The organism is Candidatus Nitrosotenuis uzonensis (assembly GCF_000723185.1).
Taxonomy (GTDB): domain Archaea; phylum Thermoproteota; class Nitrososphaeria; order Nitrososphaerales; family Nitrosopumilaceae; genus Nitrosotenuis; species Nitrosotenuis uzonensis.
Window position 1 is genome coordinate 1 of record NZ_CBTY010000011.1, and the last position, 56,476, is coordinate 56,476.

Sequence of the window (56,476 nt, forward strand, 5' to 3'; positions counted from 1 at the left end):
ATTAACTAATTTTTTTATTTTACTCGTAATCGGCTGCCTAGAAATCATCAGAATTTGACCGTTTTGTAGTCTACACAATACCAACAGATCGTATTTGTCGCACAAATCCCAATAATTCCATACTTGCCAGTAATTCCCCTACTATTCTATACCATCACAAACCAGTTGTATAATGATATTTTCAGCATCAATTCCTGTATCATGTTGCGCCTTTTCTTGGATCAAACCTCCTCTCCGAACATTCTCTTGATGCTGGAGAACAGCAATTCTACAATCCATCTGGAACCATAGCTTACGCTAGATGCCCATTTGGAATAATCTGACTTTGCCAGTACGGCAATCTTTGGTGCATAGCACCCCTTTACGTTTGGTATGGCATTTTTTGAGCCGAATCGCAGGCGTGATATTTTTCTCATCAAGATACGAGAATATCTCTTTTGAATCAAATGCACCGTCTCCTAGCAATTTTGTAATGGTGCCAAATCTTGCATATTCTCTTACTATTCCTTTGAGATGCTTTGAGTCATGGGAATGCTCATCTGTTATTTTTACGGCAAGGACCTGCTTTGTGGATACATCAACGCCTACATGTATCTTGAGGAATCCCTTTCTTTTCTTTTGCCATTTTTGTGTCAGCCAGTCACCCCTGTTTGTCAGTTTGATTCCGGTGGAATCTACTACCAACTCGATTTTGCCTGCAGGGCGCCTGTTCAGATGGATTTTGAGTTTGTTGATTCTTTTGTGGATGACTGTGTGGTCAGGCACTGTCGGTATTGTATGGTATGTCCTGATCAGACCCTCTGTCTGGCGATATGATACTCCGAAATAAACCCGGACATACCCAAGCATTTTCATAAGGGAATCAGGGTAGAGTAATTTTCTGCCCCTTTTGTTGCTGTTCATTACCGCAATTCTTTATTCCATGATTTGATGATGTATTTTGAGATGAGAATCTCACCTCTCCTGACTAGTTTCTCATTGTATTCATTCCAGTGATACATGTGACCGGTCAGGAGATCACTGATCCAAAGCTATTTTGGTGGAATCAATTAGATCGGTGTGTCAGGATTTTGTTGAATTGTGCGACAAAGCACAACAGATCAAGATCAGTGAGGGTATAATGACATCCCATGAAAAACAAATATCAGCGCATCATTGCAGTGATGCGCCAGATCCTAAGAAAGATGAGGGTTCCTCTTTATTTGAATCCAAGATCGAACCACATCTTTACTGTACATCAGCATATCCTCATGCTTGTACTAAGGCAGTACGAGTCAAAAAGCCACGAGTCATTTGTTGAATGGTTGAAAATATCTACTGGAATAAACACTTGCTTGGTCTGAATACAATTCCACATTATACCACACTGCAAAAGGCAGCTTCCAAGTTGAGCGACATTTTACTGCATGTGGCAATAGGCAGGTTCATCAGAATCATATAGCCTGGAATGATATTTGCAGGAGCAGACGCAACAGGATTTGAGGACAGGCACTGTACGCTATACTACACATGGAGGGCTCAGATTAGACGTTCATACACAAAACTGTCTGCCAGTTCTGATATGAAGACACAGCTGGTCTGCGCTGTTGTAATTCAACACCATCCGATATCTCACGACGTCAGACATTTTCCCCAGATGCTGGAATGGATGGTAACTGTTACGACGCCGTGGATATTTGTTCTGAACATGGGATATGATGCAGAATGGGTTCACCAGATGATACGACAGCATCATATACTGTCAATTATTCCCGTTAGGAAACGGGAAGATTGTCCTATTTATCGCATCCGTGGACGATACAGAAAACAGATGAGACGTAGTTTTGATTGCATCACATACCCATCTATGTAAAAGTCTGTCTGTGTCAGCCATACTGTCTTCTCTTTACTGCCTATCTTACTGCGCTCTGCATCCTCTTAAGTTTTGCATCATAGAGATTCTGCTTTCTCTCGTTGTATAGCGTCCTGTTTGTAAGCATGTGCCATATGATGATAATCATCTTATTTGCAACATGTGTAATTGCAATACTGTGTCTATATCTTCTTACTACTCTTTGATAGAATTGTTTCATCCTCTCATCAGTCCTTGCCGATGTTTGTGCTGCTTGGGTTAGTATCCAGTTTACCTTTTTGTTTCCCTGCTTCATTCTTCCCATGTATAGCGAGCTTCCTGACTGGTGTACTGATGGGCACAAACCTGCCCATGAAACCAGTCTTGACGGTGTATCAAATCTGTGTATGTCACCAATCTCGGATGCAATCACCATTGCAGAAAAGTAATCAATGCCGGTCATGCTCATCAAAATCCTGACTGATTCGTTTTGTGCTGCCTGGCAAGCTATTCTTTGTCCGATCATACTGATTTCTGAATTGAGTAATTCCATCAGCCTTGTATGCTGCTACAATGTCAGATGGTCGCTTCCTGCAAGTTTCAGATTTGTTAAATGCTGCATTCCGCTCACACCAAATATGTTGTCATGCTCAAATTTGATATCGCATTTGTCAAGAAGAGAATGTATCCTGTTCTTGATTCTGGTCCTATCACGTACAAGATCCGTCCTCGCTCTCAACAGCGTCCTACTCTCTCGGACATCGTGGGGAGCAATGTAGCATTCTGCCACAAGATCTGCTCTTAGCAGATGTGCAAGTGTTCTTGCATCAAGTGTGTCTGTCTTTATTCTTGCTTCTGCAATTGCCTTTGTCTTCATTGGATTGGCAAGTTTGATCCTTACAGCCAACCACATTGAAATGGAGGTGACAAAATGAAGCATATAGCAATTGACATCGGAAAAAGGAAATGCGTAGTATGCATTATGGATTATGATGGTACAATACTTGAAGAAACAACATACCCAAACACGCTTGCAGATGCAGAGTCGTTTGCATGTACCATGGTGAAAAAGTACGGCACGTGCATAGCTGTATGCGAATCAACTGGCAACCTTTGGCTCAAGACGTATGATGCATTTGAGAAGAACGGAATTAACATGCATCCATCTATTAGAGCTCGAAGCTCACTTTGATAGCAGCTCGGATTTGCCCCATTCAGAGAAAAGATCTCTTTGGATCATGGTGTTAAAGTGGTCAGCTAACCACAGACAATTAGTGTAGGACTTTTACATATCTTCAGAGAAGCAAGTGTGAGACTGGGTTTTCCTAATGAAGAGGAGATTTGGCTCCGAGGTCTTGTCATACAATGATGTCATGAAGGAAAAAGAATTACTGTACCGCGTATTGGCTTACAACTGTCATATAATGTGTATGATTTCGTGTTTATTGTGGATGTTTTCTAGGCAGCCTCGTAATCAAGAAACATTTTTTTATCATGCCAAATCAAGTTTCATAATTGAGAATTGCTATTCTAGGTTCCCAAGGATTTGTTGGTAAAAACATGGTTGATTATTTAGATGAAAAATTTGATGTAATATCTTCTGATACTTATATTTCGGGAACAGGAAAAAACTATGTAAAGGCAGATGCACGAAAATTCGATGAAGTAAAACGACTACTAAAAGATGTTGATATTGTCATCGATCTAATAGCTCATAATTTGGTATCTTCTTTTAACGATGTAATAGAAAATGCTAACATCAATATAATTGGATTATTAAATATTTTAGAATCCTGTAGAATTAATAATGTAAAAAAAATCCTTTTTCCTTCTGCGTCTTCAATGATTGGTACAGCTGTCAAGAATCCTGTACCTGAAACTCATGATGCCTTTCCTACAACTCCATATGGGGTTACAAAATTAGCTTCTGAACACTATCTACGAATTTACAAGGAGTTATACGGACTGAATTTTGTAATTTTTAGGTTTTTTAACATTTATGGACCACATCAGCTAAATGGTCTTATACCAAATATAATATCAAGGATTTTGAAGAATCAGCCAGTTACCATTTTCGGAGACGGAATGCAAACAAGAGATTTTGTTTATGTAAAAGACGTCGTTTCTTTTTTTGAAGATTCTATCAAATCAAGTAGGGCTGATAATAAGATATTAAACATGGGAACTGGTAAGCCAACAGCAATAATTGACGTAGTAAAAATAATTTATGAATTACTTAAACAAAATCCGTCGATTGAAAAAAAACCTCAAAGAGCAGGAGAAATATCGAACTTTGTTGCTGATACTACCTTGTTAGAACAAACCTTTGGGAAAAAACCTCCTACATCGGTAAAATTCGGTTTAGCAGAAACTGTGGATTGGTACAAAAAATATTCTGACTTTAAATGAATGTTGAAATTACAATGCCCTGTAGTCATTATACAAAATTTTTTCCCTAGTAAAGCCAAGTCCATGCCAATTATGACCTGAGAGTAGATGTTTTACCGCCCTGTACAAAGGCGACTTGTAAACTGGGAGTGAGCGAAAAACAAAATATCGCACAGACGATGTATGGGAGAATTCCTCTACATCAGACATTGATGTTGATGCAAGAAATGTGTGTGGGGTTCTCAAAATCCAAGGCATGAATGTTTGGATACAAGTTGACATGGCCTGCAGGACAGGAAAGATTGCAGTACCGCTGAGTGTATGCATCATAACAACCAACGTATACGATCCCCAGAGGTAGGTTATCTTGGTAGGACCACTTGGCTGATACTATACATAAACAGCCGATTCCATCTATGGCTACCCCTAAAAATTGTGTGTGTAACATGATTCTCTGTGACATTCCACATATTCTTTCATGCCTCAATCTCCTCGGGGTATCTCGTACCTCATGGTAAGAATCTGCCTTATTTCATAATTGCTTGCACGAACAGCTGCAACCGGCTTTCTCATCTAGGAATCGTTGCGGTTTGCAATCTGAACAAAATAGTTCACATCAAGGAACCTTCTTGATGGAAAGTATCCTCCAGATCATGACGAATGTTACTCCAGTCCTGCATTAATGCTCTCAATAGTACTAGTTGTGATGTGCTTCTTTGCATATTGGATTCCCTATACTACAACTGGTGAGGGAAAGACAAAACCGCAGGTGTATCAATCATATGCTAGGAAACTGGTTGTAGAGTGCCAGAGATAATGTCTGCTTAACGTGCCAGGGTTATTGTCCGCTTTATCACGCCTTGTAATTACCCCAAGGCATGATAAAATCAACATTTGAAACCAGGCTGGAGGGCTGTCATGCATTATGTTGGAGGAAACAAAACCGCCGAGGAGATAGCGACGATGTGTGGTGTATCTGACAGAACGCTGAGACGGTGGACTCGTGACTATGACATCAAAGGACCGCAAGCATTACATCCGCAAAAACCCGGTCCAAAACAAGGCATTGGCTCCATATCTGAGAATCTTGAACAAAAGATAGTAAGCCTCAAGCAAAGACATCCGTCCTGGGGCGCAAGACGAATCAAGTACCAGTATGATCTTCCCTGCCATTGGAGGACAGTACACCGCATCATCAAAGGCATCAGATGCTTGTAAGAACCAAGACAAAACCGCAACCATCAAAATGCTTCCAGAGAAGAAATGTGGATTCGATGTGGCAGGGCGACACGTTTCAGTTCCGCATCTCAGGCACGGGAAAGATGTATGTGACAGGGTTCACTGACGACCGCTCGCGATACCGCATAATATCCAAGGCATACCTGAGCAAAAGCAAGAAGGAATCAATCAACGCGTTATATCATGCGCTGAAAAAAGGAAGGGTTCCAAGTCAGATCTATTTGGACAATGGAAGGCAGTTCACCGCAAAAGAGTTCAGGGAGGAGATTGCCAAAAACAACATCAGGCTAGTCTACGGAAGGCCGTACCATCCGCGCGGCAGAGGCAAGATAGAAAGGTACCACAGCATTCTCTGGCAGGAACTGGTATCACAGGTAAGGTTCTCATCACTGTCACACTTTAGGGCTGAGCTCAGAAAGTTTGACAGGAGATACAATCACTGGAGCAAGAACCACACGCTTGGATGGAAGACACCAGCATCCATATACAATGACAGAAAATATTTCAACAAAAAGAGGCAGAAGATATTGATTTAGATAGGACAATATCCCTGTCAACAAAAGCGGACAATAATTGTGTCACTCTACATGTAATCATATCCATACTTGGAAAAAAAATTAGAATCATTGGTGGGAACTCAAAGATTCTAGATTCGTTCCTCATCCTTAAAACAACTCTTGTAATAAAAGCAAGAAAGAGAAACTAGATTTCAAGTATTTGCTTTAGTTTTTTTGCAAGGATCTTCCAATCAAACTCACGTTGCACGTATTCTTGAAAATTACGACCCATTTCTCTTGTTTTACTAGGATTGTTCAGTAATTTGATTATGTAGGATGCGTACTCTTCTACATTTCCTGATTCTGCCAAGAGTCCAAATTCTCCATGTTTTATTATATTGGCTGTCTCAGAAATTCTTGTCGCAACAACCGCCTTACCGCACCCCCCATATTCAAGAAGTTTTATGGGGTGAGCAGCTGCATAATAGGGTTCATTTGGAAAGGAGTCTATACACACATCTGCTGCCGTCAGATATGGCGGTATTTTGTCCCGTTGTATTCTACCAAGAAAGATAAAACAGTCAGATATGCCTTTTTCATGAATTTTTTTCTCCCATACTGACTTCGATTTTAATGGATCCCTGTGATCTCCTATTATTAGATATTTAACATTTGGAAATTTTGCTTTTACAAGCGGTGCAGAATCAATAACCATATTGAGATCCTGTAACGCACCGGAATAAACGATTAATTGTTCAGCTCCAAGATCGTAACGAATCTTATTAATGGTGTGCAGATGTTTATCAGGATCAAAAACTACAAGATCTACTCCATTAGGTATCTGAAATATTTTTTCTTTAGGTATTCCGCGTTTAAGAAGATCATCCATTAAGTATTTGGTAATCACAATGATTTTGTCAGCTTCCTTGAATGATTTATTAACAATCAATTGTGGTTTAATCATCGAATACATGTCTGCAAGATCCAAAATGAATTTGATTTTGTGTCTTGCTTTAATTTTCATTGCAGGGCCTGAGCTGCCGGTTCCTGGCATGTATGAATAGACATGGCTTATTCCATGTTCTTCAATTAATTCAGAAGCAATTTTGGATATTAGTGGATAACAGGATAAGTACCGAATATGTCTTGAAATTCTTTTATTCCCAAGAAAGCGTAATGGTGAGTGTATTTGTATAACATTCACCCCATCTTCTTGAGTTCTTTTAATTCTGGGAGATGCATATTCTGGTCTCACTATAAGAACAAAAACATCTACTCCTTCGTCGCGTAAATTGTTCATCAGTGAAAATACTCTAACATAATCTCCCCATTTTTGGGTGAGATCCACGTTGCAAATAACTAGGAGTTTAATCATAATGCTGTTTTTGAAACCATTCGTATGTCATCTTCAATCCATCTTGAATTGATGTTGTTGGTCTGTACCCAAGAATCTTGTTTGCTTTTCTGATATCCATTCTGCGTCTTTTAATATGATCAAAGCTTCTCATTGGTTTGAAAACAATTTTTGACTTGCTATCAGTGATCCGCATAATCAGTTTTGCTATTGACAATATAGAAGTCTCCTTACCTGTACCAAGATTGAATGTTTCATTTTTTGCCTTCGGCTCAGTAATAGCTAGAAGTATTCCTTGTACTGTGTCACCTACAAATGTAAAATCTCGTGTCTCCCTTCCAGTACCCGTGATTGTAAGATGTTTGTTATGCATCGCAGACATAAAGAAGTTTGGAATTACGTTACGAAATTTTCCTGGTGGATCAAACGGACCGTAAGAGTTTGACAGTCGCACTATTGTATAATCAATTCCACAGGTCTTCTTTATTGCACTACAATAGTACTCTGCCGCTAGCTTGCTTACAGCATATGGTGTCGAAGGATTTGGTCGTAGTGTTTCTGTAAAGACGTTCTCTTTTTGCGGTCCGTAAAGGGATGAAGAAGAACTATACAAAAATCTTGTTGTTTTTTGTTTTGCGGCGTGCAAAAGCAGCTGTAGAGTTCCTTGTATGTTTACCCTCAAATCCTCAATCGGGTTCAAAACGGACATCTCATTTGCAAAGCGCGCAGCAAGGTGGAAGATGTAATCGTATCTGGTAGCGAATGTTTTGTTGAGGGTTTTCTCGTCAGCAATATCACCACGTATAATCTTGATATTTTTATCTAGAGGCAGATTTCCTTTTTTACTCTGTGAAAAGTCATCCAATACCACAATGTTACAGGATAGCTCAAGTAGACGCCTTACGAGATTGCATCCCACTGCGCCGTTCCCACCAGTTACCAATACCGTGGAACCGCGGATAGAGCTTAGATTACTGCGCTTTTGACTCACTTTCTCAACCCCGGATAGCCAATTGCAAGATATGTAAGCGATATTGAACGTGCCAGATTGCCATCAAACATTCTTCTGGTGTCTACCACTACAGGAGTAGAAAGCTTGCTCTTGATTGAATCAAGATCTGCGTTCCTGAAAGTATTATGATCTGTGATAATCACCAGAGCATCACTTCCTTCTACAGCACCCCACATGTCGGACACTTTTGTACCCCCGAAGCTTTCCTGCGTATAAGGATCAAATACAATCACATGTGAGCCTTGTCGAATCAGCTCTGAGATTACCATCTTAGCTGGGCTGAACCTAGTGTCGCTGACATTTGCCTTATACGCAACTCCCCATATTCCTATTTTTGAATCAGATAGTGATTTTCCGTGAAATGATAATCCGGACGCAATCAGATCAACCACACGTCTTGGCATAGAATCATTGACGTTTCTGGCATGTTGTATAATCTTGGATTCGATTGTATTGCCTCCATGTGGATTCAATAATAGATATGGATCTTTTGGAAGACATGGTCCACCAACTCCCGGTCCTGCACTGTGAAGGTTTACTCTAGGATGCGAATTACATACTGTCTGTAACTCCTTAAAGTCAATTCCATATATTTCACAGATCAAGCTCACCTCGTTTGCAAGTGCCACGTTTACGTCTCGATATGTATTTTCTACCAGTTTTGATATCTCTGCGATCCTTACATCCGTAGTTATTACTTGTCCGCTAATCATCTTTTTGTACAAGGATTGTGCTAAATGACCAGAAGCAATATCATGGAATCCTATCACTCTTGGGGTTGTGCGTATTTCTCTTGTGGCGCTTCCAGGAGCAAGTCTTTCCGGCACAAATGCTGCCCATACATTATCCCCCAACATGTTTTTCTTTTGTAGATGTGGAAGTATCATGTCCTCAAATGTGCCTGGCGGAATGGAGCTTTCAATTATTACCAATTTTCCTTCAAGGAAACTGTTTGCAAGAATTTGCATTATGTCTTCAAGATACGACATGTCAGGTCTTACATGCTCTGTAAGTGGCGTTGGAACGCAGACAATAATCACGTCACATTCCCTGATTAGCTCTTCTGTCCTCTCTACTGTATGAAATTTATTGTTCTGAAGACATTTATGTAAAAGATCTGCTAGCCCTTCTTCCTCAAATGGTATTGCACCTTTAGCTAAGCCATCTAGGAGATTCTTGTTTACATCGTTTCCAGTTACGCTAAATCCCGCATCTGCAAAACTTAGTGCTGTCGGAAGACCCACTTGACCAAGACCTATTATACCTAGTTTTGCCCTCTTACTCTCAATCAGTTCGAGAAGGTAACGATATTTTTCTGACATCATTTTTGTTTGGAATTTCCCAACCTAATATATTATAGGTATGAAGGGCTTACAGCTATGATAGATATTAAGAACACATTAGAAAAATGCATTAGATTTCTGCAGAGTTCATTGTGTATTGACGATTCAAAAACCAGAGCACGTGGAGGATTTTTTGGATTCCAGAATACAGTCAAGCCGCTAAGAAAGACTGATGAGCCATTCATTTTTTATGAGATAACAGGATATGGAATCAATCTTTTGTTGAAGTTAAATCAATGGTATGGAGAACCACATTTTTTGAATCTGGCGCATGATGCAGCTGATTGCATCATAAAGGCCCAAATTGATTATAACGAGCCAAATATAGGAGGAGCAATCTACGACAGATACTATCCTGCCCAAGACAAGTACTTTCCGACATTTCACGCCTATCCAAACGCAGTATGTGCAGGCGCGTTGTGTGAGCTATACAAACATACCAAAAACCCTCGCCTTAAGGAAAGTGCTGTTCACATCAAAGATTGGTTATTTCGCAATAGTGTAAAAAAAGGAAATTCATGCATTGGTTTTAACGAATTCTACAGTGCCGGTAAACCATCTCAGAAGCTGTTTCCGTATGAGTCCATCTGTATCCCATTCATACTCTTAAAATTCCAAGACGAGTTTGAGCTCACCCCTACGCAAAAAGATGAGCTTTTTGAGTCGATTAGATGGGCTATAAGCTCACAAACTGATGAAGGTTTTTTTCCATTCTTTTATCATTTGCAAAAACAAAAGTATAACACTACTGCATATTCACACTTTACAATCTATCCACTTTACAATCTCATGGGCTATCCGCTTGCAGAATTGGAGGATATTGGAGTGAATACCAGTTTTGATACTTACAAAAAATGTGCGCAGTGGATGTTAAGGGTTCAGGATTCTAACGGTGGCTTCTACACTTATTATCATGGGAATAAGCGTGTCTGGCACCAACAGTCACCCGCAGCTGGACAGGCATTGTGCGCATTTACGCTCATGTACGAAAAAACTGACGACCGCAGATATCTTGAAGCAGCAAGGAATGCTGGACAATGGCTTGCTCAAAATCAGATAAACGAAGGTAACTTTTCAGGCGGTTTTTACTGGATATATCCAAACAAAAAATTTAGTAGTATACAAAAAAACATAATGTATGCAAAAGAGCGTATCAAAAGTAGGATAATCGAATATGAACAAATTGACGATGTCACTGTATTGCTCGATAAGGTACCCATCTGGCCAGTCCAATTTGCCATAGAGGGATTGTATAGACTAGACAGGATTGAATCCTAACCAAGACGATCTTTCAGAATATTTAGAATTCTTTCTGATGCATTACCAGACCCGTACGGACTTGACCTTACTACTATCTTTGGGTTATCTACAGTTCTCTTTATAGCTCTCAGTATACTTTGTGTGTCAACACCTACGAGTTCTGAATGCCCTGTTTCTAATCCCTCGGGCCTATCCGTTGTCTTTCTTGTGATTAGTACTTTTTTCCTAATCTTAGGTGAAGTTGCTTCCTCCTGTATACCCCCAGAGTCAGTTACAATAAAATCACATTTTTTCAAAAGATAAAGCATGTCAAAATAGCCTATTGCGGAAATTAATGAGACTGTCTTTGAACTCTTTATTTTCTCAAGCATACCGAACTGTCGTAATCTTTGCACAGTTCTTGGATGCGCAGGAAGAATAACTCTCAATGGTGAGTCCATGAGCGCCTTCATTATTGAATAAAGCGTTGTTTTGTCATCTACGTTCTCCCCTCGATGCAGGGTTGCCAGAATGAATTTGCCATTGAGAACGTTAAGTTTATTCTTCTTTTGTGCGTTTGCAATGTTTTGCTCTACCGCATCAATTGAAGTGTTTCCAGTTACATAGGCTTTTCCGTGTACTTTCTCATCAAGTAGAGTCTTTTTTGCTTTGATGGTGGGAGCAAATAACCATTCTGAGATATGATCAACTGCAATTCTGTTATGCTCTTCTGGCATTCTCCAATCATAGCTACGTAATCCTGCCTCCACGTGACTCACAGGGATATTACATTTTATGCTAGTTATAGCGGCTGCAAGAACAGTGTTAGTATCACCTTGGACTAGCACTGTGTCAGGATTAATTTCAGATAGGATTTTTGCAAGCTTTAGTATTATTTCACCAGTTTGTGTTGCTCTATCAGTGTTTGTATTTTGGAGTTTTGTGAGCTTCATTTTGTATTCTGGCTCTCTCATACCCAATTCCTCGATGAATCGTAAACTCATGTCAAAATCATAATGTTGTCCAGTATAGATGACCACACTTTCATTTTTCTTTGTTTTGTTGATGATGGGAGCCATCTTGATGATCTCAGGTCTTGTTCCCAACACAAAAGCTAGTTTCATAATTGTCGATCAGATCTTTGATATTTTGATTGGTCTAGGACAGATTCATAGATATCTAGGTAAAGTTTTCCAACGTGGCTCCAGTCATATTTTTCAACTTCAGATTTTGCATTATTTATAATACTAATTGTATTTTTTTTATCAGATAGTAATTCTGTTATTTTGCGGACAAATTCTTCATAGTTATGAGGATCAAACAAAAATCCAGTAATGCCATTCTTGATTACTTCACCATTACCGCCTACGTTTGAGGCTACCACTGCAGTGCCGCATGCCATGGCCTCTAGGATTGTCGTGCTAATTCCTTCTGCCAATGACGGTTGAATCAGAATATCTGATCCCCGTATCAATGAAATTGTCTTTTCTTTTGACTTATACCCGAGAAAGTGTACGTTGTTCTGTATTTCAGCAAGATCGCGCATCTTTGCCTCCTCTGGACCCGAACCCAATACAATCAAGTGTATGTCTGTAGGTAACATTCTAGCAATTTTTACTAATGTATCTATACCTTTTTCCTTTGAGAGGCGTCCAGCAAAAATGATCTGTTTTTCATAAAGTCTATCCACATTTTGTGGGAGTGATTTTACATCAATTGCGTTAGGCACTTGTTTGATATTAGTTACCATCTTTGAGTAAAAGTCGAATGCTTCCTTTGATATTACGGTCACTATATCGGCCCACCCAAGTGCATCCCTCTCATATTTTTCCGAGATTGTACCTGTGGTTTTACCATGAATCTCATCAATCTGTCTTGAAAATACTCCGTGAAGTGTAAGGACTTTCTTTCCATATATGTTCTTCATAGCAAGTGCAGCAGGGACGTTATGAGCGTGCACTATATCATATTTTTTTTTGAATTTTGTTTTCAAATATGATGATAACATAAAGCTTGGATTACGCAATCCCTTAATAGGAATGGTAAACGTGTTCTCTGACGATATTATATCTACATCATAGTTCATGCTTTTTAGATATTTTGCAAGACCTGAAACATGCTGTGCGATTCCTCCAATTCCTGTTTGTGTTGGCGAAATTATGAGAATCCTCACAAGATCAAATCAAGTAGCATATCTTTTAAGGTATTAGATTCATTTAGTTTCTAGCATCAAAACGCCGCTATCAAATACATGTTTTAGCCATTCTTCCAAGCTGGTTTGTGGTTTCCAGTTCAATTTTTTTATCAAGGCAATATCTGCCTGACTTTGCATTACATCACCTTCTAGTGCGTCATCGTATGTGGGTTTTATATCAAGCCCAGACATACGAATCATCATATCAGCCAGATCCTTTATTGATATGGCTGTGCCAGATCCCACGTTAAAAGTTCCTTGACTATCACTTAGCATAGCTAAAAGGTTTGCTCTTACCACATCATCTACAGATACAAAATCTCTGATCTGGTTGCCATCTCCATGTATAATTGGAGGTTTTTTGTTAGCAAGATTTTCCAAAAATTTTGATATTACGCCTGCATAGGCTTTGTTCTGGCCTTGTCCAAATACGTTAAAGTATCTTAGAACTGTTATTCTAACTCCAAGCTTGGCATATTTTTCACAAAGCTTTTCGCATTCTAGCTTGGTTTGACCATAGGGATTGAGCGGGTTTTTTTGTGCATCCTCTGATATTGGTATCTTGGATGCATTACCATATACGCTTGCACTACTGGCAAAAACCACCTTGAACCCAAATTCTTTTGCAAGTTTTAGTATGTTTTCAGTTCCAAGAACGTTAACTTTGTAATACAGTTCTTTGTTTGCAAAAGATTCTTGAACGTCAGTTAACCCTGCTTGGTGGAATATTCCATCAACATCTTTCACAATTTCTTTTAACTTTTCATAGTCGAGTATGTCGGTTTTGTAAAATTCTATCTTGTTAATTATTGGCAAAAGGTTTTTTAGATTTCCAGAGCATAGATTGTCGATCACGCCCACCCTGTGCCCTTTGTCAACAAGCAGTTTTACCAGATGATTTCCGATAAAACCTGCACCGCCCGTAACTATGAAATTCATAAAAATCTGTTAGAATGCAGGTCTTTAAGTTTTAAAATTATGACTGCTCAGATAGAATTTGCAGATTAAGAGTAATAAGCAAAATCTACATTACATCTGGTACTAGGTGGAATGTCTGAATTTTGCATTTGTTCCAAATTTAAATACGTGTACGTGTATTGTATATTATATGCCTACAAGGTCACTTACAATAAAAGAAGAGGCGTACCAAGCCCTCAAAACCAAGAAGAAAAAGGGCGAGTCATTTACCGATGTCATACTACGGCTAGCTGAGAACACAGGCAGTGCGCGTAAATTGCTTGAAATGATGGACGAGTTGCATTCCCCTAATCTTGCAGATGATATTGAGGTAGCAAGCAAAAAGTTTCGTAAAAATTTCAAGACCCGCAACGTAAAGCTGTGAGCATTATTGGTTTGTCTTGATACGGATTTTTTGGTTGCGTATTTGAGAGGAGATCCTGCTGCCAAGTCCAAGCTAGAAGACCTTTATCACAGACAAGAACCGATACACACGACGACAATAAACGCCTATGAGGTCTACAAAGGAGCTTATAGAGCAAACCGTGCAAGTGAGCTTGCAAAAGTTGAAAAATTACTTGATGCACTCATAATTCTGGTATTTGATAGAAACTCAGCAAAGTCGGCCGGAAACCTTGAGAACAAGTCAAGTCCCATCGGAGAATCAGACCTTCTTATTGCAAGTATCGCCGTTTCAAACAAGCAGATACTAGTTACACGTAACAAAAAGCATTTTGAAAAGATTTCAGGATTAAAAATCGAAAGCTGGTAGCTACATTACAGCCTGTGAAGCCTGGTGGAACATCTGGCTTTTTGCGCAGCCGGCTGCAAGCTCATCGCCTGCTCCTCTTCTCATCAGTCCTCGGTACAGACCGTCTTCTAGTTTGACGCCCTCTCTTTGTTCCCATTCCTCGACCGTGATGGAGTATTTCTTTTGGATTCTGTCACGGTACCATTCCGGAATGACGTTGAATGCGCAAAACGGAATGATTCTCAAGTCTGGTGTCAGATAGTGTATGTCGCATCTTTGCAGCCTCTCAAGGTCCTCGTTATACTTGTCCTGGAAGTGCATCATGCCCAAGAACAGGCCCTTTACGTGCCAAGAGCCGACAGCATCAAAGGATCTCTTCATCAGAATGTTGCCGAACATCTTTGCCAAATCAAGGCCCGCTGGCTGCTTTTTCTTATCAACAAAGCTTGAAAGCTTTCTTACCACCTCTAGCATGGTAAAGTACTTGTTCTTGCCTGAGCGTATCTCTTCAGCTTTATCCTCGAATAATTCAAGCATTCCCTGTATGTCGCAGAACTTGGTCAGCGGGACGAACTTTTTGGTCTCTGCGTCCTCGAATACGTACGTTCCTGCACCACACGCAAAGTGAATTGACAGCTCGTATTTTGGCTTGCTGGAAAATGCCTCAATTACATTTGTGAGTGGCATGCAGCTTGGCACTGGGAACCAGTCATCTACTGTTACTTCTCCGCCAGTCTGCTCCTCAATTCTCTGGATACAATCAGGTATGGTGATTCTGTACTTTTCACGCTCTGCCTTGCCCATCCTTCCGGTAAGCGATACCGGCTGGAAGTTAACTGCATGTACTACATCCATGTTCTTTTGCGCGTATCTGATGATGCCGCCAAGTTCATGGTCGTTGATTGACTTGATTACTGTAGGAACGAAAACTACGGTAGTGCCAGTCTTTCTGCAAGAGTCAAGCGCATAAGGAATCTCCCAGTGGTTCTTGGGGTTTGTCCTTGCAGTGACACCGTCAAATGACAGGTACAAATTGTTGCATCCTGCAAGCCTTACCTCGCGCGCTGCCTCTGGGTCCATGGCATGTCTGATGCCGTTTGTGTTCATCTGGACATGATCAACGCCCTCTTGCTTCATTATCTTGATAACATCTGTGATATCGTCTCGTAGCATCGGCTCGCCTCCGGTAATCTGGATAGAGTTGCCAGGAATCGGCCTTTCTGCCTTGAGCGTCTTCATCATGGCTCTTACCTGGTCAAGTTCCGGCTCGTACATGTACGCGCCCTCAAGACCCTTCTTTACGTAAAAGAAGCAGTACCAGCATGTAAGATCGCATCTGTTGGTAACTATCATGTTTGCAAGGCCGCTGTGTGATAAATGGTTTGAGCACAGGCCGCAGTTGTTAGGACAGGAGCATTTTTCTATCATCACGTTTGGTGCGTGGGCGCCTTTTCCGTCTGCCCAGTACGTGCTGAATTTCTTGTACATATCGTATGATCCAAAGTACAGCTCTTCGCACTCGCCGTGGGTGGGGCATGTCTTGCTCATAAAGACGCGTCCGTCCCTCTCAAATACCTCTGCATCAAGTATCATGTTGCAGTCAGGGCAGATGCTCTGGGTAAATCGTATGGTTGATTTCTTGCCAAGAATTTTAGTCGAATTTCTTGAAAGCTGAATTAGCGACATTGCTAAACTGGAATCTTCCGATATGCTATATAACGTATTTCACACTGTACCCCGTTGGATTTGGTAGCTTGACGCCTGAGCAATTTAAATAGACAGAAAATCCGATTAGATCGGGCATGAGCATATCCGATAACACCCGCAAGTCCCTTGAGAGAATCGGCCTTACCAGCTATGAGATAAGGACGTACTCGTCGCTTCTGAAAGCAGGCGAGCTTACAGCATCTGATCTAAGCCAGAAATCAGGCGTGCCATATTCCAAGATATATGAGGTATTGGGCTCCCTTGAGGAGAAGGGTTGGATAGGCTCGGACGACTCAAGGCCCACAAAATATTTTGCAAAATCCCCTGCTACCGCGCTTGAGGCAACAAAGCAAAAGGCCGCAGCCGACTTTAAGGAAAACGAGAATGTCATACTACGAGAGCTGGTTCCACTCTACGAGAAGAGCGGCGTTAGTGAAAGGCCGGACATCTGGGTATTATCAGGAATAATGAACATTGCCTCCAAGATTCTTGAGATGGTCGAGAACTGCAGAAACGAGGTTTTAATAGCAATACCAAAAGCAAATGAGACCATAGTAAAGCAGGCCTTACCCAAGCTGAGGCAGCTGCACGATAAGGGCGTTACAATCACCATACTAATGTCAGACCAGATGGACAAAGACTCACTCAAGGCAATATCACGCGTGGCAAGCGTGAAGGTAAAAAAAGGCCTCTTTGGAGGCGGCATAATATCAGACAAGCGATATGTGGTCATATTGCTAGGCCCGATAAGCTCAGAGTCTTCTGAGGCAGAGTCAGTTGCCATTTGGGCCGACCATGCAGGACTTGCCGGCTTTGCAAAGGAATACTTTGAATATTTGTTAAAGGATGCAAAGGGTGTCGAATAATGGATAATTTTGGGGACGAGGTGTTATTTGTCGGGACTGCGGAAGCAGAGCACGTGGAGATGTACCTAAAGGCAATCTGGCACATCAAGGAAAAGAACGAGCCCGTAAAGATAAGCACAATTGCAAAAATGCTCAATGTAAGGCAGCCAAGCGTTGTTCAGATGCTAAAAAAGCTCAACGAGCAAAATTTGGTAAACTATTCCAAGGCCGGAGTATCCCTTACTGAGGCAGGAGAGAAGGTCGGCGCAAGCATGATGCGAAACAGCAGACTGCTTGAAGTTCTTATGGATTCTGCGCTAAAGGTGGAAATAGACGAAGAGATGGTCTGCGGAATCGAACACCACATGAATAGACAGTTTACCGATGCACTGTGTACAATGCTGCAGCATCCAAGAAAGTGCCCACACGGACATGCAATTCCGCGCGGCACGTGCTGCACCAATTAAAGTTGTTCATACAACAACAAATAACATATCCGTCAGAATCCACATTGTTTCAAATTGCAATATTTACGGACAGGAATCTTGTAATGTTTATTAGTAATGCATTCCTTACTATTAGGTAAGGAAATGTCAGAGATTAGTGTAGGTTCCATTACTACCAAGGGCCAAATAACGATTCCAAAGGAGATCAGGGAAAGATTGGAGTTAAAGGAAGGCGATAAGATAATTTTCATTATTGAGGCTGGACGGGCAACGATAAAAAAAGCACCAGTCGAAAAGCTTTCCCAGATATTACGCAGACATAAACCGTGGAAGACGCAGAGTGTGAAATTCCAAAAAAGAATACGTAGAGAATGGCAATAACATTACTTATCGACACAAACATCATACTGAACGCTAAAAATAGTAGCGAGTTACATTCAGCATATTCTTCACAATTGTTGGATATGATTGAAGACGGTTTGATGCATGGGATAATATCTACTGTTTCGATCGCAGAATTATGTACAGGGTATTATTCTCAAGGAGACGTGAAGGGCAAAGAAGAGTTTTTAGCTCATTTAATTTCTAATAAAAACTTTGAAATAATAGATCTCAGCACAAAGATAGCTGATACAGCAGCAAAGATACGTTCTGAGACTGGCCTTAGATTACCGGATGCCATAATAATTGCTACAGGATTAACGAGGGATACACAGTATTTTGTAACAAATGATAAGGCATTAGATAAAGCAAGCCGCTATCTGCAAGTCATATCGGCAAAAGATCTACTGGACAAAATAAACCGCAGAAAACAGAAGAGATAGTCGGATTTAGAAGCACGTCATGCTAGATGTGAATTCGTTGTCAATCTATGAGATTATTTGTATTTTATCCCTAAGATTATATCGCAGTATTCGCCATCTATATCATGGCATGTTTTTGCGGATGCACCACATACGTCAAGGATCCTAACGGTTTCAAGGTAGGATGCATCAAGTGCAACCACGGCCCGCAAAATCACGACGAGGAATTCAGGGAAGCCTCAAGAAAGAACGAGGGCCTCTCGCAAAAGCGCGATGTCGATTTCGGCTAATCATTCCCCGATTACTTTGACAAGAACTCTTTTTGGCCTCATGCCGTCAAACTCGCCGTAAAAGATCTGCTCCCAAGGACCAAAGTCAAGCTCACCATCAGTTATTGCAACTACAACCTCGCGTCCCATTATCTGCCTCTTTAGGTGCGCATCCGCGTTGTCCTCGCCGGTGTTATTATGCTCGTACTGGTCTATGGGCTCGTGCGGCGCCAGCTTCTCAAGCCACCTTGCATAGTCTTTGTGCAGACCCAACTCGTTGTCGTTGATAAAGACACTTGCCGAGATGTGCATCGCGTTTACAAGACACAGTCCTTCCTTTATTCCGCTTTTTTTGACAACCTGCCTTACCTGCAGCGTCAGGTTCACAAATGCTACTCGCGTCTTTGTGTTAAATGTCAGGTATTCTGTTATGGACTTCATGATTTTGAAAATCCATGTTTGTAAAATAAACATTGAGCATCAGATGCAAAATCCAGTCCAATCTATAGGTAGGCTCAGAACTCAAGATCTATCTCATCATATCAAAGGGATAGTGTCATCAACGCCTATTCTCCAATTGATATTAAGGGATTTTTAACATTACCAGCTGTACGTTTGAAAACTCCCCTAAGCTTGATAAAAGGTAGAACCATATCAGAAGGAAATGGTTGCAATAGACGTTCCAGCCTCACTTGAAAGCTTTAGGCGATTTATAATTGCCAGTACGTGTAGCTCTTACATACCGCGCAGCTATATCGACGATGCAGAGGTCTTTCCAGAGCGCGAAGAGTCGCTTGGCTCAATATATGTAGAGGCAGCTGACAAGGTAACGCTAAAAAAAATCAGAGATATTACTTTTGTCAACGCAAGGGACGTTCTTGGAATAATTTACAACTCAAAGAGCGGCAACACCACCCTAAAGTGGAGACAGCTGCGAAGGCGTGGCGGCAAGGTCACAGGAGAGGCATCACCAAACTCGCTTGTAAATCTGGCAGAGGGCGGCGTCATCACTCCAGAATGGGTTGACAGCTATCTGAAAAAGAAGAGCCTTGAGAATGCCAATTCTGCATAAATATCAGAATGCATTCTGATTTTCGATGATCATAAAGAACGTAGACGAGTTTACAATTTCATTTTTGATAGAGGAAACTGACGATCTTCTCACCTTACGTCGAGTCATAAAAAATGGCGACAGAGTTACTGCAGATACCACCAGAGTGATAAAGCAGGAAAAAGATTTTGCGCGACCGGATAGGGGCGAGCGCATCAAGATAAGAATCGCATTAGAGGTGGAAAAGATAGCACTTGACTCTGTCTTTGATCGGCTGCGCATTGCAGGCATCATAGTTGAGTCATCAAGCGAAGAGGTCTCAAAAGGAGTACACCATTCCCTTTTGTTAAAGATAGGAGACTCGCTAAATGTTACAAAGAAAAAATGGCTCCCACTTGATATGAGACTGATAAAAAAAAGAGACGAGGGTGCAGGATTTGTCCTTGTGGCAATCGACAAGGGAGACTGCGGCATAGGCAAGCTAAAGGGCACTCATCTGCAGATTATTCAGAATCTGTATTCTGGCTCCAGCGGCAAACGCTACAAGTCAAGCTTTAACATAGAACCGTTCTTTGATGTCGTGCTTGGCGCCCTGCAGACAGTTCTAAAAGAAAATGACGCCATCATAGTTTTCGGTCCAGGCGAGACAAAAAAACAATTTGTCAATCACATCCAAAAGAGCCCACTTGCCAAAAAGCATAGAATTGAAACTGTAGAGGGAATCGACTCGGGTGGCGAGGACGGAATCTACACTTTCATCAAATCCAAGTCCATGCAACAAATTCTTGGCCAGACCAAGCTTGGAAAAGTCGCTGCCATACTTGAGGACATAATGATAAAGGCTCACCACAAAAGCAAAAAGTTCACCATGGGCTTTGAGGAGACAAAAAAGGCAAACCAGTTTGGTGCAATAGAATCACTTGTATTTTCCGAGAAGATAATCCAAACTCATGACGAATCCCAGATAATTGAGTTTCTCAACGAGGTGGAGTCAAAGGGCGTCACTGTATATGCGCTAGATTCCACCACGGATATAGGAATGCAGGTATCAGGCCTTGGCGGCATGGTCTCGCTTTTGAGGTTCCCGGTTGAATCCTAAAGTGTAGAGCTCCCAAGCCAAGCAAGATATGGCTTGTTAATATCTATCACATTAATTTCGGCAATCTCGGGTACCTTGTAGGGATGCGTGTTTTTTATCTCCTTTTTCAACCTTGCCTTGTTTTTTTGACTAGTCTTGAATATTGCTAGAAACTCATCGGTGTTCTCTATCTTTCCTTGCCATGAATAGATTGATGAGATCTTTGTCACATTAACACAAGCTGCAATCTTTTCCTTTACCATTTTGTTTGCCACCCTGGTGACTGATTTTTTGTCAGGGTATGTCGAGATGATGACAGCAGGTTTCATCATACTTGTAAAAATATGCCTGTGTTTGTTCTTTTTGGTGTTTTAATTTTAAATGCTGTACATGCATTATATAACAATGGGTACAACAACGATTTCGCTAAGTGATGAGGCATACAAAATCCTCAAAGCGCAGAAAATGGAAGGAGAGTCGTTTTCCGATTTGATACTGCGCAAATTCGGCAAAGGTGATTTGTTCCCACACTCTGATCAATTCCTCGCTTCATTTTTATAAATGACCATAAATACGAAACATAATTAATTTGGATTTAGATTTTCTGGCACAGAATTCTATAATTTACGTGCTGATTGCATGGGTAGTAATACTGGGTGTAGCAAAGGCACTCAAGCTGGAAAAGCACGGATTTGACATAAAGCCGTACAGCCTCACATACAAGAATGCTCAGGTGCAAACTGCACTCACAAAGATGCTTGGCCGCACAAGGCGCGGCATCCGAGTCTTTGCCGATGTGAGCGTGGTTGCTGGATTTATCATGATGGGGTTTGCGTTCTGGTTCCTAATTGATAACATTGCAAAATTCTTTGACAGGCCTGCCGAGTTCTCGGAGCTTACCGTGCTGATTCCTGGCGTTACGCTGACATCGGCATCATCTATTTTGTATTTTCTGTTATCGATTCCAATAGTGCTTGTAATACACGAGGGGGCTCACGGAATAGTTGCAACGCTTGAAAAAATAAGAATCAAGACAGGTGGATTTGCCATCTTTATTGCAATGTTTGCTGGTTTTGTGGAACCAGACGATGAAGAATTCAACAAGGCAAAAAAAATATCAAAGCTCCGAGTGATTGGCGCAGGTGCCACATCAAATGTCATATTTGCGCTAGCTCTTGGTGCCTTACTGCTTACAAACCCGTTCTTTGCCATCATAGTACCTGATCCGATAAGAGGTGCATTCTACGAGATACCACAAGGAGTTACCGTCCTTTCCATAATGCCAGACAGCGGGGCGGAAAAGGCAGGACTTGCTGCAAACGATATCATCACGTCAATTAACGGCGTGCCCATAGTAACCCCGTTTGATTTTACAAAGGTAAAGCTTGCCCCTGGCGATATTGCATCTGTGACTGCACTGAGGGATGGAACCTCAATGAACTTCCAGATAGAAGTGATGCCCTCACCTGATGATCCAACCAAGGGTTTAATTGGAATAATCAGAGACAACTCACTTTCATACAAGCCGATTTACAATTTTATCGAGTGGAACAGTCCTGAGCTTTCCATGTTCTTGTTATGGTTATGGATGATCTCATTTTTTATTGGAATTATCAACATGCTCCCGCTACCCATACTGGACGGGGGCAAATTCATCCACAGTATAATTGACAAAAAGCTCTCAGATGCCACTGTAAACAAGACCATGTGGGCAATCTACGCGTTTACCTTCCTTTTGTTTGGCCTCAATATTGCATTATCATATATGAAATCAGGCTGGTTCACAATCTAACATAGATAATAAATTTGGGGCCGTAAGACCAAAGCCGTGAAATGCAACAGATGCGATAACACTGCAGCATATTCCAGAAAATATTCTGGCGAGAGCCTGTGCTCTGAGTGCTTTTCAAATTCCATCCTAAGAAAGACTGCCAAGACCATCTCAAAGTACAATATGATAGGAAACGGTGAGCTTGTCTGCGTTGCAGTATCCGGAGGCAAAGACTCGCTTGCATTATTACATGTATTATCCAGAATGTCAGAGAATCACAACTTTGCAATTCATGCAATCACAGTAGATGAGGGAATACCCGGATACAGGGAGGAAGCGCTGGAAATAGTAAAAAAGTTCTGCTCAGATCTTGGAGTCAGCCACAGCGTATATGAATACAAGAAACTTTTCGATCTTACTCTTGAAGAATCGCTCAAGTCAAGGGAAAATGAGAAAACATCATCGTGTTCCATTTGTGGTACACTGCGAAGGAGGGCAATGGATCATGCGGCAAAACAGATAGGTGCCAATGTGATTGCGACAGGCCACAACCTTGATGATACGCTCCAGACATTTATCATAAACACCATCTCAGGAGACACAAACAAGATAGGATGGATGGATCCTGATACTTCTGCAAATTCCTTGCGCAAGATAAAGCCGTTCTGCGAGATTTACGAATCCGAGATAGTCTTTTACGCATTTACAAACAATTTACCGTTCCAGTCAGAACCATGCCCGCATATGAATGAGGGGATAAGAACTGAAATCCGCGAGTTCCTAAACAAATTGGAGAGCAGCCATAGTGGAATAAAAAATAGCATGTACAATTCCGTGGTAAAGCTGTCCCAGATAGTAAGAGAGTCAAACTATAAGGAAAGAACAAAGTGTATCAAATGTGGCACCGAATGTACCGGAACTATATGCTCCGTGTGCAAGATGTTAATCGATCTGAAAGACTAGGCCGAAGACTTTACAAAACCTTGTCCCGTATTATCATCTGGTAGCAGGTAGGATCGGGGCGCTAGCCGTGCCCCATTCTGAAACCGGCTCTATGCAGAGGTCAGTAACTGCTGGATAAATCTCTAGGTGGATAATTCCCGCTTGATGCGCTGAAATGAAATCACGCCGAAGCGGGTGGATGCAGGCCTGAGATTGTCCGAAGGGACAACGCCCAAGGTCGAATTGCCGAAATGGATGAGGTCCGGGAGGGAGCAATCCTAAGGCAAAGTACCCACGCTTCTTCGTCAACGTGGCGGATCTTGCGTGTCTTGAGATGGGGTTACCTATCTAGACTGGAACCAGCAGGGCTGCTACCACTCTATATTTTCAAGAATATATTAGTCAATTTGGAATCATGCTCATGTTCGCAGGCCCCAAGAGAACCTTTGAAGACTTTAAAAGGCAACTAAATCCACATGTGCTCCCTGCATTTGAGGAGCTTCGCTCATTCTGCCTATCTCTTGCAAACACGGTAGAAGATGTGCGTGCCCACAGAATTGTGTTCGGCAAGTCGCTTACCTTCAGATGGTTTGTGGACATGGAGCCTGGAGCAAATTCCATAATAATCAAGATTCAAAGAGACCGAAAAGAACCGTTCAAAACTATCACCGTTATGCTCGATAGTCTGGACGAGATAAAATCGCAGATACGAGAGGCTCATCAAAACATTCGCTAGTACAAGACCTCAAACTTTGAGAACTCTTCCTTGTATTTTTCGTTCCTAATCTCCACATCCTCTACGCGAGCATTTGCCGGCCCTGCATGACACCACTCCACCACGCGGCTGACGTTGAGATCCTCACCTTCCATTACCGCCTCCACCCTGCCGTCCTTTAGGTTCTTGACCCAGCCGAACACGCCGTTCTTTGTGGCCATCACCTTCATTGCCTGGCGGAAAAACACGCCCTGTACCTTACCGGTAATGAATACGTGCACGCGTTGCTTTGTCATTTGAAAAAACTAAATTTTTGATGTTAATAAATTTGGATATTAAGCTCTTTCCTTTACTCTTGCGCGTCCTGTCTTTCTTGCAGCTATGCTGCCGACCTTTGCTCCAGGCGGTGCATTCCTTGATACCGTTCCGCCACCTCCCATGTGCTGGTGTCGTCCTCCTCCGTGCGGATGCACATAAGCTGCCTGTGCCACACCCCTCACTATTGGGTATTTGCGCCCCTTTGATCTGTAGCGTCGCCACTTGTTTCCTGCGTTAAGGAAGGGTCTTTCCGATGTTCCCCCTCCAGCCAGAATGCCTATCATTGCCCTGTTCTTTGGGTTCAGGGTGGTAAAGCTTCCAGACGGCAGCTTTAGTATTACGCCGTCCACATTGTGCGAGAACACGGTTGCCGAGCTTCCAGCCGTCTTTGCAATGGAGCCACCGTCGCCAAAGTGCTTTTCGATGTTGCACACTACAGTCCCGTCAGGAATGTTCTGAATGCTGATGACGTTGCCGTTTGCAATGCCTGCATTAAGTCCAAACTTTATGGTAGAGCCTATCTTGGTGCCCAAAACTGCAGGAATTCTAGAGATAGAGCCGTCCTCGAACCTTACTTTTGCCAGCGGTGCGTCGCGACCCCTCTCGTGAACTAGGTCGATCACGGTGCCGGTGTGCTCTTCTGAAAGCTCAAAGTACGGGTATTTGGCAGGCGCCTGCTTTCCAGTGACTGTTGCGCGGAACTGCATGCCTCCACGGCCACGTCTTCTGACTAGCGGTCGCTTACCCATTTCGATGATGGTTTTGCATTAAGATTTTAAGCTTTGTTTTGTTTGTGTACAAATACCTCCAAAAATATAAAAAATACGCTGAACTGGTATGAATATGAGCCAAAACGTTCTTTCACTCAAAGTTTTAGAGGCATACACCCGGGACGTAGGCCGCGGTGTTGCCAGAATTGATTATGATTCCATGGATACACTAAACGCATCAACAGGCGATGTAATTGAGATAAAGGGAAAGCGCAGAACCGTTGCAAAATGCCTCCCACTTTACCCCTCCGATGAAGGAAAGGGAATCATAAGGATCGACGGACTTGGAAGGAACAACGCAGGCATTGCAATAGGCGATACCATATCAGTAAGAAAGATCAAGGCAGTGGCGGCAGAAAAGGTAGTGGTAGCTCCTCTTGAGGCAATACCGCCGATTGATGAGAGATATCTTGCTGATGCACTTGAAAGCGTTCCTCTCATAAAGGGAGATAATGTCATGGTGCCGTACTTTGGAGGCAGGCTCACATTTCAGGTAATCGGTGTCACGCCAGCAGCGGACGCAGTACTAGTTACACAAAAGACAGTATTCCACATAGCAGAAAAGGGCGAGACCCTAAGGGGAGTACCTCAGGTAACATACGAGGACATAGGCGGACTCACAGACGAGATAAAAAAAGTAAGAGAGATGATAGAGCTTCCACTCAGACATCCAGAGATATTTGAAAAGCTCGGCGTAGAGGCACCCAAGGGTGTGCTACTGTATGGTCCTCCAGGTACAGGCAAGACGCTTCTTGCCAAGGCAGTTGCAAACGAGAGCAATGCACACTTTATCAGCATATCAGGACCGGAGATAATGTCAAAGTTTTACGGAGAGAGCGAGGCACGCCTCAGGGAGATATTCAAGGAGGCAAGGGAAAAGGCCCCGTCAATTATCTTTGTAGATGAGATCGATTCGATTGCGCCAAAAAGAGAGGAGGTAACAGGAGAGGTGGAGCGACGTGTGGTATCACAAATGCTCTCACTGATGGACGGACTTGAAGCAAGGGGCAAGGTAATAGTTATTGCAGCTACTAACAGGCCAAACGCAATTGATCCTGCGCTAAGAAGGCCAGGCAGATTTGACAGGGAAATTGAGATCAAGGTACCAGACAAGAAGGGTAGAAAGGACATACTGAACATACACACAAGAAACATGCCTCTTGTCACAGACGAGAACGACACAGGCTATGTCGATATCGACAGGATTGCATCAGTGAGCCACGGTTACGTCGGAGCTGATCTAGAGTATCTGTGCAAAGAGGCCGCAATGAAGTGCCTTCGAAGATTACTTCCAGAGCTCAACATGGAAGATGAAAAGCTGCCGCCGGAAACACTTGACAAGCTAATAGTAAACAACGATGACTTTCAAAAGGCCCTCATAGAGGTCACCCCGTCTGGAATGCGCGAGGTATTCATAGAGAACCCCGACGTCCACTGGAACGAGATAGGCGGCCTGCAGGAAGTAAAGCAGCAGTTGCAGGAAGCAGTTGAATGGCCCATGAAATATCCTGCATTGTACGCAAGGCTAGGACATAGGATGCCCAGAGGAATTCTTTTGCACGGCCCAAGCGGAGTTGGAAAGACTCTTCTTGCCAAGGCAGTTGCAACAGAGAGCGAGGCAAACTTTGTCTCAGTTAGAGGACCTGAGCTCCTATCAAAATGGGTGGGAGAATCAGAGCGCGGAATAAGGGAGATCTTCAGGCGTGCAAGACAGGCATCACCGTGTGTGATATTCTTCGATGAGATAGACTCTATTGCACCCATCAGGGGCGCAGGAGCAGAGACTGCCGTCACCGAAAGGGTGGTAAGTCAGCTTCTCACAGAGCTTGACGGAATGGAAAATCTGCATGGTGTCATAGTGCTGGCCGCAACGAACAGAGCCGACATGATAGACCCAGCGCTTCTCAGACCAGGCAGGTTTGATAAGATAATCCAGATCCCACTTCCAGATAAGGAAAGCAGAAGGCAGATACTAGAGATAACGACAAAAGCTATACCTGCGGTTACTGAAAAGAGCGATATCGACTATGTCAACTTGGACAAGATATCTGATATGACCGACGGAATGAGCGGGGCTGATGTTGCAGCGATTGCAAACACCGCAGTTTCCATAGTAATTCATGAATACCTGGACAAGCACCCGACAAAGGAAGAGCTTGAAAAGTCATCTAGCAGCGCAAGGGTGACTATGAAGCATTTTGAGGAAGCAGTAAAGAAGGTAAGGGCGCAAAAGGACCTCAAGATAGGCCAAAAGATAGCCGTTCCATACTACAGATAATCTCAGGCCCGATCACCACATGATCGGCCCACAGATAATTTTAAACAACACCGAACTTGTTTTTGTGTAAATGTCAGAGTATAGAGGCTACCATGGCCGCGCCCTACAGTTTCTAAAGGAGAACAACATCAGTGTGGGTGACACAGTCACCATAACGACTGATTCTGAGCATATTGCAACTATAATGCCTAGATACGAGCATAGTGATGACTTGCACATTGTTGTCAAACTCAAAAGCGGCTACAACGTCGGCCTTGAGCTTGACAAGATAAAAAAAATCAAGTTCGTTTCATCCACCCCAGCTGCTATGGTAGAGCAGAGCTCACCGCAGCAGGACCCGTCCCTGCCAAAGATTTTGCTGCTATCCACTGGCGGAACAATAGCAAGCAGGGTAGACTATAGAACAGGCAGTGTTACACCCGCACTTTCCGCGCAAGAGCTTAACGCGTCAGTACCGGAGCTTTCCAGCATTGCCAACATCGATGCAGAGGTACTATTCTCAGAGTATTCGGAGAACATAACTCCGGAACACTGGATAAAGACTGCTTGCAAGCTTGACTCGTATGCAGACTCCGAGTATGCAGGAATCATAGTAGCGCACGGGACAGACACCATGCAGTATACTGCAGCCTTTCTTTCCTTCTCGCTTGCAGGGTTCCCAAAGCCCATAGTACTAGTAGGCTCGCAGAGATCATCAGATAGGCCATCATCTGATGCCGCACTGAATCTTATTGCGGCAGCTAGGTTCATTGCACAGCTGAGGACTCCGGGCGTCTTTGTTGCCATGCACAATAGCCTCTCTGATGACGATGTTGCCTGCCACCTTGGAACTCGTGTGCGCAAAAACCACACGAGTCGAAGGGACGCATTTGAGACAGTCGGCGCCCCCCCTGCATTCATAGTAACGCAAAGCGATATTATCAGCAACCTCAAATCCCCGTATTTTGCCAAAAACAAGTATACTCCAAAGATCACAGTAGACACATCGGTTGTGCTGGTAAAGTACCACCCAGGATACGAGCCGCAAAATCTTGACTACACCATAGAGCGAGGATGCAAGGCGATAATCTTTGAGGGAACAGGCCTAGGACATGTAGGCAAGTCAATGTACGAAATAGTAAGGAAGGCAAGACAAAAGGAGATCTTTGTAGGCATGACATCTCAGTGCATAGACGGTAGGGTGAATATGGCAGTGTACGAGAGCGGCAGGGACCTTCTTAATATTGGCATAGTGCCTCTTGCCGACATGCTTCCCGAGGTGGCATTGGTAAAGGCTATGTGGGCTGCAGGACAGGGCTCGATAAAAGAGATCATGACAAGAAAGATTGCCTCCGAGTTCACAGAATGAGATTTAAGACAAGCAGACCAGATGAGCAACGTGTCAGCAGACCTAGAAAAAATAGGACTCTTGGTAGGACTGGAAATACACCAGCAGCTTGCGACAAACAAAAAACTGTTCTGCAGGTGTCCTCAGCTTGAAACGGACGAATATCCAATACAGTTCACAAGGAGGCTGAGGCTGGCAAAAAGCGAGCTTGGCAAGTATGATCCTGCCGCTGTCTTTGAGTCATCAAAGTCAAAGATCATAAAATATAATGCAAATCCCAAGAGCAGCTGTCTTGTCGAGTATGATGATGAACCGCCGCACTCACTTGATAGCGATGCAAAGGCAACTGCCCTGATAATCGCATCAGCTCTTCACTCCTCAATATTTAACGAATCATATGTAATGAGAAAGATAGTCATCGACGGCTCCAACACATCAGGGTTCCAGAGAACCATGCTTGTATCCCAGGGAGGATACCTGGATGTGGAAGGACAGAATGTCAGCGTGCAGTCAATATGCCTTGAGGAAGATGCAGCAAAGCTGCTCAACGATGCAGAGAATGTACGAGAGTATGCACTTGACAGACTAGGCATTCCGCTAGTTGAGATCGCCCTTGCCCCTGTCAGCGGTACGCCTGCGCAGATAAAAAAAATCGCCCTCACACTTGGCAGGCTCCTTCGGGTTACGCGTCGCGTGGCAAGGGGTATAGGCTCCATCAGGCAGGATGTCAACGTATCAGTAGCAGGCGGTGGCATTGTGGAGGTAAAGGGAGTCCAGCAGCTTGACCAGCTGGAAAAGGTCATCATGTTTGAGGCAAAAAGGCAGCACGGACTGCAGATTGTTGCCGAAAAGCTCGCACATGTAGACATTGAAAAGATATCAAAGGATGGCAACGTCTTTGATCTTTCCGAGTTTTTTACCACCTCAAAATCCAAAATAATACAAAAGTCCCTCAAGGAAGGAGCTTCGATCAAGGCGCTCAGGACAAGAGGCCTTGCAGGAATGTTCGGCTTTGAGCCATATGAGGGGGTAAGGCTTGGACGAGAGTTGGGCCAGCAGGTACGATTTTTTGGAATAGGAGGGATCTTTCATTCTGATGAGCTGCCAAACTATGGAATAGAATCTGCCGATGTGGAAAAAATCAGAGAAAAGCTAGAGCTTGGCAAAGACGACGGATTTCTGATAATTGCAGGAACAAATGAGAAGATTGACTTTGCAATCGATGCCATCATCAACAGGATAAAAGACGCAAAGAATGGAGTTCCAGCAGAGACGCGCGCTGCCACTCCAACAGGTGAGACTGTGTTCTTGAGGCCGCGGCCCGGATCCTCAAGGATGTACCCGGAGACTGACATACCGCCTGTCATTACCAGCAACGAAGAGTTAGAGTTTGCAAGGGCAAACACTCCGATCTCGTGGGACGAGACAATAGCAATGCTGCAAAAAAAATATGAGCTTAACGCGCAGCTCGCAGAGCAGATATTTGATTCCGATTATCTTGATCTTTTCGAGTCCATATGTGCAGACAAGAAGAACAACCCCAATTTTGTAGCATCGGTTCTGTGCTCTACGATAACAAATCTGGAGCGAAGGGGTCTTGATGCTTCACTACTCAAGCCAGAGCAGATAGCAGAATCATTTCAGATGCTCTCTGAGCAAAAGATTGCAAAAGAATCACTTGAGATAATTTACGAATACATAATGTCAGGCAAAATAAAAACAGTACAAGAGTACATCCAAAAATATCTGCATGATGTGAATGATTCCGAGCTTGAGGAATTCATAGGCAAGATCGTATCAGAGAATGTAAATGCAATAAAGTCTCAAGGAGAGCGCGCAAGTGGTATGCTGATGGGTATGGCAATGAAATCGCTGAGGGGCAAGGTCTCTGGCGAAAAAATCAACAAGATATTGACAATAAAAATTAGAGAAATAATAGATAGTTAAGAAACTAACTTATTCTAGTTTTCTTCTTCCAGTTCCTCTTCCAGAGGATACATATCGACCCTTTGCTGATGGTCTTGTGGTCTCTGGCGTGTCCTTTAGCTTGCGTTTGCCGGTTCCTCGTCCGGATATTACGTATTCATCGCCTGCTTTTTCCTTCATCTGTTTCTGGTATTCCTTGAATTTTTCTCCAGACCAGTTTTCATCTTCAGTGTCTGCTGTTCTTCTTGTTGTACCTCGCCCACCAACTTTGATGATTTTGCCCATTGCACAATAGTATGATACACTATGGTTTAAAGTTGTTCATAATAGTCGATTTGTTTTATGATACGTGCGGGAGGTGGGATTTGAACCCACGAACTCCTAGGAGATAAGGACCTGAACCTTACGCCGTTGACCGGGCTTGGCGACTCCCGCAATCAAGGTTTTTTGGAGCCAAAATAAGTTCTTTAGCTTCCTGTCCTGAAAACAGAAAAATAGCCAGTTTTTACACCATGGTGGTTGGAGTTCAAGGAGATATACTGCAATAACTGCAAAAAGACTCTAGGAAAATACAATGTCAAGTATTTTTCCGATGCCAGGATTGCAGAGCTGATAAAATCAAGCCACGGCATGCACTACAGAAGTGGACACCAGCTTTTGATACGCAAGGTTACAAAATGACTTATTTGAAAGAATCGCGCAGTTTTTGGAGCAGTTCCTTTTGGTGCTTGTCAAGCTTTGTTGGAATCTCGACCACAAGGCGCACATATTGATCACCTCTTCCCCTCGATCCTACATGGGGCAGGCCCTTGCCCTTTAGCTTGATTATGGCATTAGGCTGGGTTCCCTCCTCGACCTTGATTTTTTCCGGCTTTTCTAGAGTGGGTACCTCTATGTTTGCCCCAAGGCATGCATCTGCAATGGTAATCTTTGCATCATAAAAGATGTCAGCTCCGTCTCTTTTGAAGAAAGGGTGTGGTTTTACCCTCACGCGCACGATCAGATCTCCGCTCGAGCCGTCCTGAACGGACTCGCCCTCGCCGCTTATCACGTAATCGCCGTTATCTATTCCTGCAGGAACTTCAAATGAGAGATGTTTTGTACCCTTTACCTTTCCTGTCCCTCTGCATTCAGAGCAGGGCTTTGTAATTATCTGACCCTGACCCCTGCACTTGCTGCATGGTTGCACGGTCATGAAAGTGGAAAATCCCATGTTTCGCGTTATGCGAATCTGACCCTGACCCCTGCATGCTGAACATGTTTCTTTTTTTGTCCCTGGTGCGCAGCCGGTTCCCTTGCAGGTATTACAGTCCACGTTTTTTTTCAGCTCAATATCGAGCCTCTTTCCATGGAAAACATCCTCTAGTGTAAGATCAGCCTCGTACAGAAGATCTTCGCCTCTTCTGCGCGAATAGCCGCCAAATCCGCCCGACCTGCCAAACAGCGACTCGAAAATAGAGTCGAATCCTCCAAATCCGAAATTTGAGAAAATGTCATCAAAATTGCCCCTTGCTCCCTGGAAGATATCTTCTGTGGAATAGCGGCCTTCAAGTCCTGCGTGTCCGTATTGGTCGTATACTTTGCGCTTTTCCGGATCCGAGAGAACCGCGTACGCTTCGGATATTTCCTTAAAGTGCTCTGCTGCTTCTGGCGACTTGTTTCTGTCAGGATGAAACTTGAGCGCCAGTTTCCTATACTGCGACTTTATTGTGTCTGCAGAGTCAGACTTGGAGACGCCTAGCACCTCATAGTAATCTCGTTTTGCAGACATTTCTCATTTTAGCGGATAATCAGCAATAAAATTATTAGCTTGCTCCAGAGCCCTGAGATTTTTGCTCTGATGGGCCGCCCTGCTCTGATGCCTGGCCAGCCTGTTCTGGGCCGCCCTGAGGCTGCTCCTGGTTTGGCGGCGGCATATTCTTGTAAAGCTCAGTTGTAATCTGGTTGACCAGAGTCTTGAGCGCATCCAGTTTTTGTTTTAGCACATCTGGCTCTTTGTCAAGCACTTCTTTTACTTCCTTGATCGCCTCTGATATCTTGATGCCTTGTTCCTGTGTTACCTTGTCCTTGAGGTCTTGTGTGATCAGTTTTTCTGCAGTGTAGACAAAGCTTTCTGCTTCGTTTCTCAGATCTACTGCCTCTTTTTTCTTCTTGTCCTCCTCTGCAAACTTTTCTGCATCCTGCCTGAGCTTCTCAATCTCATCCTTTGATAGCTTGGAGCCTGCCTGTATTGTGATCTTGGCCTCTTTTTTGGTTCCAAGATCCTTTGCAGTTACGTTCAGGATGCCGTTTGCATCGATGTCAAATTTTACCTCGATTTGTGGCACGCCCCTTGGCGCTGGCGGTATGCCAGTAAGGTTAAAGCTTCCAAGTGATACGTTATCAGCTGCCATGGGCCTCTCGCCCTGCACCACATGTATGGTAACCGCAGTCTGGTTATCTGCCGCAGTAGTGAACACCTTGGTTTTCGATGTCGGAATTGTAGTATTTCTCTCAATTATCGGCTCACGCAGACCCCCGAGCGTCTCAACGCCGAGAGTAAGCGGTGTAACATCAAGTAATACGATATCGCTTGTCACATCGCCAGCAATTATTCCGGCCTGGATTGCAGCTCCCATTGCAACTGCTTCCATTGGGTCTACGCCGGATTCCGGATTCTTGCCAATTACATCACCGACAAATTTTTTGACAAGCGGGATTCTGGTTGGGCCTCCCACCAGAACTATTTTTGAGACATCGGATGCGGAAAGTTTTGCATCTCGTAGGGCGTTGTCAATTGATGTTCTGCATCTTTCAACTATCGGTCGTATTAGCTCTTCAAACTTTGCACGGGTGAGCTTTATCTCAAGATTCTTTGGCCCCGAAGAAGGATCATATGATATGAATGGAAGGTTGATATCAGTTTCCATGACAGTTGAAAGCTCTATCTTTGCCTTCTCTGCTGCCTCCCTAACTCTTGTCATGGCAGTGCTGTCTTTGGTAAGATCAATTCCCGTGGTCTTTCTGAATTCGTTGACGACATAGTCAATGAGAGTTTTGTCCATGTCTGTGCCACCAAGCTGGGTATCGCCAGAAGTGCTGAGAACCTCAAATACTCCTCCTCCCATCTCCATTATTGTGACATCAAGTGTTCCACCACCAAGATCGAACACCAGAATTTTCATGTCTTGACCTGCCTTGTCAAGGCCAAATGCAAGTGAGGCTGCAGTCGGTTCGTTGATTATTCTTACCACGTCAAGGCCAGCAATTGTTCCGGCATCTTTTGTTGCCTGCCTTTGGTTGTCATCAAAGTATGCAGGTACTGTGATTACTGCCTTGTCCACCTTTTCACCAAGAAACGCCTCTGCATCCTTTTTGATTTTTTGAAGTATGAATGCTGAGATCTGTTGCGGCTTGTACTCTTTGCCCTGGATTTTGTAAGTATAATCAGTTCCCATCTTTCTTTTAGCTGCCACTATGGTGTTATCTGGATTGGTCACAGCCTGCCTTCTTGCCGGCTCACCTACTAGCAGCTGGCCGTCTTTTGTGAAAGCTACAACTGATGGAAATGCCTTCCCGCCAATTGATGTACCCTCGGCTGCCGGGATGAGCGCAGGCTTGCCGCCCATCATCACTGCCGCAGCAGAGTTGCTTGTTCCCAGATCAATTCCTATTATTTTTGCCATTTTTTATCACTTAGATTATTTTGATTGTGGTTTTTTTGATATTTCCACTAATGTCGGTCTTAAAGTCTTTTTATGAGAAATATATCCTTTCCTGATTTCCTTTGTTATTGTGTTCTCATCAAGATTGGCATCCTCAATTACCGCTATTGCCTCATGCAAGTTTGGATCAAATATTTCGCCCAGCGCGTCGATCGGGAACACCTCATATTCTGCAAGCAGCGACTCGGTATTCTTGAGAATTGAATCAAGTCCCTGAGCGTTCGGGTTTTCTTTCTTGAGTATTTCTTTTGCACGTACCAGATCATCGTAGATGGTCAAAAAGCTGAGCAAGAATTTATCGAGCTTGGCGTTTATACCGCTCTCTATGTCAGCTCGGGTCTTTTTTTCCAAGTTCTGAAAATCAGCAAGTGATCTCTTTAGTTTGTCCTGACATGTAGCAAGCTGCTGTTCCAGCTCGCTTATTTTCTGATTCAGTTGAATATCATCGTCCTGCGAAGTCGGCGGTTCATCCCCCCCTTCAACCGGCACTTCTTTTTTTATCTCAGGCTCTTCCAAATCAAGATTAATTTTTAGAGTTCTAGTTTTATTCTTTGTGCGAGATTTCGCAAAGGGGGTTAGCCTTGATCACTATGAGGTCATTGTCCTGCTTTTTTCTGAGATTCTCATAATCGTATTTTGAGCAAATTACAAGTATGGTAGTTTTGTCGTTATGGAACAGATCCAGATTCGGATCCCCGTATGCTTCTACGTCACCGATATAGTCACGCAATTTTACTATCAGATTCTGCAGCATCTCGATTTTATCGCCACGCATTTCGTGTTGGTCAAGCGACCATGAAAGTGCAATCTTTGTTCTGCTTGCCTTCAGATCGTTTTTTTTCAGAGTTGCCCTAATCTCGTCGATAAGTCTTTTTATGTATCCGTCAATTCCTTTCAGACTTCCGTTGATAATGTACATCAGCGTGTTGGCTCCTTCAAATGATGTTCCAAGGGAGCGGAGATCGTACAGACCGTTTACCATATCATCTAAGAATATGTTTTGGAACTCGTCTGACTGCAGGTCGGTCTTTGAGTTTTCGTCTTGGGCAAACTTGCATACTTCTACTATGCTGCAAAGCGAGGAGAATCTGGAAAGCACGTTTATTGCATGAAAGTGTTCTGCAGAAGGGATCCCCACAAATGAAATTTCTTTTTTTCCTGTAGACAGCAGGCTTGCAAGTGTGGCATCCTGTTTGCCGTTGTAAGAGCCTACAACTTTTGGTGGCTGGTTTCCGCCTCCAAGAGGATAGTAATAGTAATTGATAGATTTTCCCACCTCGTGTCCTGTGACGTGCTCCAAAAGCGAGATGTTCTCAGAATTTCCGCCGATTCCAGTCGGAAGTGTGTAAATCACGGAACTGCCTTTTTTCAATGAGGATGTAGCATCTTTGAATTTAGAGTGTACCTCCGTCTTTGTCTCCTGGCCAATCTTTCTTATGCGTGGCGCAAAAAACAGGTACTGCGATTTTGATATTGCCACATCGATTGGCTCCATTGCCAGAAGCGGCTCATCCTCCTTTAGCGATGAGACGTTTGGATACGTCTTGGCGATCTCTGCCTTCAAAGATATTGCAGATTGCGACGATTCGTCGATTATGAACACGTTGCTGCCTTTTATTGCCATCTGACAGGCAATTGCATATCCTTCCGTGCTCAACCCATAAACAACAACCCTATCTGATGCCAATTCATTGGTGCTAAGTATAAGGACTAAGAAAAACTTATTGTATCATTGTATCACAGTGCACCTATCTTGAGGATCTGGTTTGACATTCTTACACCAAAACAAGTCTTGTTTTTTGAACCAATGATCAAACGATTGCAGAAAAACAACAGGATTCTTTGCACATCAAGAAACTATCGCGAAGTGGTAGCACTTGCAAGATTGAAGGGAATGAAAATGGAATTTGTCGGAAGGCATGGCGGCGCAGACAAGGCAACAAAGCTTACTGCCAGTCTAAATCGCATGATCACTCTTGCAGAAAGGATACAGCGCTTTGGGCCCGACCTAACAATCAGCTTTTGCTCACCTGAGGCATCAAGAATATCCTACGGGCTTGGAATCAGGCATGTTGCATTCTGTGATTCTCCGCATGCCGAAGCCGTAATGCGCCTATCTGTGCCGCTTGTGCAAAAACTGCTCATACCATGGATAATCCCAAAAGAAGAGTTTGTCAGATTTGGCATTGCCAAAAAGGACATAATCCCGTACAAGGCAATCGATGCTGCCGTCATTGTAAGAAACGCCAAGAAGAGCAGATATCGTGGCAAGCGCAAGAAAGCCATTCTGATAAGAATAGAAGAGGAGCAGGCAGCGTATGCAAAATCAGATTACAAAAAAATATCTGATATCATAAACAGAATTGCAAACGAGTTTACAGATGAAGATGTGGTTGTGCTTCCAAGATATAAACAGCAAGTCAGCGTTCTAAAAAGAGAGTTTGGAAGTAAGATAAAGATTTTAGATAAAGTAACTATAGGAAGCGATCTTTTGCAGAACACCGACGTTTTCGTAGGCTCTGGCGGCACCATGACTGCAGAGGCCGCGCTGTTTGGGATACATACAATATCATACAATGCAGTACCAAATCTGGTGCTAAACTACCTTGTCAGAAAAAAACTTGTGCATCTGCAGCCAGACCCAGCCAAGATCACAAATTTGGTGGCAAGACTTTTGCATTCAGATAAGGATACAGTGCGAGCACGCGCAAAAAACACTCTAATGTCCATGGAAGATCCTATAGAGAAGCTCAACGGCATAATCAAATCAAAGTAACTGTTCGCGCACGCCATAGAAAATATCAATAATAGGAGTTTTTGAAGGTGGATAACGGGAAGCCCGGTAGTGTAGAGGTCAAGCATAGGGGCCTTTGGAGCCCTTGACCCCAGTTCGAATCTGGGCCGGGCTACTTGTTCTTACAAATCTAGTCTGGTCAACAGCTTGATTGCAACTATGAATAAAATTGCGGCGGCGCTAACAAGTACTGCCATTTCCATCATGACAAATTCCGTAAAGTGGCCAAATATTCCGGCGCGTATTATATCAACAAGATATGTGAGTGGATTAAGATAAAATCCGGTCGCAAGCGGCTCTGGCGCACCTTCAGCAGGATAAAATGCAGTACTGACAAACGCAAAGAAAAGGAATACTGTGTTAATTATCACGTTGAATCCCTCGCTTGATCTAAGGCGTGTTGAGATTATCGATGCTATCGAGCCAAACAGTATCGAGCCAACTATTGATGCAAACACCAGAAACGGTATTGTAAGAAGGTTGAACTGGGCTGATGTGAAAAATAGTGGGAACCCGATTGCAGTGATAAGAGCTGCGCTGATAAGCCCGACAATTCCTATCGTATACACGTTGCTCAGAATATAGTTGCGGCGCGTAAATGGCCCCACCAGAATCTGCTCGAACATGCCATGTCGCCTGTCGTTCCAGATTATTATGCCAGATACCAGCGTGCTGTTCATTATGTTAAATCCTATCATGCCAGATGCGATAAATGCAGGATAGTCTAGCACAACACCGCCAAACGATACAGAGTCTATCAGTGCTGTATATGCGAATCCGGCAACGAAAATGTAGACAATGGGAAATAACACCTGCCAAACAAGAAATCCAGGGTTGAGCGAGATCGTCAAGTTCCTGTTTACTAGCCTAAGAGTCGGATGCATGTGTATCTACCATCTTTAGGAATATCTCTTCAAGCGTAGTCGGCATTGCGGAAAGATCTTCAACTGTAATGTTGTTCTCAATTAGTATTTGCAAGATCTGCGATAGTACCAGCTCTGACTTTGAGGATTGGATTATTATATCAGTTCCCGTGTCAAAGCGGATAGTGCAGTCAGGTATGCCATGTACGAGGTCTGCCAGCTCATGGTGCCTCTCAGAGAGGCGTATTTTGATGGTTTTCTGCTGCCCGAATGTGTTCTTTAGTTGCTCTGGAGTATCGACAGCCAGTATCCTGCCCCTGTTTAAAACGGCAATCTCATCGCATAGATATTCTGCCTCGGTAAGCACGTGTGTAGTGTAAAATATCGTCAGTCCTGTCTTTGCCTTGTTTTTTAAAAAATCAAGCAGTCTCCTTCTTGCGCTAGGATCAAGTCCGACTGTGGGCTCATCCAAGAATAACAAATCCATATCATGCATAAATTCGCGCGCTACCTGGACTCTGCGCCTTTGCCCTATTGAAAGATCCTCGTTTTTGCGCTTTCGTATCTCTCCTAGGTCAAATACATCTATTAGCTCTTCTGTCCTGTCAATGCGTGTTTTTCTTTCTACATTCCACATCATACCATATTTTTCAAGTGATTTTTCCACAGAAAGGTTTGGCTCGTAGCTTGGCTGCTGCAGCACAACACCGATTCTTTTGCGCACTTCAAGCGGATGCTTGACTGCATTTATCCCAAGAATCTCGATGTTACCGCTTGTGGGAGGAACCAATGTTGTGAGCAGCTTGATCGTAGTTGATTTGCCAGCGCCGTTTGGACCCAAAAACCCAAAAACGCTCCCGGATCGGACGTCAAGATCTATTCCATCCACTGCGATCACGCCGTCATATGACTTTGCCAGTGATCTTGCAATTACAGACATGGTTTGGATAGTTTATTCCTCTAATTTAGACGATCAACTGAAGATTTTTTTAGTACGCACCATTACCAGATCTTAACTTGTCCGAATTTGACTCGCTTCTCTCAAAATTACTCGAGCAAAGGCCCGAGCTATCCAGATCCGACGTGGAAAAACTGATCGCCCAGAAAAAGGAAAAGATAGGGGCCGGCTACCTTACCGATCAGGGCGCATTATTTCTGGTTGCATCAGATCTGGGTCTTGTCATCTCAGAGCCCGTAAAGACAGAAATCGGAATAAAGGATCTTTACTCAGGTGCCAAAGAGGTCACCTTACAGACTAGAGTTCTTAACGTCTCACCAAAAAAACAATTCTCAAGAAAGGACGGCTCTCAGTTCATGTTGCGAAACATGACCGTATATGATAATGATTCGTCTGTCACGGTAAAGCTGTGGGATGAGAAGGCCAACCTTCCAGAGCTGGCAGACATCAAGCCGGGCGATCTCATAAAGATAATCAAGGCGTATGTGAAATCCGATCTTAATGGAGAGCCGACAGTCAATGTTGGCTCTGGTTCTTCCATAGAGCGCACCATGGAGGAAAGCGCCATTCCCTCGCTAGAATCGCTCACAAGGGATGTAAGCGATGTCAGGGACGGGGAGAAAAATCTCATCGTTTCCGGAATTATTGACGGCAGTATATCTTACTCGCAGTTCACAAACATGCGTGGCAACCAAGGAAGCGCACTGCGCATGAGGCTGAAAGGAAAGGACGGGCGATCAACTAGAGTCGTCCTGTGGAACAAGATCGAATCTGACATTCCTAAAGTAATCCCCCCGTCGGCCAAGGTAAGATTGCTTGGAGTCAAGACTCGAATGAATCAGCAAGAGCTTGAAATCCATGGAAGCGAGTCCACCATAATAGAGATAGACTCCAGTCAGCAGATTGAACCGGTTGTATTTCGAATCATATCATCACTGAAAAATGAGAGCGGCCAGAGAATTATTCTTGGAGTTGACAAGGAAAGACGACTCTTGAATATAGTAGATACTGCAAACATCACCTCGTCATTTTCTCCAGGTGAGATCGTAGAGTGCATGCCATCAAAACTGTACGGTAGCAACATTACAATCGACTCTGACTCTTTTGTAAGAAAAGTGGATGCAGAAAACATTCCGCAGCCATCAGAGCTTAGGACAAAGATTGCAGATGTCAGACCAGACAATAATTATTATTGTGTGGAGGCAATTATACTCAAACCCCCAGAAAGGCGCAACATCCAGACAAAGTCAGGTGAGACAATAACCCTCTCTGAGATGTACATTGAAGATGACACTGCCCAGATATGGGTAAAGGGGTGGAGAAACCAGGCAAGACTTCTTGATGGATGCTCCATTGGAGAGATAGTTGCAATATCAGGTGTGATTGGAAAGCCAGGGCTTGAAGGCAGAACAGAGCTCTCTCTTACGCAGTTTTCCTCCATACAGAAAAAGAACTAGTCCCAGAATCCCCTAGTAGTAACATAGAGCCTTTCTGCTTCGTATATCTGCCTGTAAAGATTCTCCTCGTCCACCATGTTCTTAAGTATCCTCGATGCCGTGTCCGCACCCACGCCATACCCTGAGAGCACAACAAGGGCCGTCTTGCCAAAGTTTGCCAAAAGTGAAGCAACCTTCCAAGCCCTTGAAAACCTATGGTTTTCTTCTGCGGTGATCTTTTTTCCTGCAGCCTTTTTTTGAATTATCTTGGCAAGTTCATAATCAGAGTAATATGTGCTTGTGATTTGTCTTGCCTTGCAATACGGGCATACCGGAATCCGCTCGATCTCGCCTGTGTGTATCACTTTTTCCCATCTGCCGCACCTTGCACACACGAGTCTGTGGGTTGTTTTAAACAGCCTATTCTTTACAAGATCAAGCAGTCCCTTGTCGATGTTTGTAGGTGATGAATAATATTTTGCAGTGTGGTCCAGTATGGGCTCGGCAAGCTTTGAGAATTTTGATACATCAAGCCAGTGTATTCTTATCTGGCCGGCCCTTATATCATCAAGAGTTTTTTTGGTTGCCTCAATATCATATTTGTCGTGAAATAGTTCCCTGAGTGCTTCTCTTACAAGGGGTGTCTTTGCGTATCTATCAAAGAGAAATCTCGCGGATTTTTTTTCATACACTGCGCCGCGGCCGACGACTCCGAACTTTTTTGCTACATTCCATGTTCTCCAGCTTACATTGTGTGTTCCGTTAAGAGAAGCCGATACAATCTCGTACAGATTGTAATTGTCGGCCAGTATTTGTCTTACCTGGTTTTCAGTTACACGCCCCTTTGATGATATTACTATTCTGTATGCATCGGATCTTGATTCGACCTGAAATCCCGTGTTAGATGATAGCATAGATGATAGTACCAGCGCAAGTGTGGCATTGATTTTTGTTCCAAAGCACGCGTGCAATACTATGATGCCCTGGCCTTTTTGCGATTCGGCAACAATGTTTTTTTCATCAGGGATTATAGGCATGTCAAGCTGCACAATCACGTTATCGGGCAGATTGAGTGTGCCCGATTTGATCTTGGTTCTAAAGTGGCCGACTTTTGAGGCAGTTTTATAGTCGACTGGTATGTTCTCGCCTTCCCAGTATGGAACAGTGGTGCCGCCTGCACGTATAGGCTCCACGTTTACCTTCTGCGCTGATTCATCCACGTTTATTATTTTCCACTGCATTCCCCTAAGTACAAAGATGTTCCCGGGCTCGCCATGATCTCCAACAAATCTCTGGTCTAGGCTACCGATTATCTTTTTTGTAATCGTATCAAAGACTTTGAATTTTAGTATGTCCGGAATGGTTGAGAGATTCTCAAAGTAATATCTGTAGCACTTGGAGGACTTTCTAAAAGACATCTTTTCCCTATCAAAGGAAACAAGAAAGTTGGAATCAAGAAGATCCAGAACATCTGCCAGATCCTCAAGCGTGATGTTGCGAAACATGTAAGAGTTTTTTATAATATCAAGTGCAAAATCAACTGTGACTTCCCCCATCTGCATTACAATTCCTACTAGGTGGTGCGCCAGAACATCAAGTGAGCCGTCGTGAATCTTCTGCTCCTCAATTGATCCCTGCCTGATTCTTTCCAGTATGGCAGTGGTCTCAAGCTCATCATCTACATTGTTTGTGATGATCAGCCCTTTTGCAGATGAGTGTTTGTTATGTTTGCTTCTTCCTATTCTTTGCATGAATTTTGAGACTTGGCGCGGCGATCCATAGTGCATTACAAGCTCAACTGATCCTATGTCAAGGCCTAGCTCAAGCGATGACGTGCACACTACGAGTCTTGACTTGCCAGACTTGAGGTTTTGCTCCGTCTCTTCGCGCACCTGTTGTGATAGTGAGCCGTGGTGCAACTCTACAGATATTGGCGATTTTTCACGCAAGATGGAAGCAAGGAACTCTGCCTCCCCCCTAGTGTTTGTAAACAAGAGTACAGGCGAGTCAAGATTTAGCTTGACAAGATAATCTATTATAAAGTCAGCAACCTCGTTTATTGTCCCGTTTATGTGCTTGATTTGAACATCATACTTTCTTATTGTGTTGTCACGGATTATCTGGCATTTCCGTTTTGTGCCCACAAGGAATTTTGCTGCATCGCTTGGATTGCCCACAGTTGCGGAAAGTCCTATTCGCGTCATGGGAAGTTTTGTATTAAGCTGGAGACGCTCAAGGCTCACGGACAGTTGAGCTCCTCTCTCATTTGAGAGCAGATCGTGTATTTCATCGATTATTATCCATTCAAGCTCCGATAGCGCCTCTAGCATTTTTTGCTGCGTTAAGAGTATGACAAGTGTTTCCGGTGTGGTGATAAGCACATCGGGTGGATTTTCTGTTATCTTTTTTCTTGCGTACTGCGAGGTATCACCGTGTCGTATCTCGATGGTAAGACCTTCGGCCTCGGCATACTTGATCACTCTCTGGAATACATCTCGATTAAGCGCCCTTAACGGCGTCACATAAAGAGCCTTTATTCTACCGGCTTTTCTTGTTGGGGAAACGGATGCGAATGCAGGAATTACAGAGCATTCAGTTTTTCCAGAACCGGTTGGTGCAATTATCAGCGAATCTTTCTTTTGTATGATTTGAGGAATTGCCCTTTTTTGAATCTCTGTTAGCTGTGTAAAACCAAGGGAGGAAAATTTGGCAATTATTGAATCAAGTTGTCTGTTGTGCGTCTTTTCGTGATTTGGCTCGCTCATAGACCATTATTCCAATGACTCCTATTGCAAACAAAACTACAGTTATGATTGGTATGGAGTCGAATATTCCTGCCATGTCCAGTATGATTGCTGGCTAAGTTAAATAGCTTAAGTTGCTTCCACCAAGCCTTCCTTTACTATTTTGTAAGAGAATTGTCGCTTTGACGAGTTTGAGGTTACCACCCCCTCATATGTAGAGTCTTTTTTTGAGAGCTTTATCTTTACGTGCGTGAAGATGCTGATTACAGAATCCATATTTTCCTTTTCGGCCTGATCAATCTTTCTTACCATGTTCACTGTTATTATCGGAATTTTTTTTGTCATGGCAGCTCTTGTAAGCTCTCTCATGTGCTTGGCAAACTGTGTAGTTTTTTCCAGTATTTGCTCTTCCTTGGAATATTCAAATGAGAATAGGTCAGTTATGTTATCTATAACTACAAGCGAGAAATTACTTGAGTATATTTCAGATACGGCGTCCATCTGCTCTCTGGTGTTAGTCGGCCTCGCTACAGTTATCCTATCAAGGTATGACTGCTCTAAATTTCTTGCCGCCAAGAGCTCCACTAGACGCTCCGGTCTGAAATCCCCTGTCGTATCAATGTAGAATATCTTTCCTCCTTCGGCTAGTGATTCTGCAACTATCTGTAGCACAAGCTGTGTCTTTCCGGTTCCACCTGCTCCGAAAATATCAGTGATAAGACCGTTTCTTATCCCTCCCCCCAAAATATCATCCAGTTTTTTAATTCCGGTTCTAATCATTCTTGGATCATCTCAGAGAGGTTGAAAAAATAAACAGATCTGCCCCTATTTTCACAATAGGCAAAGCTTTTATTCTGGTTACCAAGCTAGCATGACAAGAGAACATCCATTGTCACAAACAAGCGTAAAAAAACCATTGACAACATTGCAAAAGAATACGAAAAAGAAAGTCACGGTTAGACTAAAGAATGAAGTAGAGTACAAAGGCAAAATGGATAATGTCGATTCTTACATGAATTTGATCATGACCGATGCAGAAGAGCTTCATGACGGTAAAATTATTGCAAATTACGGCAGGGTCATAGTTAGAGGAAATAACGTACTATTCATCAGACTCGAAAACGAACTGTAGGCGTTTATTTCCATGGGTAGGAGTTTTCTTTTCACTTCGGAATCGGTAACAGAAGGCCATCCCGATAAGATCTGCGATAAGATTTCCGATGCCTTACTTGATGAATTTCTAAGGCAGGATCCAGATTCTCGCGTTGCAGTAGAGACAATGACCACCACGGGAATTGTGGTTGTGGCAGGCGAAGTGACAACAAAAGCAAAATTCGACATACAGGATGTGGTAAGAAAGACTATCAAGGAGATCGGCTACGACAGGCCAGAATACGGATTTGATGCTGATTCGTGCAGTGTTCTGGTTTCAATACATGCGCAAAGTCCGGACATATCTCAGGGAGTCACGGCTACTCAGAACAAGGATCAGGGTGCAGGCGACCAGGGTCTGATGTTCGGATATGCAGTTAACGAGACAGACGAGCTCATGCCGCTGCCTATACTCATAGCTCACAAGCTTACAAGACGATTATCAGAGGCAAGAAAAAGCAAGGAGCTGCCGTGGGTCAGGCCAGATGGCAAATCCCAAGTTACAGTAGAGTATGAGGATGGAAAACCAAAGAAAATTGAGACCATAGTAATTTCAACCCAGCATTCTCCGGATATTGAGAATTCCCAGATACGCAGCCAGATAATTGAGAAGGTAATAAAGCCAGTGTGTGGAAAATGGTGGAATGATAATATCAAAATTCACGTAAACCCCACAGGCAGGTTCGTCATAGGCGGACCCCCTGGTGACTCGGGGCTTACAGGAAGGAAAATCATAGTGGACACTTATGGCGGGGCAGGCAGACATGGCGGGGGAGCATTTTCAGGAAAAGACCCTTCAAAGGTAGACAGATCTGCATGCTACATGTGCAGGTATATTGCAAAAAATATCGTGGCAGGAGGACTAGCAGAAAAGTGTGAGGTCCAAGTAGCATACGCAATAGGTGTGGCAGATCCGGTATCCCTTATGGTAAACACGTTTGGAACATCAAAGATTCCAGAAGAAGACATTGAGAATCTAGTAAGAAAGCATTTTGATATGAGACCAGCTGCCATAATATCCCAACTTGACCTGAAAAGACCCATCTACAAGGACACCGCAGCGTTTGGGCATTTTGGAAGGACAGATGTTTCATTTCCTTGGGAAAAAACTGACAAGGCGGATATTCTCAGAAAGGCAGCAGGGCTATAGAACCGGCGCGTGTATCTTAAATCCGCACAGCCTTTCTAGCTTTTCATAGTTGCCGGTATAGTCACCGACAAGTATGTTAAGGTCATCAAGCCCGTAGGCGGCAGCAGAGGGTCTGTTTAGTGCATCGTAATACGCCTTTTCCAGACTGATTTTTTTTACTTTCACACCCTTATTTTTTGCAAATCTGTTTGCAAAGCTTGCGAAGGTGACTGTCTTTGGCCCGACAAGATCCACTATTTTGTTTGAGAGTTTTTTGTTGATGACGCATTCCAGTATGATTTTTGACACATCAACTACCGATATTGGTTGCAGCCTGTACGAGCCAGTACCAGGAATTATTATTGCGCCATGACTTGCCTGCCTTGCTAGATTTTTAGTGAGCGGATCATCCTTTCCGACAATATAGGATGCCCTGAGTATGGTGTAATCAAGTCCGGATCTGATGATTTGCCGCTCTGCCCTAAACTTTGAGATAAAATATCCAAATGTAGTGCTTGGGTGAACTCCCAACCCGCTTATGTAAACAATCTTTTTTATTTTGGATTTTTTGCAAAGAGATATCATATTGTTTGTAATATCGACGTTCACAAGATCATAATCTGAGCTTGCTGTCTGCACGCCTGTTCCTATCAGATGTATTAGGGCTGTACATCCTTTTAGTTTGCCTGCAAGGTTTTTTTCCACAAGGTTGGAAAAAACTATTCTTTTTTCCAGACGGAACTGTTTGTGTTTCTTTCGTGCCAGAGTGGTTACCGGAATTTTCTTCTCAGATAGAAATCTGCGAAGGTTTCTTCCCACAAATCCGTTTGAGCCGCTTACTGCTATTCTGATTTGTTCCACTTTGTTTGAATGTAAAGATATAATTTTAAATGTATTAAATACAAATCTGCGCTGTGAATTCCGCTCATTGTTACGGCGTTCTTGGACTGGAAAAAGACGCCACCTTCAAGGAGATAAAGCAGGCATACAGGCAGCTATCCCTCAAATACCATCCAGATAGAAACAGGGACAGAGACGCAGACAGAAAGTTCAGAGAGATAACAGAGGCATACCAGACACTCAGAATAGAGCAAAAAAAGGAAAACACCAAACACAAAGACGCCGAGGTTGCGCACGCTCAATTTTGGAAGTATTATGATAAAGAGACTGCAAAGGAGGTAAAGGTAGGCTACGGCGCCTACCGTGAGGAGCTGAGGCGGAATTTCGGAGTAAATGTCGACCAATACGAAGATCGTCCGGAAAGACCTGTATCGCACAAGACTACCCACATGCTGCTTTACGGCGGCTTGGGCGCAATAGCATTGTGGATAATCATATCAGAGATTCTCAAATAACTGATAAGGTTATTACACAAAATACGTAACTCAGTATCGTGAGCGAGGTAGAAAAGCCGCGGCATAAACTTCGAACAGGGTTTACCACGGGCTCGTGCGCCACCGCTGCTGCCAAGGCAGGTGTGCTTGCAATAATCAATCAAAAAAAAATCGATGCCGCAGAAATCTTACTCCCAAAAGGAAATAGACTGACACTTAACATATCAAAATGCGAATTTGACATGAAATCTGCAAGATGTTCTGTAATAAAGGACGGAGGTGATGACCCTGATGTGACCCATGGCGCGGAGATCATCTCCGAAGTTTACATAACAGATAAGAAAAATCAGATAGAGATCGACGGGGGTGAGGGTGTTGGAAGAGTTACCAAGCCTGGGCTCGGACTGGAAATAGGTACCGCAGCCATAAACCCGACTCCAAAAAAGATGATCATAGAGAATCTCATTGAAACAGGAAAGAAGATTCTTCAGACAAATGGAATCAAAGTTATAATCACAGTCCCAAATGGCAAGGAACTGGCACAAAAAACGGACAATCCAAGACTTGGCATACTGGGTGGAATATCCATACTTGGAACTACTGGAATAGTAATCCCGTATTCAACTGCGTCGTTTGCGGCCGCAATCAGGCAGAGTCTTGATGTCACATTGGCAATGAATGGAGATACGGTAGTTCTCACCACGGGTGGAAGAAGCGAAGAGTTCTCAAAGAAGATTATAGAGCTGCCAGACCACTGCTTTGTTCAGATGGGCGATTTTGCAGGATACACCATACAGCAGTGTGCAAAAAAAGGAATCAAAAAGGCATATGTGGCAGGTTTTGTCGGCAAGCTGGCAAAGATCGCTACAGGAGTCAAGCAGACTCATGTAAAGGGCTCCAAGGTAGACATGGAATTTCTCTCAATGCTAGCACGAAAATGCGGAGCTAGCGAGCAGACCATACAGAAGATAAGGGCTGCGAACACGGCAAGGCATGTTCAGGAAATAATCATGGAGGACAAAGTTGAGGGATTTTTTTCTGCCATCTGCTCTGAAGTCTATAGGCATATGAGGGCTCATTCTGACAATTCGGTTGAGCTTGAGGTGATCTTGTTTGACTTTGATGGTGTGGCACTAGCCAGATACCCCCAGTAATGTATAATATTTGAGAACAAGGCGCAGTATACATGGAAAAGGCGGCCATTCTTGCAATCACTAAAAATGGCATAAAAATTGCATCCTCCATAAGACAACATTTTCCAGACTGGGAGATATTTGCACCATCTAAATTCAGAGACACAACAGATGCGACATGGTATGATGTACAGACGGGGGCAAAGATCATCGAGTTGTTCTCAAAGTATGATGCCATCGTGTGCATTTTCTCTCTTGGTGCAGTGATAAGACTTGTCGCACCGCTACTAAAAGACAAGAGAACGGATCCTGCAGTGATCGTAATTGATGATAAGGCAAGTTTTGTCATTTCTGCCCTTTCAGGACACCTTGGAGGGGCAAATGAGCTTGCCCAACAGATCGCAGACAAGCTTGGAGCCACGCCAGTAATCACTACTGCAGCAGATGTTAACAAGACAATTGCCGTGGATTTGATAGGCAGAGAATTCGGCTGGAAAATAGATGATGATTCCAATGTTACTAGAATAAGCGCATTTATGGTAAATGAGGAAAAAATTGGAATCTATCAGGATTGCGGAGAGAGAAACTGGTGGAATGGCCAGATACCAAAGAATGTCATCATGTATGATGATTTTGCAAGTCTTGGCAATTCAGGATGCAAGGGATTTTTGCTCATATCAGACAAGATTCTAGATGGAAATGTACTTGCAGATGCTGTAGTATACAGACCAAAAACGCTGGTTGCCGGAATCGGCTTGCACACAAATACTACAAAAGAAAAGATACTAGAATGCCTGCGCGTATGTTTTGGGCAGCACAATATAAGCCTCAAGTCACTTGCATGCCTTTCTTCGTTAAAAAAACCCCAGGAAGTAGTTGGATTAAGAGAGGCCGCAGTCGAGCTTGATGTTCCAGTTGTTTACTTTGACAGAGACGAGCTTGCCAAGATAAGCATACCAAATCCGTCCCAGATGGTTCAGGCATATGAGGGTACTCCGAGTGTTTCAGAGGCTGCTGCACTCAAAGCCTCACAAGGCGAGCTCATAGTTGAAAAACAGAAATTTCCTCCAGATCTTACAATAGCGGTGGCACGAATCAGAAAATGAAGCGCGGATTGCTGATAATAGACAGGGGAAGCAAGGAAGACGAGGTAAAGACAGAGCTTTCCACAATATGCAGCAAGGTAATGGAAAGGGGCAACTATGCGTTTGCAGACTATTGTTTTTTGGAGGTAGTCCCGCCGTTCATCAAAGACGGGATCCAAAAATGCCTCAAGGCTGACATAGACTCACTTACTATAGTTCCATATTTTCTGTATCCTGGCAAGAAGGTAAAGATGGCAGTAAATGAGGCAATAAAGTTTCAAGCTGGAACGTCAGTAAAAATGACGTTCACAAAGCCTATGAGCATGCATCCGGCAATGACGGAAATTGTAGAATCCAAGATACAATTGGCGCTAAAAAAGGGAGGAATTGATCTTCCAGACAGCAAGATAGATGTTCTGATAATAGGGCACGGGAGCAAGGATCCGAACGCAAGAATCTCAATACAGTACGTTGCCGACAGTCTGCGTGCAAGATACAAAAGTGTTGATTATTGTTTCCTTGAGATCGAAGAGCCCACTATTCCGCAAGGCATAGAAAAATGCGATAAGAACAAACCAGAAGCTCTTGCAATAGTGTTTTATTTTTTGCACGAAGGCGCACACGTAAAGCGCGATATCTATGGAGATCTCAGTCCGGCACTGGAAAAGTCCCAGATTAAAAAATACGTAATCACAGAGCACATAGGCACGGACGAAAAGATGATTGATTTTATAATCACGCGCGCAAGGGAGGTCGAAGATGCAGACTAGGAAGGGACAGTCAATAGAAGATCAGAGCATGGAGATAATAGAGCAAGAAATAGGAGATCATCCTTATTCTGGCTTTGAGTGGCAAGTAGTCAGACGCATAATCCACTCAACGGCAGATTTTGATTTTGCAAGACAGAACCGCATAATATTTCACAAAGATGCAATAAAAAACGGACTTGGTGCACTAAGAGAGGGGAAAAACATCATAGTTGACGTCAACGGAATAATTGGCCTTTTGAACAAGCAGAACTTGGCAGACTATAAGAACAATGTAATTTGCGATATATCAAACCCTCAGGTAGTAAAAGAGGCAACAAAACTCAACAAGACACGCGCACAGACTGCCATGAGGATGCGTGCCGACGAGATGAATGACGGTATTGTCGTCATAGGAAATGCCCCTACTGCACTATTGGAAGTCATCCAGATGATTAAAGAAGGAATTACAAAACCAAAGCTTGTTGTCGGCATCCCAGTAGGATTTGTGTGTGCCGCAGAGTCAAAAGAAGACCTTCAAAAAATTGACATACCATACATTACAAATAAGGGAAGGAAAGGAGGCAGCCCATGCGCTGCGGCAATAATTAACGCACTCTACAAGATAGTGCGTGAATCATCTTCTTGAATATTTTATGCAGTGTTTGACAAAGTTGCTTGCATGTCTGCTCCGAGCAAAGTAAAGATGCATGTATGATGCAAGCGTGTTGTATTCGATTAGCCCATCTTTTTTGTTTTTTATTCCAGTCCCTATAGTCATCTTGTAAGCAAATTTAGCATCCTTTGGAATCGATTTTAGCTCAGAGTAATGGAATTCATGGCCGAAGAATTGCGATGATTTTGTTGCAACAACGCAGTCCGAGATTGCAGTTCCACTGGTATAGTTGAGCACCATCTTCTTTTCCATGCTTGTCTGTGCATCAAACAGTCCGACCATCTGAAACTTTTTCTTCTCATAGTCAATTGATTTGGTAAGGTACATCAAACCTCCACATTCACCATATATGGGCATCGAGTCCTCTGCAAGCTCCCTGATTGATTTTTTCATCATTTGGTTTCTTGCCAGAGGCTGACCCAGTACCTCTGGGAAGCCTCCCCCTATGTACAGCCCAGAACACGGCGGAGGTCTGGCATCAGATATAGGGCTAAAAAACTCTATTTTTGCTCCATGTCTTTTTAGTGCATCAAAGTTGTCGTAATAGTAGAAATTGAACGATTTGTCAAGTGCCACGGCGATAGTTATCTGTGGCTTTTTGTCTTTGGTTTCCTTTTGGTATGCAAGCATTGGTGCCTTGCTTGCAATCAAGGCGATGCTGTCCACATCTATGAATTTGGAGATCTCGCACGACATTTTGCTTATCTTTTGTCTTATTTCGGTCTGCTCCGTTGCCGGAATCAGACCCAGATGCCTTGATTCCAGTGAAAGAGACTGGTTTTTTGGTATACAGCCAAGAATAGGAATTTTAAGCGTGGCAAGCGCCTCGCGGCACATCATCTCGTGCTTTTTGCTGCCAATCTTGTTGAGAATAAACCCTGCAATTCTGGAATTTCTGTGAAATTTTGTATAACCAAGTGCGGTTGCTGCAATGGAGCGCGCAGTCCTACTTGCATCAAGAACCAGAATTGATGGAGCCTGCAGGATGGATGCGACATGATGTGTGCTTGAAAAATCGGATGCCCCAGAAAAGCCGTCATAATATCCCATGACTCCCTCTATTATGGAGATATCCGATGTGGAGTTTTTCACAAAGCTTCTCATCACTGCTTCATCGCCCATTATCCAGGAATCAAGATTCCTTGCAGCATTACCAGCGGCTGCTGAAAGATATGATGGGTCAATATAGTCTGGCCCAACCTTGAAAGGCTGAACAGAATATCCCCTTTTCCTTAATGCGTGTATAATCGAGCATGTAATCGAGGTTTTGCCTACACCACTGGTGGCTCCTCCCACTACAAGTCTTGGAACATTCAGTTTTCCCACATTTTGCAAACAGGAATCAACTATACCAATCTTTTTACTCTTGGGATGCAAATTCCACGTATGGGAGACGATAACGGTCTTGTAATAGTATACACAGGAAAGGGAAAGGGCAAGACCACAGCGGCTCTTGGAGTTGCCTTCAGGGCAACTGGCCACGGTATGAGAACATGCATGATCCAATTCATCAAGGGATCATGGCATTATGGCGAGATGAGTTCATCAAAAAGACTGGAACCCGAGTTTGAGCTTACTGCAGTAGGCAAGGGCTTTGTTGGTATTATGGATGACAGCTCGCCAAAAGAGGATCATGAAAAAATCGCAAAGGAGGCAATCAGAATAAGCAAGGAAAAGATTCTCTGCGGAAAATACGACATTGTGATCTTGGATGAGATAAACTATGCAGTCAATCTTGGACTGGTCTCAGTAGATGATGTCATGGATTTGATAAGAAACAAACCCAAGAATTTGAGCCTAGTTCTGACCGGCAACCACGCACGAGATGAGCTCATAGATGCTGCAGACCTGGTCACAGAGATGAGGGAAGTAAAGCATCCATTCCAGCGTGGAATCCGCGCAAAGAAAGGCATAGACTATTGAGTACAAATCAGAAACCTGCAGGGTAGCATTAAATTATGTCCTAAAAGCCAGTGTTTTGTTGGCAACAGAGGCCCAAGAATTACCAGAAATCGGCGAGATCGTAGTAGCCACGATAACAAAGCTCACAGATCACGGTGCATATGTCAGCCTTGATGAATATGGTGGACTGCAGGGATTCTTGCATGTATCTGAGATTGCGCCAGGCTGGGTTCGCTCCGTCAGCAAGTTTGTCAGAGAGGGAGAGAAAAAAGTACTTCTTGTCAAGAAGGTAAACCCGAACAGATCTGAGATAGACCTGTCACTAAAACAGGTCTCAAAAGAGCAGCAAAAGAAAAAGTTACTAGAGGTAAAGAGAATCGAGAAAGGCCAGACGCTTATGCAGGCAGTTAAGGATTCTGCTGGCATCTCTGATAAGGAAGTAGAGAAAATCGAAGATGCAGTATTTACAAAATATAATTTCGTTTACGATATGTTTTTGGATGTAGTCACAAAAGGAATATCTGCAATCGAGGAGCTAAAGCTACCAAAGAAGGTGTTATCTGCAATCGAGGAGGCAAGCTCTAAGATAAAACCACCGTCAGTTGAGATAAGGGGAATCTGCGAGATTACATGCAACCGCTCAAACGGCATTGAGGTCATCAAAAACGCCATCCTGGAGGCCATTGCAGGACAAGAGTCCACCATAAACGTCACATATATTGGAGCCCCAAAATACAGGCTGAGCGTAAAGGGGCAGGACTTTAAGACTGCAGAAAGGACACTAAAGCCAATTCTGGAGAAAATACAAAAAGCAATAGAGAAAAACAACGGAACGTTCAGCTTTACAAGGGAAGAATCCAAGAAGACTAGAGAGAGTTAGCCTTGAAATTCCAGATGCGCAAGTGTCCCCAGTGCAAAAGATACACTCTGAAGGACGACTGTGAAAAATGTAATGCCAAGACAGTTACAGTGCACCCTGCAAAGTATTCTCCTGACGATAAATATGCACGTTATCGCATAATGGACAAATTCAAGGAATCTAGTTAACTCGTATTGAGATTATTCTTGCGCTTTCAGTGTCCATAGGCTGATCCTTGGGGTTAGTCTGAAGGGCCGCAATCTTGTCCACAACATCTTTGCCTTCTATTACTTCGCCGAACACTGTGTACTTGCCATCAAGCCATGGTGCGTCGCCAACCATTATGAAGAATTGAGATCCGGCGCTGTTAATGTCAGAGCCGCGCGCCATAGATACTATGTACTTTGTGTGCTTTATGTTACTTAGCTCCGCATTTATAGAGTATCCTGGTCCTCCCGTACCCCAAGTCTGTGGCGGTTCTGACTTTGTGTTAGGATCTCCTCCCTGAATCATGAAATCGGCTATTATCCTATGGAATAGTGTTCCATCATAAAAGTTCGAGTTTGCAAGCTTTACAAAGTTTGCAACTGTGTTTGGAGCCACATCAGGCTTTAACGCTATTACTATATTGCCATGGGGCGTTGAAATTGTGGCAGTCTGTGTTTTGAGTTCAGATGTTTTTTCAGGCTCGCCTTGTTGTTGTGTGGTGGGAGGCACATGATTATCTGGAACGTAATTCTTGTTTACTTCATAAATCAGAACGCCATTGATGGGCCCAGAATTACTTCGTAAAAAGCTACTTGAAATGTATGCTAATTTGAACGGTCCTGTTGAATCTTCTGGAAATTTTATATCATCAGAATAAACTGGCGTAAAACCTGGGAGATACGAATCAGCTTGTCTTTGGTTTGGAATGTCAACGTATGCAAGTGTTGTGAACGGTATTAGCCTGCCTAGCAATGTTTCGTTCCAGAATTCAGGCGTAGCACTAAGACCGTCACTGTATAGGTATCTTGTCTCATCGTATCCTCCAATTCGCATAAACCACTGTTTTTTACTTTCATCGCCTCCCCCTTGTACAAGGAAAAGCGGTGGCTCTTCGTTGTTTATGCGCTGGGCTGCAACATAAATCAGAATGTAATCTGCATCCATCTGTTGTAAAAGATTCCAAGCTTCATCAGGTGAGCTTAAAAGTATTCTTGCTAGTTGTTGTATTCTCTCCGTACTCAAAGTTGCATTGTCGGCAAGAGATGTTCTTTCCCCCAACGTGGTAATCCAGTAACCATAGTCCCACCAAGCAGCAATCACAGCATCTTTAGGAGTATTATTTTTAATCCAATTCATTGCGTCAAGCCAATCGGTTGTGGCAACATTGTAATTGCTTCCACCATTTAGAATTGTAGGTGGAGCTTTTGCACCGCTAACCCAGTTGGTTCCAACAGGTATCATTAGTGGCATAATAAGCAAGATCGTGATTATCACTGAATATGATATTTTGAGTGTTTTGGGATGGCCACGTATTATTTTTTTATTTTGCTGTCTTTCCGGTCTAAACATTTCTTTTGTAAGTATTGCTAGTCCTACAGAACTGAGTATTATAAGACCCAATGATGAAAAAAGCTCCAGTCTTACAAATGCAGAGCTTATGTAGGCGCCCAGTAAGCCAAAGATCAATGCAAATGCATGGACGTCTCGTCTTTGATTATCTACATTTAGAATATTCCTAAAGATAAGCCAAGACCCAATTCCTCCAAAAATCATAATCACTGAATGGAACAAAAATGATTGGAATATTGATGTGGTAGCATGTTCTGCCACAGAGTCAACTAATGGATCAATTGTTGTTAAAAACGGATTTACAGCATTCAGATATCTGAAGCTTGGCATATTAAGAACCCCGGATGAGAGTATTGCAATTCCTGCAATAATTATGGCAATCAGAAGTAAAGCAGAGTTTCGATTTTGTTTCTGCGGATTAAGTTTTTGAATGAATGAACACGCCACAACAAAAGCGGTGGACCCTATAAGTATGAGTCCGTTTGGCTTTGTAAATAGATCCAGTCCAGGTCTTTCAAATGGCATAGTTGCAATTACTGTACCTAGCAGAAAAAGAGGCATCGCCCATGCGAGGAATTTGCCATCCTTTCTTAGAAATGGAAGTGTCATTATGTACATGCCTATTGGCAATAAAAGAAACTCGCTGCCTCCCCAAGCGGAGAAAGAAAATCCAAGGAATATTCCTCCTCCAATTAGCTTTACTGCAGCTATACGCTTTGATGTGGATTTGAGGCCGCTAAGAAAAAGATACAATGCCAAAAGACCATAAAACAGTCCTAATGGTTCGGATTTGAACCATCCAATCGTGCCTCTTGTAATTACAGGTAGGGATACTGAGTAGAGCAGTGCCGCAAAGAGACCCGCTGTTGTTCCACCTATTACTCTGACCAGCGCAAATATGATTATAGCTGTAAGCGAGCCAAATACAACCGGAAAAACTATTGTAAATCCATACAGATCCGAGCCTCCTGCAAATATCTGATAAGTGATGGCTGCTGTGATGTGCAACATGACTTGAGAAGTAGCAGAGATATCTCTCCCTACTGGATACCAGCTCATGTCATCATGCCATGTAGAATATTCTGCAAGGCCGTTCTCTACGATGAATTTGGTTGCCCTATAGTTGAAGAACGGATCAAACTCGTTTAGCTGGAATCCATAATCTGCTGCTTGCGACCTTATCATGGCAGATATGCTAAATGAGAGAGAAAGTACGCCTATTATCAACAGATGATGTAGTGAGAACTCGAAATTTCCTATCTTGAATAGGGTTTTGTTAGAAAGCAATTGATTCTATCCTCGAATATGCGCTTATTACTCTTTTGGGCTTGCGCCTTGCATCAGAATACAAAT

63 protein-coding genes, 2 tRNA genes and 1 other RNA gene are annotated in these 56,476 nt (G+C 43.2%); 38 read left to right on the forward strand and 28 right to left on the reverse strand.

Annotation, left to right across the window (positions count from 1 at the left end; all coding sequences use genetic code 11):
* Positions 1-297 precede the first annotated feature (297 nt).
* Complete coding sequence (locus NITUZ_RS08255) at positions 298-903, reverse strand: IS5 family transposase (RefSeq protein ID WP_048197141.1); 606 nt, start codon at positions 901-903, stop codon at positions 298-300.
* 397 nt (positions 904-1,300) lie between these two features.
* On the opposite strand from NITUZ_RS08255, the gene NITUZ_RS10050 reads away from it, so the two are divergent.
* Together NITUZ_RS10050 and NITUZ_RS10055 are read left to right on the forward strand one after the other, a co-directional pair.
* A complete protein-coding gene (locus tag NITUZ_RS10050; RefSeq protein ID WP_155991537.1) occupies positions 1,301-1,441 on the forward strand; it encodes a hypothetical protein in 141 nt (46 codons plus the stop codon).
* 6 nt (positions 1,442-1,447) lie between these two features.
* The gene (locus NITUZ_RS10055) at positions 1,448-1,852 is read left to right on the forward strand and encodes a hypothetical protein (protein ID WP_155991541.1); all 405 of its coding nucleotides are present in this window, start codon (positions 1,448-1,450) and stop codon (positions 1,850-1,852) included.
* A gap of 40 nt (positions 1,853-1,892) precedes the next feature.
* Here NITUZ_RS10055 and NITUZ_RS08265 read toward each other — a convergent pair whose 3' ends face one another.
* Together NITUZ_RS08265 and NITUZ_RS08270 are read right to left on the reverse strand one after the other, a co-directional pair.
* The gene (locus tag NITUZ_RS08265) at positions 1,893-2,357 is read right to left on the reverse strand and encodes a transposase (protein WP_177309484.1); all 465 of its coding nucleotides are present in this window, start codon (positions 2,355-2,357) and stop codon (positions 1,893-1,895) included.
* Positions 2,358-2,399: 42 nt separating this feature from the next.
* Positions 2,400-2,738, reverse strand: a complete 339-nt coding sequence (locus tag NITUZ_RS08270; RefSeq protein ID WP_177309485.1) for an IS110 family transposase — start codon at positions 2,736-2,738, stop codon at positions 2,400-2,402.
* 24 nt (positions 2,739-2,762) lie between these two features.
* Here NITUZ_RS08270 and NITUZ_RS08275 point away from each other — a divergent pair, with 24 nt between their 5' ends.
* Positions 2,763-3,023, forward strand: a complete 261-nt coding sequence (locus NITUZ_RS08275; protein WP_081844925.1) for an IS110 family transposase — start codon at positions 2,763-2,765, stop codon at positions 3,021-3,023.
* Positions 3,024-3,346: 323 nt separating this feature from the next.
* A complete protein-coding gene (locus NITUZ_RS08280; RefSeq protein WP_048197146.1) occupies positions 3,347-4,240 on the forward strand; it encodes an NAD-dependent epimerase/dehydratase family protein in 894 nt (297 codons plus the stop codon).
* 9 nt (positions 4,241-4,249) lie between these two features.
* Here the strand turns inward: NITUZ_RS08280 and NITUZ_RS10060 are convergent, their stop codons facing one another.
* On the reverse strand, positions 4,250-4,549 hold the full coding sequence (locus tag NITUZ_RS10060) for a hypothetical protein (RefSeq protein ID WP_177309486.1): 300 nt from the start codon (positions 4,547-4,549) through the stop codon (positions 4,250-4,252).
* A gap of 588 nt (positions 4,550-5,137) precedes the next feature.
* On the opposite strand from NITUZ_RS10060, the gene NITUZ_RS08285 reads away from it, so the two are divergent.
* Positions 5,138-5,437, forward strand: coding sequence for a helix-turn-helix domain-containing protein (locus NITUZ_RS08285; RefSeq protein ID WP_048197147.1), 300 nt, complete (start codon positions 5,138-5,140; stop codon positions 5,435-5,437).
* A complete protein-coding gene (locus NITUZ_RS08290; protein ID WP_211198876.1) occupies positions 5,392-5,994 on the forward strand; it encodes a DDE-type integrase/transposase/recombinase in 603 nt (200 codons plus the stop codon). The genes NITUZ_RS08285 and NITUZ_RS08290 overlap by 46 nt, the downstream gene beginning before the upstream one ends.
* Positions 5,995-6,160: 166 nt before the next feature.
* Here NITUZ_RS08290 and NITUZ_RS08295 read toward each other — a convergent pair whose 3' ends face one another.
* From NITUZ_RS08295 to NITUZ_RS08305, 3 genes are read right to left on the reverse strand one after another with little or no spacing between them, the layout of a single operon-like run.
* Positions 6,161-7,303 (reverse strand): glycosyltransferase family 4 protein, encoded by a 1,143-nt coding sequence (locus NITUZ_RS08295; protein ID WP_177309487.1) that lies wholly within the window; start codon positions 7,301-7,303, stop codon positions 6,161-6,163.
* Between the two features lie 19 nt (positions 7,304-7,322).
* Positions 7,323-8,300, reverse strand: a complete 978-nt coding sequence (locus NITUZ_RS08300) for an NAD-dependent epimerase/dehydratase family protein (RefSeq protein WP_177309488.1) — start codon at positions 8,298-8,300, stop codon at positions 7,323-7,325.
* The gene (locus tag NITUZ_RS08305; RefSeq protein WP_081844928.1) at positions 8,297-9,646 is read right to left on the reverse strand and encodes a nucleotide sugar dehydrogenase; all 1,350 of its coding nucleotides are present in this window, start codon (positions 9,644-9,646) and stop codon (positions 8,297-8,299) included. The genes NITUZ_RS08300 and NITUZ_RS08305 overlap by 4 nt, the downstream gene beginning before the upstream one ends.
* A 108-nt stretch (positions 9,647-9,754) precedes the next feature.
* On the opposite strand from NITUZ_RS08305, the gene NITUZ_RS08310 reads away from it, so the two are divergent.
* Positions 9,755-10,942, forward strand: a complete 1,188-nt coding sequence (locus NITUZ_RS08310; protein ID WP_155991547.1) for a prenyltransferase/squalene oxidase repeat-containing protein — start codon at positions 9,755-9,757, stop codon at positions 10,940-10,942.
* Here NITUZ_RS08310 and wecB read toward each other — a convergent pair.
* The 3 genes from wecB to NITUZ_RS08325 are packed head-to-tail and all read right to left on the reverse strand — an operon-like array spanning position 10,939 to position 14,036.
* Positions 10,939-12,027 carry a non-hydrolyzing UDP-N-acetylglucosamine 2-epimerase gene (gene wecB, locus NITUZ_RS08315; protein WP_048197152.1) on the reverse strand — a complete coding sequence of 363 codons (1,089 nt, stop codon included), beginning with the start codon at positions 12,025-12,027 and terminating at the stop codon, positions 10,939-10,941. The genes NITUZ_RS08310 and wecB overlap by 4 nt on opposite strands.
* Positions 12,024-13,076 (reverse strand): glycosyltransferase family 4 protein, encoded by a 1,053-nt coding sequence (locus NITUZ_RS08320; protein ID WP_048197153.1) that lies wholly within the window; start codon positions 13,074-13,076, stop codon positions 12,024-12,026. Before NITUZ_RS08320 ends, wecB begins: the two co-directional genes overlap by 4 nt.
* Positions 13,077-13,115: 39 nt before the next feature.
* On the reverse strand, positions 13,116-14,036 hold the full coding sequence (locus NITUZ_RS08325; protein ID WP_048197154.1) for an NAD-dependent epimerase/dehydratase family protein: 921 nt from the start codon (positions 14,034-14,036) through the stop codon (positions 13,116-13,118).
* Between the two features lie 169 nt (positions 14,037-14,205).
* On the opposite strand from NITUZ_RS08325, the gene NITUZ_RS08330 reads away from it, so the two are divergent.
* Together NITUZ_RS08330 and NITUZ_RS08335 are read left to right on the forward strand one after the other, a co-directional pair.
* On the forward strand, positions 14,206-14,439 hold the full coding sequence (locus NITUZ_RS08330) for an antitoxin VapB family protein (protein WP_048197155.1): 234 nt from the start codon (positions 14,206-14,208) through the stop codon (positions 14,437-14,439).
* A gap of 6 nt (positions 14,440-14,445) precedes the next feature.
* Positions 14,446-14,826, forward strand: a complete 381-nt coding sequence (locus tag NITUZ_RS08335; protein WP_048197156.1) for a type II toxin-antitoxin system VapC family toxin — start codon at positions 14,446-14,448, stop codon at positions 14,824-14,826.
* Here the strand turns inward: NITUZ_RS08335 and tes are convergent, their stop codons facing one another.
* Positions 14,827-16,491, reverse strand: coding sequence for a tetraether lipid synthase Tes (tes, locus tag NITUZ_RS08340; protein WP_177309489.1), 1,665 nt, complete (start codon positions 16,489-16,491; stop codon positions 14,827-14,829).
* Between the two features lie 116 nt (positions 16,492-16,607).
* On the opposite strand from tes, the gene NITUZ_RS08345 reads away from it, so the two are divergent.
* The 5 genes from NITUZ_RS08345 (at position 16,608) to NITUZ_RS10205 (ending at position 18,896) form a co-directional block, all read left to right on the forward strand.
* A complete protein-coding gene (locus tag NITUZ_RS08345; RefSeq protein ID WP_048197157.1) occupies positions 16,608-17,378 on the forward strand; it encodes a TrmB family transcriptional regulator in 771 nt (256 codons plus the stop codon).
* A complete protein-coding gene (locus tag NITUZ_RS08350) occupies positions 17,378-17,824 on the forward strand; it encodes a metal-dependent transcriptional regulator (protein ID WP_048197158.1) in 447 nt (148 codons plus the stop codon). The genes NITUZ_RS08345 and NITUZ_RS08350 overlap by 1 nt, the downstream gene beginning before the upstream one ends.
* Positions 17,825-17,947: 123 nt before the next feature.
* On the forward strand, positions 17,948-18,184 hold the full coding sequence (locus tag NITUZ_RS08355) for an AbrB/MazE/SpoVT family DNA-binding domain-containing protein (RefSeq protein WP_239654867.1): 237 nt from the start codon (positions 17,948-17,950) through the stop codon (positions 18,182-18,184).
* Positions 18,175-18,627, forward strand: coding sequence for a type II toxin-antitoxin system VapC family toxin (locus NITUZ_RS08360; RefSeq protein WP_081844929.1), 453 nt, complete (start codon positions 18,175-18,177; stop codon positions 18,625-18,627). Before NITUZ_RS08355 ends, NITUZ_RS08360 begins: the two co-directional genes overlap by 10 nt.
* A gap of 104 nt (positions 18,628-18,731) precedes the next feature.
* On the forward strand, positions 18,732-18,896 hold the full coding sequence (locus NITUZ_RS10205; RefSeq protein WP_177309490.1) for a hypothetical protein: 165 nt from the start codon (positions 18,732-18,734) through the stop codon (positions 18,894-18,896).
* On the opposite strand, the gene NITUZ_RS08365 is transcribed toward NITUZ_RS10205, so the two are convergent.
* Positions 18,897-19,316, reverse strand: a complete 420-nt coding sequence (locus NITUZ_RS08365; protein ID WP_048197160.1) for a secondary thiamine-phosphate synthase enzyme YjbQ — start codon at positions 19,314-19,316, stop codon at positions 18,897-18,899.
* Between the two features lie 223 nt (positions 19,317-19,539).
* Between NITUZ_RS08365 and NITUZ_RS08370 the strand changes: the two genes are divergently transcribed.
* Complete coding sequence (locus NITUZ_RS08370) at positions 19,540-19,947, forward strand: hypothetical protein (protein WP_048197161.1); 408 nt, start codon at positions 19,540-19,542, stop codon at positions 19,945-19,947.
* A 25-nt stretch (positions 19,948-19,972) separates the two neighbouring features.
* Entirely contained in the window at positions 19,973-21,025 is a 1,053-nt protein-coding gene (locus tag NITUZ_RS08375; RefSeq protein WP_048197162.1) for a pelota family protein, read from the forward strand.
* Here NITUZ_RS08375 and cutA read toward each other — a convergent pair.
* A complete protein-coding gene (cutA, locus tag NITUZ_RS08380) occupies positions 21,022-21,333 on the reverse strand; it encodes a divalent-cation tolerance protein CutA (protein WP_048197373.1) in 312 nt (103 codons plus the stop codon). The two genes, NITUZ_RS08375 and cutA, sit on opposite strands and share 4 nt — an antisense overlap.
* A gap of 76 nt (positions 21,334-21,409) precedes the next feature.
* On the opposite strand from cutA, the gene NITUZ_RS09880 reads away from it, so the two are divergent.
* From NITUZ_RS09880 to NITUZ_RS08395, 5 genes are all read left to right on the forward strand, one after another.
* Positions 21,410-21,565, forward strand: a complete 156-nt coding sequence (locus NITUZ_RS09880) for an antitoxin VapB family protein (protein ID WP_081844930.1) — start codon at positions 21,410-21,412, stop codon at positions 21,563-21,565.
* Between the two features lie 73 nt (positions 21,566-21,638).
* A complete protein-coding gene (locus tag NITUZ_RS08385; protein WP_048197375.1) occupies positions 21,639-22,796 on the forward strand; it encodes a site-2 protease family protein in 1,158 nt (385 codons plus the stop codon).
* Positions 22,797-22,832: 36 nt separating this feature from the next.
* Entirely contained in the window at positions 22,833-23,738 is a 906-nt protein-coding gene (locus tag NITUZ_RS08390; RefSeq protein ID WP_048197163.1) for a TIGR00269 family protein, read from the forward strand.
* Between the two features lie 41 nt (positions 23,739-23,779).
* An RNA gene (ffs, locus tag NITUZ_RS09885) (signal recognition particle sRNA) lies at positions 23,780-24,091 on the forward strand.
* A 47-nt stretch (positions 24,092-24,138) separates the two neighbouring features.
* Complete coding sequence (locus NITUZ_RS08395) at positions 24,139-24,453, forward strand: hypothetical protein (protein WP_244443852.1); 315 nt, start codon at positions 24,139-24,141, stop codon at positions 24,451-24,453.
* Here NITUZ_RS08395 and NITUZ_RS08400 read toward each other — a convergent pair.
* Both NITUZ_RS08400 and NITUZ_RS08405 read right to left on the reverse strand, forming a co-directional pair.
* On the reverse strand, positions 24,450-24,728 hold the full coding sequence (locus NITUZ_RS08400; RefSeq protein WP_048197165.1) for an acylphosphatase: 279 nt from the start codon (positions 24,726-24,728) through the stop codon (positions 24,450-24,452). The genes NITUZ_RS08395 and NITUZ_RS08400 overlap by 4 nt on opposite strands.
* A 39-nt stretch (positions 24,729-24,767) precedes the next feature.
* Positions 24,768-25,499 (reverse strand): 50S ribosomal protein L2, encoded by a 732-nt coding sequence (locus NITUZ_RS08405; protein ID WP_048197166.1) that lies wholly within the window; start codon positions 25,497-25,499, stop codon positions 24,768-24,770.
* Between the two features lie 94 nt (positions 25,500-25,593).
* Here NITUZ_RS08405 and NITUZ_RS08410 point away from each other — a divergent pair, with 94 nt between their 5' ends.
* From NITUZ_RS08410 to gatE, 3 genes are all read left to right on the forward strand, one after another.
* Positions 25,594-27,798 carry a CDC48 family AAA ATPase gene (locus NITUZ_RS08410; protein WP_048197167.1) on the forward strand — a complete coding sequence of 735 codons (2,205 nt, stop codon included), beginning with the start codon at positions 25,594-25,596 and terminating at the stop codon, positions 27,796-27,798.
* Between the two features lie 70 nt (positions 27,799-27,868).
* Positions 27,869-29,146: a Glu-tRNA(Gln) amidotransferase subunit GatD gene (gene gatD / locus NITUZ_RS08415; protein ID WP_048197168.1), complete on the forward strand. Its 1,278-nt coding sequence runs from the start codon at positions 27,869-27,871 to the stop codon at positions 29,144-29,146.
* Between the two features lie 21 nt (positions 29,147-29,167).
* Positions 29,168-31,072, forward strand: coding sequence for a Glu-tRNA(Gln) amidotransferase subunit GatE (gene gatE / locus NITUZ_RS08420; protein WP_048197169.1), 1,905 nt, complete (start codon positions 29,168-29,170; stop codon positions 31,070-31,072).
* A 9-nt stretch (positions 31,073-31,081) separates the two neighbouring features.
* On the opposite strand, the gene NITUZ_RS08425 is transcribed toward gatE, so the two are convergent.
* Together NITUZ_RS08425 and NITUZ_RS08430 are read right to left on the reverse strand one after the other, a co-directional pair.
* A complete protein-coding gene (locus tag NITUZ_RS08425; protein WP_048197170.1) occupies positions 31,082-31,336 on the reverse strand; it encodes a hypothetical protein in 255 nt (84 codons plus the stop codon).
* Positions 31,337-31,401: 65 nt separating this feature from the next.
* Positions 31,402-31,486, reverse strand: a tRNA-Leu gene (locus NITUZ_RS08430).
* 84 nt (positions 31,487-31,570) lie between these two features.
* Between NITUZ_RS08430 and NITUZ_RS10210 the strand changes: the two genes are divergently transcribed.
* Positions 31,571-31,732, forward strand: a complete 162-nt coding sequence (locus NITUZ_RS10210) for a hypothetical protein (protein ID WP_177309491.1) — start codon at positions 31,571-31,573, stop codon at positions 31,730-31,732.
* Between the two features lies 1 nt (position 31,733).
* Here the strand turns inward: NITUZ_RS10210 and dnaJ are convergent, their stop codons facing one another.
* From dnaJ to NITUZ_RS08450, 4 genes are read right to left on the reverse strand one after another with little or no spacing between them, the layout of a single operon-like run.
* A complete protein-coding gene (dnaJ, locus tag NITUZ_RS08435; protein WP_048197171.1) occupies positions 31,734-32,822 on the reverse strand; it encodes a molecular chaperone DnaJ in 1,089 nt (362 codons plus the stop codon).
* 34 nt (positions 32,823-32,856) lie between these two features.
* A complete protein-coding gene (gene dnaK / locus NITUZ_RS08440) occupies positions 32,857-34,716 on the reverse strand; it encodes a molecular chaperone DnaK (protein ID WP_048197172.1) in 1,860 nt (619 codons plus the stop codon).
* A gap of 15 nt (positions 34,717-34,731) precedes the next feature.
* Positions 34,732-35,271, reverse strand: a complete 540-nt coding sequence (locus NITUZ_RS08445) for a nucleotide exchange factor GrpE (protein ID WP_244443853.1) — start codon at positions 35,269-35,271, stop codon at positions 34,732-34,734.
* A gap of 28 nt (positions 35,272-35,299) precedes the next feature.
* Positions 35,300-36,442: a hypothetical protein gene (locus NITUZ_RS08450; RefSeq protein ID WP_048197174.1), complete on the reverse strand. Its 1,143-nt coding sequence runs from the start codon at positions 36,440-36,442 to the stop codon at positions 35,300-35,302.
* Positions 36,443-36,508: 66 nt separating this feature from the next.
* On the opposite strand from NITUZ_RS08450, the gene NITUZ_RS08455 reads away from it, so the two are divergent.
* Positions 36,509-37,531, forward strand: coding sequence for a DUF354 domain-containing protein (locus NITUZ_RS08455; RefSeq protein ID WP_048197175.1), 1,023 nt, complete (start codon positions 36,509-36,511; stop codon positions 37,529-37,531).
* 60 nt (positions 37,532-37,591) lie between these two features.
* Positions 37,592-37,664 (forward strand) — tRNA-Gln (locus NITUZ_RS08460).
* A 7-nt stretch (positions 37,665-37,671) separates the two neighbouring features.
* Here the strand turns inward: NITUZ_RS08460 and NITUZ_RS08465 are convergent.
* Both NITUZ_RS08465 and NITUZ_RS08470 read right to left on the reverse strand, forming a co-directional pair.
* Positions 37,672-38,433, reverse strand: a complete 762-nt coding sequence (locus tag NITUZ_RS08465) for an ABC transporter permease (RefSeq protein ID WP_048197176.1) — start codon at positions 38,431-38,433, stop codon at positions 37,672-37,674.
* On the reverse strand, positions 38,417-39,352 hold the full coding sequence (locus NITUZ_RS08470) for an ABC transporter ATP-binding protein (RefSeq protein WP_048197177.1): 936 nt from the start codon (positions 39,350-39,352) through the stop codon (positions 38,417-38,419). Before NITUZ_RS08470 ends, NITUZ_RS08465 begins: the two co-directional genes overlap by 17 nt.
* A gap of 77 nt (positions 39,353-39,429) precedes the next feature.
* Between NITUZ_RS08470 and NITUZ_RS08475 the strand changes: the two genes are divergently transcribed.
* Positions 39,430-40,827 (forward strand): single-stranded DNA-binding protein, encoded by a 1,398-nt coding sequence (locus NITUZ_RS08475; RefSeq protein ID WP_048197178.1) that lies wholly within the window; start codon positions 39,430-39,432, stop codon positions 40,825-40,827.
* On the opposite strand, the gene NITUZ_RS08480 is transcribed toward NITUZ_RS08475, so the two are convergent.
* Both NITUZ_RS08480 and NITUZ_RS08485 read right to left on the reverse strand, forming a co-directional pair.
* Positions 40,824-43,571 carry a DEAD/DEAH box helicase gene (locus tag NITUZ_RS08480; protein ID WP_048197179.1) on the reverse strand — a complete coding sequence of 916 codons (2,748 nt, stop codon included), beginning with the start codon at positions 43,569-43,571 and terminating at the stop codon, positions 40,824-40,826. The two genes, NITUZ_RS08475 and NITUZ_RS08480, sit on opposite strands and share 4 nt — an antisense overlap.
* Positions 43,572-43,679: 108 nt before the next feature.
* Positions 43,680-44,330, reverse strand: coding sequence for a helicase HerA domain-containing protein (locus NITUZ_RS08485; protein WP_048197180.1), 651 nt, complete (start codon positions 44,328-44,330; stop codon positions 43,680-43,682).
* A 109-nt stretch (positions 44,331-44,439) separates the two neighbouring features.
* Between NITUZ_RS08485 and NITUZ_RS08490 the strand changes: the two genes are divergently transcribed.
* Both NITUZ_RS08490 and metK read left to right on the forward strand, forming a co-directional pair.
* Entirely contained in the window at positions 44,440-44,682 is a 243-nt protein-coding gene (locus NITUZ_RS08490) for a U6 snRNA-associated Sm-like protein LSm6 (protein ID WP_048197377.1), read from the forward strand.
* A gap of 12 nt (positions 44,683-44,694) precedes the next feature.
* On the forward strand, positions 44,695-45,852 hold the full coding sequence (gene metK / locus NITUZ_RS08495; protein WP_048197181.1) for a methionine adenosyltransferase: 1,158 nt from the start codon (positions 44,695-44,697) through the stop codon (positions 45,850-45,852).
* Here metK and NITUZ_RS08500 read toward each other — a convergent pair.
* Complete coding sequence (locus tag NITUZ_RS08500) at positions 45,847-46,692, reverse strand: SDR family oxidoreductase (protein ID WP_048197182.1); 846 nt, start codon at positions 46,690-46,692, stop codon at positions 45,847-45,849. The genes metK and NITUZ_RS08500 overlap by 6 nt on opposite strands.
* A gap of 53 nt (positions 46,693-46,745) precedes the next feature.
* Between NITUZ_RS08500 and NITUZ_RS09890 the strand changes: the two genes are divergently transcribed.
* Genes NITUZ_RS09890 through NITUZ_RS08525 form a run of 5 tightly spaced genes read left to right on the forward strand, consistent with a single transcriptional unit; the run spans position 46,746 to position 50,778 of the window.
* Positions 46,746-47,186, forward strand: a complete 441-nt coding sequence (locus NITUZ_RS09890; RefSeq protein ID WP_081844931.1) for a DnaJ domain-containing protein — start codon at positions 46,746-46,748, stop codon at positions 47,184-47,186.
* Between the two features lie 38 nt (positions 47,187-47,224).
* Positions 47,225-48,319: a cobalt-precorrin-5B (C(1))-methyltransferase gene (locus NITUZ_RS08510; protein ID WP_155991550.1), complete on the forward strand. Its 1,095-nt coding sequence runs from the start codon at positions 47,225-47,227 to the stop codon at positions 48,317-48,319.
* Positions 48,320-48,351: 32 nt separating this feature from the next.
* Positions 48,352-49,404, forward strand: coding sequence for a cobalt-precorrin 5A hydrolase (locus tag NITUZ_RS08515; RefSeq protein ID WP_048197184.1), 1,053 nt, complete (start codon positions 48,352-48,354; stop codon positions 49,402-49,404).
* The gene (locus tag NITUZ_RS08520) at positions 49,401-50,153 is read left to right on the forward strand and encodes a sirohydrochlorin chelatase (protein WP_048197185.1); all 753 of its coding nucleotides are present in this window, start codon (positions 49,401-49,403) and stop codon (positions 50,151-50,153) included. Before NITUZ_RS08515 ends, NITUZ_RS08520 begins: the two co-directional genes overlap by 4 nt.
* Positions 50,143-50,778: a precorrin-8X methylmutase gene (locus NITUZ_RS08525; RefSeq protein WP_048197186.1), complete on the forward strand. Its 636-nt coding sequence runs from the start codon at positions 50,143-50,145 to the stop codon at positions 50,776-50,778. Before NITUZ_RS08520 ends, NITUZ_RS08525 begins: the two co-directional genes overlap by 11 nt.
* On the opposite strand, the gene NITUZ_RS08530 is transcribed toward NITUZ_RS08525, so the two are convergent.
* Positions 50,767-52,122 carry a cobyrinic acid a,c-diamide synthase CobB gene (locus NITUZ_RS08530; protein ID WP_048197380.1) on the reverse strand — a complete coding sequence of 452 codons (1,356 nt, stop codon included), beginning with the start codon at positions 52,120-52,122 and terminating at the stop codon, positions 50,767-50,769. The genes NITUZ_RS08525 and NITUZ_RS08530 overlap by 12 nt on opposite strands.
* 69 nt (positions 52,123-52,191) lie before the next feature.
* Here NITUZ_RS08530 and cobO point away from each other — a divergent pair, with 69 nt between their 5' ends.
* The 3 genes from cobO to NITUZ_RS08545 are packed head-to-tail and all read left to right on the forward strand — an operon-like array spanning position 52,192 to position 53,754.
* Positions 52,192-52,728: a cob(I)yrinic acid a,c-diamide adenosyltransferase gene (gene cobO / locus NITUZ_RS08535; RefSeq protein WP_048197381.1), complete on the forward strand. Its 537-nt coding sequence runs from the start codon at positions 52,192-52,194 to the stop codon at positions 52,726-52,728.
* Positions 52,729-52,786: 58 nt separating this feature from the next.
* Complete coding sequence (locus NITUZ_RS08540) at positions 52,787-53,587, forward strand: translation initiation factor IF-2 subunit alpha (protein ID WP_048197187.1); 801 nt, start codon at positions 52,787-52,789, stop codon at positions 53,585-53,587.
* 2 nt (positions 53,588-53,589) lie between these two features.
* Positions 53,590-53,754 (forward strand): RNA-protein complex protein Nop10, encoded by a 165-nt coding sequence (locus NITUZ_RS08545; protein WP_048197188.1) that lies wholly within the window; start codon positions 53,590-53,592, stop codon positions 53,752-53,754.
* On the opposite strand, the gene NITUZ_RS08555 is transcribed toward NITUZ_RS08545, so the two are convergent.
* On the reverse strand, positions 53,747-56,410 hold the full coding sequence (locus NITUZ_RS08555) for a peptidylprolyl isomerase (protein ID WP_244443854.1): 2,664 nt from the start codon (positions 56,408-56,410) through the stop codon (positions 53,747-53,749). The two genes, NITUZ_RS08545 and NITUZ_RS08555, sit on opposite strands and share 8 nt — an antisense overlap.
* Positions 56,411-56,476 lie beyond the last annotated feature (66 nt).

Bases quoted from the DNA above. Each gene is read 5' to 3' on its own strand.
- NITUZ_RS08405 (WP_048197166.1), bottom strand. From the start codon at position 25,499: ATGGGTAAGCGACCGCTAGTCAGAAGACGTGGCCGTGGAGGCATGCAG.
- NITUZ_RS08410 (WP_048197167.1), top strand. From the start codon at position 25,594: ATGAGCCAAAACGTTCTTTCACTCAAAGTTTTAGAGGCATACACCCGG.
- NITUZ_RS08485 (WP_048197180.1), bottom strand. From the start codon at position 44,330: ATGATTAGAACCGGAATTAAAAAACTGGATGATATTTTGGGGGGAGGG.
- NITUZ_RS08395 (WP_244443852.1), top strand. From the start codon at position 24,139: ATGTTCGCAGGCCCCAAGAGAACCTTTGAAGACTTTAAAAGGCAACTA.
- NITUZ_RS08525 (WP_048197186.1), top strand. From the start codon at position 50,143: ATGCAGACTAGGAAGGGACAGTCAATAGAAGATCAGAGCATGGAGATA.
- NITUZ_RS08265 (WP_177309484.1), bottom strand. From the start codon at position 2,357: ATGATCGGACAAAGAATAGCTTGCCAGGCAGCACAAAACGAATCAGTC.
- NITUZ_RS08470 (WP_048197177.1), bottom strand. From the start codon at position 39,352: ATGTCTGTAATTGCAAGATCACTGGCAAAGTCATATGACGGCGTGATC.
- NITUZ_RS10060 (WP_177309486.1), bottom strand. From the start codon at position 4,549: ATGATGCATACACTCAGCGGTACTGCAATCTTTCCTGTCCTGCAGGCC.
- NITUZ_RS08325 (WP_048197154.1), bottom strand. From the start codon at position 14,036: ATGAATTTCATAGTTACGGGCGGTGCAGGTTTTATCGGAAATCATCTG.
- gatE (WP_048197169.1), top strand. From the start codon at position 29,168: ATGAGCAACGTGTCAGCAGACCTAGAAAAAATAGGACTCTTGGTAGGA.
- gatD (WP_048197168.1), top strand. From the start codon at position 27,869: ATGTCAGAGTATAGAGGCTACCATGGCCGCGCCCTACAGTTTCTAAAG.
- NITUZ_RS08400 (WP_048197165.1), bottom strand. From the start codon at position 24,728: ATGACAAAGCAACGCGTGCACGTATTCATTACCGGTAAGGTACAGGGC.
- cutA (WP_048197373.1), bottom strand. From the start codon at position 21,333: ATGAAACCTGCTGTCATCATCTCGACATACCCTGACAAAAAATCAGTC.
- NITUZ_RS08330 (WP_048197155.1), top strand. From the start codon at position 14,206: ATGCCTACAAGGTCACTTACAATAAAAGAAGAGGCGTACCAAGCCCTC.
- NITUZ_RS08515 (WP_048197184.1), top strand. From the start codon at position 48,352: ATGGAAAAGGCGGCCATTCTTGCAATCACTAAAAATGGCATAAAAATT.
- dnaJ (WP_048197171.1), bottom strand. From the start codon at position 32,822: ATGTCTGCAAAACGAGATTACTATGAGGTGCTAGGCGTCTCCAAGTCT.
- NITUZ_RS08255 (WP_048197141.1), bottom strand. From the start codon at position 903: ATGAACAGCAACAAAAGGGGCAGAAAATTACTCTACCCTGATTCCCTT.
- NITUZ_RS08275 (WP_081844925.1), top strand. From the start codon at position 2,763: ATGAAGCATATAGCAATTGACATCGGAAAAAGGAAATGCGTAGTATGC.
- NITUZ_RS08375 (WP_048197162.1), top strand. From the start codon at position 19,973: ATGATCATAAAGAACGTAGACGAGTTTACAATTTCATTTTTGATAGAG.
- NITUZ_RS08520 (WP_048197185.1), top strand. From the start codon at position 49,401: ATGAAGCGCGGATTGCTGATAATAGACAGGGGAAGCAAGGAAGACGAG.
- NITUZ_RS08425 (WP_048197170.1), bottom strand. From the start codon at position 31,336: ATGGGCAAAATCATCAAAGTTGGTGGGCGAGGTACAACAAGAAGAACA.
- NITUZ_RS08305 (WP_081844928.1), bottom strand. From the start codon at position 9,646: ATGATGTCAGAAAAATATCGTTACCTTCTCGAACTGATTGAGAGTAAG.
- NITUZ_RS09880 (WP_081844930.1), top strand. From the start codon at position 21,410: ATGGGTACAACAACGATTTCGCTAAGTGATGAGGCATACAAAATCCTC.
- NITUZ_RS08355 (WP_239654867.1), top strand. From the start codon at position 17,948: ATGTCAGAGATTAGTGTAGGTTCCATTACTACCAAGGGCCAAATAACG.
- NITUZ_RS10050 (WP_155991537.1), top strand. From the start codon at position 1,301: ATGGTTGAAAATATCTACTGGAATAAACACTTGCTTGGTCTGAATACA.
- NITUZ_RS10055 (WP_155991541.1), top strand. From the start codon at position 1,448: ATGATATTTGCAGGAGCAGACGCAACAGGATTTGAGGACAGGCACTGT.
- NITUZ_RS08345 (WP_048197157.1), top strand. From the start codon at position 16,608: ATGAGCATATCCGATAACACCCGCAAGTCCCTTGAGAGAATCGGCCTT.
- NITUZ_RS10205 (WP_177309490.1), top strand. From the start codon at position 18,732: ATGGCATGTTTTTGCGGATGCACCACATACGTCAAGGATCCTAACGGT.
- NITUZ_RS08360 (WP_081844929.1), top strand. From the start codon at position 18,175: ATGGCAATAACATTACTTATCGACACAAACATCATACTGAACGCTAAA.
- tes (WP_177309489.1), bottom strand. From the start codon at position 16,491: ATGTCGCTAATTCAGCTTTCAAGAAATTCGACTAAAATTCTTGGCAAG.
- cobO (WP_048197381.1), top strand. From the start codon at position 52,192: ATGGGAGACGATAACGGTCTTGTAATAGTATACACAGGAAAGGGAAAG.
- NITUZ_RS08285 (WP_048197147.1), top strand. From the start codon at position 5,138: ATGCATTATGTTGGAGGAAACAAAACCGCCGAGGAGATAGCGACGATG.
- NITUZ_RS08350 (WP_048197158.1), top strand. From the start codon at position 17,378: ATGGATAATTTTGGGGACGAGGTGTTATTTGTCGGGACTGCGGAAGCA.
- NITUZ_RS08465 (WP_048197176.1), bottom strand. From the start codon at position 38,433: ATGCATCCGACTCTTAGGCTAGTAAACAGGAACTTGACGATCTCGCTC.
- NITUZ_RS08480 (WP_048197179.1), bottom strand. From the start codon at position 43,571: ATGAGCGAGCCAAATCACGAAAAGACGCACAACAGACAACTTGATTCA.
- dnaK (WP_048197172.1), bottom strand. From the start codon at position 34,716: ATGGCAAAAATAATAGGAATTGATCTGGGAACAAGCAACTCTGCTGCG.
- NITUZ_RS08365 (WP_048197160.1), bottom strand. From the start codon at position 19,316: ATGAAGTCCATAACAGAATACCTGACATTTAACACAAAGACGCGAGTA.
- NITUZ_RS08370 (WP_048197161.1), top strand. From the start codon at position 19,540: ATGGTTGCAATAGACGTTCCAGCCTCACTTGAAAGCTTTAGGCGATTT.
- metK (WP_048197181.1), top strand. From the start codon at position 44,695: ATGGGTAGGAGTTTTCTTTTCACTTCGGAATCGGTAACAGAAGGCCAT.
- wecB (WP_048197152.1), bottom strand. From the start codon at position 12,027: ATGAAACTAGCTTTTGTGTTGGGAACAAGACCTGAGATCATCAAGATG.